Source organism: Alteromonas sp. MmMcT2-2 (assembly GCF_022348305.1).
Lineage (GTDB): Bacteria > Pseudomonadota > Gammaproteobacteria > Enterobacterales > Alteromonadaceae > Alteromonas > Alteromonas macleodii.
Genome location: NZ_JAKRFA010000032.1, coordinates 1 through 42,045 on the forward strand (window position 1 = coordinate 1; position 42,045 = coordinate 42,045).

A 42,045-nucleotide genomic window follows, 5' to 3' on the forward strand; every position below is an offset into this window, starting at 1 on the left:
AAACTGTACTAAATAAATCCGGAATCAGTGTTCAAATAATTCCAGAATGAGTGTTCAAGTATTTCCGGAATCGCTGTTCAGATCCGGCCGGAATATGCACCCTGCACCCAGGCCACGTGATTTTGGTGAAACATACAAATCTTCAAGGTAGAGACCATTGCGTCCTTGCCACGTTGAGTAATTAAAGAAATACACAGCGAAACCAATAGGTGCGTCATCGCTTTCACACATTACACAATGCGCGGTTGCGCCTTCTCCGAATAATGTTTTTAATAGCGCTTCTTCATCTGCTTCTACTTCATGCTCTGCTTTTTCATAAATAGCAAGTTCCAGAATGAACTGGCGAATTTGTGAAATATCCTCAGGCGTGGCGGGTCTTATTGAAATGGCGTTGCTCATGGTGACTCCCATCATAAATAATCAAAAAAAATGAGCCAATAAAGGCTCATTTTAAAACAGTTAGGTGTTTGTAGCTTTTCTCAGCGATAAAAGCTAGTCCATCGATGCACTTGGCTGAGGTACATGTGTGTGTGAAGTACTATTGCCGTCGTTATCCTTAGTAGGCTTTTTGCGTACAATCTTGCGCTTAATAAACGTAAACGGACCACGTAAATCAAGCAATATTAAGTACAAGCACGGCACCAATATAAGCGTTACAAGCGTAGCGTAAAGTACTGCAAAGCCGAGTGCTGCAGCCATTGGTACAACAAACGCTGCCTGTAGGCTTGTTTCAAACATAATGGGCAGTACGCCCACAAACGTAGTGATTGAGGTTAACGTAATCGCTCGGAAGCGCGCGGTACCAGCTTCGGTCACCGCTTCTTTAATGCTGTAGCCTTGTGCACGGCGCTGGTTCACAAAGTCAGTCATGACTAGTGAGTCATTGATAACAACCCCCGCAGCAGCGATTAGGCCAAAGTTAGACATCATAGATAAGTCTAAGCCCAGCACAAAGTGGCCGAAGACTGCGCCTGTAAAACTAAACGGGATAACCGACATGATAATAAGTGGTTGCCCATAGCTTTTAAGTGGTACAGCAAGAAGGATATACACCATGATCATGGCAGCTAAGAAAAACAATATCTGCTCATTCTGTTGCGCTTGCTGCTCCTCAATGTCACCACCAAGTTCAGTCATAACCGACGGGAACGACTCTTTTAATTGAGGAAGTAGCTTCTCTCTAATTTCAGTGACCACTTCGTTTGGCTCAATCTTTTCTTCATCGATATTGCCCCAAATGTAAACGCTACGGTATCCACCTTCACGGCGAATGTAGCTTATACCTGGTTTCTCCTCTAAGGCCACAACGTCACCCAGCATAACTTCCTGACCATTAGGCGTGGTGATCAAAGAGTACTTCAAGTCGGCGAAGCGTTCGCGGGTAAGTTCTGGGTAGCGCACCATTACTTTCACTTCTTCACCGTTTCGAATAACACGTTGTGCCTCGCCGCCGTAGAAGCCTGCACCTACTTGAGAAGCGATATTAGATAAAGTAAGACCCAAGTCGTACGCAACTGGAAGCAATGTCATTTGTACTTCTTTGCTTGGAGGGTCGATAGTTGAGCTAACGTCAAACAAGCCCTCTTGCTGCTGCAGCATTTCAATAAACTTAAGACCTGCTGCGTTTAGGGTGTCGATATCAGGGCCAAAGAGTAAATAACCAAATTCGCCGTCATCACCATCACCGTTTACGTCATCAACTACGGTAAATGATTTCATGCCGGTAATTTCAGGAATGGCTTCGCGCCAGCGACGAGCAAGCTCAAACGTGTCAATAGGGCGGTCTTCTTCATTAACTAACGGCGTTAAAATACGGCCTTCAGTTCTGTCATCGTTAAACGCCAGGCGGTCTCTTATCATGCCTTGACCAAACTCATCGATGATTTGTTCTTCAACGTCTAAGATTGTTTGCTCAACAATTTTTAACGCGTTAATGGTTGCTAAATCTGAGACGTTTTCATTCATCTCTATTTTAACGCTTGGGAAGTCATGAGGTACTTTCGGATTGGGGACCATTCTTACGTAATTAGCACCAATAAGCCCCATACTTAGCATTAGCATTGCGACGAACATCATGAGTACAGCCCAGCGCCATTCAATCGCTTTCGCTAGAGAACGCTTGTAAGGACCGTTAACAAAAGCAAAGAATCGCTTGTTAAAACGCGACCGCCAGCTATTTTGTTTAACTGGGGAAAATTTAGTGTGGGCTAAGTGGGCCGGCAGAATGAGCTTAGATTCAACTAGACTGAATGCTAAACACAAGATTACGACAACAGCGATATTATAGAAGAACGCGCCTTCAGGCCCGCTGCTTAGCGTAAACGGAGCAAACACGGCGATAGTGGTTAAAACACCGAATGTGGCGGGCGTAGCTACGCGCTTGGCACCGCGGATTACATTGTCAACACCGCCACCTTTGCTTTCAATTTCGGTGTAAGCACTCTCGCCAATAACGATCGCATCATCAACCACAATACCCAGTACCATGATAAATGCGAACAGCGAAAGGATGTTTATGCTTACACCAAACAAAGGCATTAGCATCATGGCACCAAGGAAACATACCGGTAAACCAACCATAACCCACACGGCAAGCCTAAAGCGCAAGAACAGGGTTAACATTAGCGCCACTAGAATTGAGCCTTGAACCAGGTTCGACAACATCATGTCTAAACGAGCGTTAAGGTAATAGGTCATATCAACCAGAATTTCTAGGCTTACTCCTTGAGGAAGGCTTTCGTTTTTCTGATCAATATAGGCTTTTACGGTTTCGGCTACAGGAATGGTGTTTTGGGTTTTAGTGGCTTTAACGGCAATGTAGATAGCGTTCATGCCGTTGTATTTAAAGTAGCGTTCACCTTCAACAAATCCATCGTTGATATAAGCGACATCGCCCAAGGTTACCTTAGCGCCGCCTGTGCCAATTTTAATAGGGATTTGCTTAAACTCATCGCCGCTGTAGTACTGGTTTTCAACACGTACCGATACGATACCTGAGTTAGTTCTAAGCTGACCTGCGGAAATGTTGGCAGAGTAACTATTAATTGCCTGTGTGACATCGGCAATAGTTAAGCCGTACTTCCTAAGCGTATCAGGTTTAATTTCAATGGCAATTTCATCGTCCGGCGTATTGGCTTCAACCAAAGAGATAGAGCCAAGTTGTAGAAGCTCATCTTCCACCTCTTTTGCCAGCACTTTGAGTTCTGATAAAGGCAAGTCACCGACAATAGGCATTTCAATAACTTGCTGCTGGAACTCTACTTGGGAAACATTAACCGGCTCCATGCCAGCGGGGAAGGTGGCAATACTGTCAACGCGAAGCTTCACCTTATCAAGTACATCTGTTAATTCAGCTTTAGTGTCAATTTCCAGTGTAACTGCACCGCCACCGCGAAATGCACGTGAAACCGTACGCTTAATCTCAGTAATGTCTTTTACTGCTTCCTCAACTTTAATGAAAATACTCTCTTCAATCTCTTGAGGTGAAGCACCAGGGTAGTTGGCTTCAACGGTGATGTAGTTTATTTCGATGTTTGGAAACATCTGACGCTGAATAGTGAAATAGCTCGCTATCCCCATGATGATGATAAAAATCATCAGTAGGTTGGCGGCCACGGAGTTTCTGGCGAACCAAGAAATAATGCCGGTTTGTGTATCGTTGTGGTTTTCCATGACAGCTCCTTAGTTCGCTTTTGCTGTCACAATTTCGGTCGTGGTCTCAATGACCTTAACAGGCATACCGTTTTGAGGATATTCGGGCAAACTCATCACGACTTTTTTGGCATTGAAATCGCCTTGAATAAGGAAGTCGCCATTTTCTTCGCGAACAACTTTAACCTTTTGCGATTTTAATCTGTCTTCGTCATCTAACGTCCACAACAATCGATTGGTTACCAACTCTTGAGGTACGCGGTATACGTCGCTAAGGGTTTTTCCTTCAAATGCGATTGTGCTATACGAACCAAACTTTACGATAGGCTTCGACGAATTGATGGCGTAAGGATCTTCAATACGGGCAACGAAATAGCTCATACGCGTGGTGTTATCTACCACACCCGTATCACGGTGAATGGTACCTTTTACAGTAGCGCCCTGCACATCATCTACTTCGATGGCGATTTCACTACCAATGGTGTTGTCTGCTAGAAAAACACGGTCAAAGCCGGCTACAGGGAAGGTTACTTCAGCGTATTCGATGTTGTTAATGACAGCGACTGGCGTGCCTTGAGTTACATAGTCACCAGTGCTGATATCTCTCGATACTATAAGTGCATCGTATGGTGCTTTTACCTTACAGTTGTCTAAGTCACGCTTTGCGATTTTAAGCTGCGCTTCAGCTGATTTTACGCCAGCTTGCGCACTCATCACTTGAGGTTTGCGAAGGTAAAGGTCAGTAACCCGTGCGTTAGGCATCGTTTTCGCTTCTTTGGCAGCGACATCAGCTTGGGCTTGCTCTTGGATAAGCTGTGCTTGCGCGCTAGCGAGGTTAGCTTCAGCCAGCAACAATGCCGCTTCATATGCGTCAGCTTCTATTTCAAATAAGGTTTCGCCACGTCGAACCAGACCGCCGCTCACAAACTTAGGGTTCCAGCGCTCAACTTCTCCCGATACCTGAGCTGCAAGGTTTGTGGTTTCAAGGGGCGTTATTTCGCCATACGAGGTAAGTTGAACGCGCACGTCTTCTGGCGATAAAGCTTCAATAGTCACCGTTGGGCGGGTATCAACTTCTTCTGTAATAGTATTATCAGAGGCAGAGGCTTCGATTCCTTTCATACCTAAGTAGCCTACTAATAAAACACCAATAGGCAGTGCAACTTTCATCCATTTCATGGCTAAATCTACTTTTATAGCGAATACTTTACATAGTGTAGCGCTAAAGTGTTTCAGGAATACAGCGCAAATGTAACTAAACATGAGTCAATTTTGTGTAAAGTCAGTTATCCGTACTGATTTAAACAGGGAAATTGGTTTAGTTTTCCGAAAAAGAGGGGGAGCTCAACGACGAAAATTCACACACGAAATCTCGACCATTATCTTTGGCATAGTAAAGTGCTTGGTCTGCTCGACGAACGGCGCAGGAAATATCTATATCGGGATTCACTTCGCTCACCCCGAAACTACTCGTTACATGGATCTCGCTACCGTTAATATTAAGCGGTGCGTTGTTCAAAATATCTCGAATATTTTCCAAGGCATTTACAGCACCCGCTTCATCAGTATCGGTAAAGATGAACATGAATTCTTCGCCACCCCACCGTGCGAGAATATCTTGTCCTCGCAGACGAGAACTAAACACTTTTGAAATCTGACGAAGGACCTCGTCACCTTGTTCATGGCCTAAGGTGTCATTAATACTTTTAAAGCGGTCAATATCTGCAATGGCGACTGAAAATTTACGTTTGCTTCTCAGCATTCTTGCGTACTCGCGCTCTAGACACTGCTGCGCACCTCGCCGGTTTAATAACTGAGTTAAGTGGTCATGCTTGGCCTGGCGCTCAAACTGCTCACTTAAATAAAGTGCTGTGTCGTAACTCTTTTGTCTACTGTACTCATAAAACGCCGACAGAAATGAAACGGTTAAAAAAGAATACAGTAAACGAGTTTTAAACGCGTAGGTGTAGTTTGCTACAAATGAAGCGTCATTGAAGGCGAACAGCACGATGGCGCTAACTAGCGTATAGGCAATAAGTGCGATGAGGCCTCTGACAAAGCCTGCAAAAAACATAGTGACTGGCGGCACCAAGTAAATCCAAAGGGGACCGGTATTGTCTTTTCCACCGGTAATCAGCAGCAGGAGAGTCAGTACCATTAAACAGATAATGAGAAGTGTTATAGACCATGTACGAGCTTTGGCTGACGCAAACCGAACTTGTAAGCGCTGTGAAATAGCAAATACTACACTGGCAGTATAGAGCGTAGTTGAAAGAGAATATTCACCGTCAATAAAAGCCCTAGAGCCAAGCAAGAACGTGATAGACATACCCACTGCCGCAAAAAGGTTCACCACCATAATGCGTCTGTTGGTTTCATCCTTGTAGTGACGGCTTACGCCACTAAATACGTATTGCTTGAGAGCGCCGAACATGATTAAACAGATTTTGTCACAGTTTTTCTAATATCTTCTGCGAGTTGTTGGATAGTATTTCTCATTGCTTTGATACTTGGAGAAAATCCATCATCTTCAAGGGGCGTTTTGAATAAAAATGGATAGCTTTGCGTTTGGCCTTCCACGTGAGTAATCACATATTGGCCAGATAGAATAACTTCCCCTTCATAGGTGCTGACAAAATCATTGAGGTGCAACGCCATATGAATGGCTTCTTCACTTGCGTAGTGATCGGGGCGAAGCAATGACACTTGCTTTGATGCTAACGCGCTGGTTAGCGCCTTAGTAAGCCCTTCGTCTACAGGTTCGGCCCATAAGTGACTGGTTGAGATATGCAAGTTGGTGTCACTGGTTTGGTACACAAGCCCACGGTGTTTGAGATATTCCGGTAGGGTTATCTTATCTATTACAACAGCCGTTGATGCTTTGTTTACGGTATATGCACTGTCACCCGTGGTGTGAAGTAAGTAGTATGTCAGCGAACGAGGCGCGCTACTACACGCCGATAATACGCAGGTGAAAAGCGCAAATACACCGATAAACAGTGCTTTACCTGTAGGTTGAGATGGGAAAACCTTAAACTGCTGTATCATTCTATTTATTCCTTCCATCCTTGTTTTTGGATGTTTCGCTATGGCAATACTGTCAATTGACATTCACTGTAGCGTATTACTTTCTTAATATCGGCTAATTATCAAGGATAAAGAGCATTCATTTTTTACGCCATTGTTGCTCGAAAATTAACCGCGTATTTGTTTGACTCTACTGCGCTAATTCTTCGCTTTAGGTTGAATGTCCGCTTCATCATCCTTTGAAAATATTAAACTATTCGGAGACTGGTTTAGCTTTAACAATAAAGGCTGAATGTTGCGCATGGTTTCTTGCAGCGCATCAACGGTCTCTTTTATCTCAGACTGGTTAAAACCACCCTCGCTGTAATTTTTAAGCAGGCCATCAAGGCTAACAAGAACCTGATTAAGATTACTATTTAATGCTTTCGCATCAATATCAGCGATAAGTACATCAAAGTCGCTGCTCGCCGTTTCCACAGACTCAGCAGCTAAACGCATGTCTTCAACGGCTAACTGCACATTTTCCACCATTTCCTTAAGCGGAAGCTGATTGATTTTGTCTAAAATTGCGTCGGCCTTTTGCGTCAATTGCGTGAACTCGTTACTAACAGTAGGAATTACTTCGTAGCCGTTAATCACTTCAATGCCGCCGTTACTGTCGGCATCAGGTACATGCTGTAAATCTACATACAAACCACTTGTTAATACATTACCCATGCGTAGCGATGCGCGAAGATCTCTTTCTAGCCAGTTTCGAATGGTTTGCTTTATTGCACTAAGGCCTTCTTTGGTATCAGGCTGCCTTGCTTTACCGGGGTAAATATTAATAAGCACGGGGATGGGATAATCTCGCTCCAAAATGTTGCCATCTAAAGCAGGGAAGGAGTTGATAGCAGTTACGTTGCCAATTTCAATACCACGGTATTCAACCGGTGCGCCAACGGTTAGACCTCGCACACTTTCATCGATAAGTAGCAAGTATTCAGCGGCGACTTTATAACGTGCATCTGAGGCGGATGTGCTATCCCCATAAATTGTGAAAAAGGCGTTATCTAGCACTTGTTCACCTTTTGGCACGCCGTCAGGGATCCCAAAGGTAATACCGTTTGCTAATAAGGTTTCCAAGCTGCCTGTTTCAATGCTTACACCGTTCGATTCAAGCAACAATTTAACACCGCTGACATCCCAGAAACGTGTCGTGTTGGTTATGAGTTTATGGTAAGGCGCTTCAATAAATGCGTCGTAATACACCACACGTTCTTCAATATTAAAGGTAGCGTCTTCAAACTCGCCAACTTTAAACCCTTTATAAATAACGGGATCGCCAGGTTTGTAGGCAAATTCGTCGTCACTTTTTAACATAACATGAAGCCCTGGAGTGCCAGGAGGCGTAACCGGTGGGCGCTCAAGTGCCGTAAAATGGAGTTGCTCTTTGCCTTTATCACGGGCTGACATGGCAATATAGCTGCCAGACAAGAGGGTGTTAAGCCCTGAAACCTCTGAAAAACTTATACGGGGGGCGACAACCCAAAACTTTGCATTTTCATTGAGTAGATGGGCCGCGCTAGCATCAATTCTGGCCGTGACAAGTACGCCGTTTAAGTCAGGCTTTAGCGTTATCTTTTTTACCTGTCCAATATCTAGGTCCCGCACTTTTATTGGTGTTTTGTTTACCTCAATACCTGTTGCCGAATGCAGCTCTATCGTAATGAGAGGGCCCTGATTCTTCCATTGGTAGTACACCATCCAGCCACCAATAACGATAACAAGAATTGGGATAATCCAAATGCGAGAAATGGACGAGGTCGGTTTGACCTTAGCTTCATTAATGTTCGGATCGTTTGTGGTCATGGTAATTGCTTCCACTGCTGCCAAATTAGCCTCGAATCAAACGTCATCGCGGCTATCATCGTTACAAATACAACGGCACAAAAGGCGAGTGCCGCTTGGCCCGGATAAATAGACATGGTGTTCCCCATCTGAATAAGGGATACCAGCACTGCTACAACAAAAACGTCTATCATCGACCAGCGGCCTATCGCCTCAGTGATGCGGTAGTAACGTATACGTAATTGTTTTGAAGTGGTTTTCTCTCGCTGTACGGAAAAATTGAGCCAAGCAAGAATGATAATTTTTGCCACTGGCACTACCACGCTGGCAACTAAAATAATTATCGCCACTGGATACGAGCCCGATTCCCACAACGATATGACACCACCAATAATCGTATTGGGCGTCTCTTGGCCAAAAAATTCAGTATACATAATTGGTAGTACATTAGCAGGAATATATAAGATACAAGCAGTGATCAACAACGCCCACGTACGCTGAATACTCTCTTGCGCTTGCGCTTCACACAATGGTTTAGGTTGTGGTGGTTGGCCTTGAGACATCCACATGGCGTAGCGTGTGGGATCAAATTGAGATATACAAAGAGCCGTGAACGCTGAAAAGCCAACGAATGCATAAAATGATAGGCCTATGGAAACGTCGGCCAATTCGGTAATTTTGATAAGGCTAACCAAGGTACCAACAAGAAAAATTTCTGCCATGCTCCACGGTAAGAGGGCTTTCACAAGTTTGTAAAGCCGCGGCAAGTAAAAGGGGCGTCGGTTTTGTATTTGAGCTAAAGATAACAATAGCAGGCCGCCGAGTACCATTCCGGGCAGCAATAATGTTGCTAAGCTGGTTATTATCGCTAGTGACAAATAATCGTTTTCAATGAGTACGGTAATACCGGTAGGCAAATCAATACTGTGCTTTTGCCCGCTAGCTTTAAATGTCAGAAAGTTAAAAGGTAACGAAAGTAATAAAAATATCAGAGCACTGAAAGTATAAGCGAGCAACTTTTCGCTTGCGCCATCGCGATGAGATATTAGTGTGTGGTTACATACTGAGCACACGGCCCGTTGCCTGTGTGCTAGGGCGGGAATGTGTACCTGAGTATGGCATTGCTCACAAACTATAGATAACGTATTTGATTCAGCCATATGCTTTTGCACGCCACTTTTTGTATGCTCGTTGTATGATAGATAGCAGCCTAGAGGTATAACCCGTTGATTTTTAGAATCAACAGCATAGCTTATTGCAGGCATGTCGGGAAGTATAGCCAGTCGTATTTAGCAGTATAACAACAATAATTGACGATTAAGTGATGGAAATAGCAAACGAAATTCGTAGTGTATATGGAAAAATTAAGAAGCAGGTAAGTCGTTTATTCCTGAAAAGGCGTGTTGGTTTTTTGCGTTTTTGGATAAGTATTACCTTCGCTCAGCGATGTTATTTTTTAGCAACCAGCATGCTTTTGGGGTGGTATGCTTCTTATTATTTTCTATCTGTTTTTCTTACTGCTATTGAAGCCGTTTGGCGTTGCGCGGTTTTGGCATCCAAAACACTATCGGTTTGCCACCTCTACCACATTGGTAAGGCTAGCATGGACACGGGGCGTGGCGCTGCAGTTAGGAGTTTTAGCTAGGCAGTTGGGCTACTCTCTGAATTTAGTAGTGAAAGTGCTAACCCTTTAATAAGCATAGAAAACGTAACGGAAAATGAGCTTGAAAATGGTGAAGCGCAACTTACTAAGGAACAGGAGGAAGATATTTCTGAGTTAGAAAAGGATTTAACCACGCTACTGACTATAACGGTTCAAGAAGTAAAAAAGCCCGCATGTAGCAATCTACATGCGGGCTTTTAAATCTAGCGAACAACTGCTTAGAAGCTAGCGTTGCCCGGTGTACGTGGGAATGGGATCACGTCACGTACGTTTTGCATGCCGGTTACGTATGCTACAAGACGCTCGAAACCAAGACCGAAACCTGAGTGAGGTACGGTGCCGTAGCGGCGAAGGTCGCGATACCACGCGTAGTCTTCTTTCGATAGGCCCATTTCGTCAAGGCGTGCATCGAAAACGTCTAGGCGTTCTTCACGCTGTGAACCACCGATGATTTCACCGATGCCTGGCGCAAGTACATCCATTGCTGCAACAGTCTTACCGTCATCGTTAATGCGCATGTAGAACGCTTTAATATCTTTCGGGTAGTTCTGCATGATAATTGGCGCACCAACGTGTTCTTCTGCAAGATAGCGCTCGTGCTCAGAAGATAAATCGATACCCCATTCAACAGGGAATTCAAATTCTTTGCCGCAGTTTTGCAGAATTTCGATAGCGTCAGTGTAGTCCATGCGAACAAAGTCAGAGCTTACTAACTTTTCTAAACGCTCAATGGCGTCTTTCTTAATACGCTGAGCAAAGAACGCCATGTCGTCAGGCAGCTCTTCAAGCACGGCCTTACATACATACTTCAGCATGTCTTCAGCAAGCTGTGCTACGTCTTTCAATTCAGCAAACGCCACTTCAGGCTCAATCATCCAAAACTCGGCGAGGTGACGAGACGTGTTTGAGTTCTCTGCACGGAACGTAGGGCCGAAGGTGTACACCTTAGACATAGCTGTGCAATATGTTTCAACGTTAAGCTGACCTGATACCGTTAGGTAGGTTTCCTTGCCGAAGAAATCTTCTGAATAGTCAACATTGCCTTTGTCGTCGCGTGGAAGATTCATCATATCAAGAGTTGATACGCGGAACATTTCACCTGCACCTTCTGTGTCGCTAGCCGTTAGAATTGGCGTAGAGATCCAGAAGTAACCTTTCTCATGGAAAAAGCGGTGAATCGCCTGCGACAAACAGTTGCGAACGCGGGTTACCGCGCCGATAACGTTAGTGCGAGGGCGTAGGTGCGCATATTCGCGAAGGTACTCAATGCTGTGACGTTTAGCGGCCATTGGGTAGGTATCAGGGTTTTCTACCCAACCCAAAACTTCAACGTCAGTCGCGTCAATTTCAACGGCTTGGCCTTGGCCCTGAGACTCTTTCACTGTACCGGTAACCGATAATGAGCAGCCTGCTGTTAAGCGCTGGATATCGGCATAATTTGACAGAGAATTTAGCGCAATAACTTGTACAGGATCGAAGCAACTACCGTCGTGTAGTGCAATAAATGATAACCCCGCTTTAGAGTCGCGGCGTGTTCTTACCCAACCCTTTACGGTTACCGATTCGCCAACGGCGTACTTACCTTTAAGTACGTCAACTACGGGCGCATGCGTCATGTTAATTTCTCCGTCTTACTAATTTTATGTTGTTGCTTACTATTGAGTCATTTTCAACAACACAGTGCATTAAACTGTGAATGAAAAAATGCACTAAAATTTGCTTTATAGTCAATGTTTTTGGATTGCCATGCCGATAACTTACTAGAATCTGTATTAGCTTTTCGCTTTTCAAAAAGGCATTTCGCAATTCGCTTGGTGCCAAGTATAAGCAAAATACAGATCGAAACATGACTTGGTGATGTAAAAATAACCAATGAAATACAATCCAATAGCACGCTAGTATACCCAACATAAAGCGGGATGCCAGAGAACAGAGTGACAAATGGGAAATAAAAATGATTCGAACACGCCAGTGTCTCAGCAAGCACAAGAACCGAGTGCTACGCAAAGTGACGCTGACCGTTCTAGCGATGCCGAAAATGAGAGAAGTTCTATGACTTACGAGCAACTTGCAGAGCGACGTTCAACGCCCCGTTCTAAAACGCCTTTTTATAAGGTGATGCTTGGGTTAAACATCGTTGGCTGGGTTGGCATGGTTGTCGTACTCATACTATTTCACTATGCGCGCCCTGACTTTATCAGTGGCGTGCAGCAGTACTGGGGAATAAAAGGCGATACCAGTTGGTCTGAAAGTCATTTATCGGCCATGACCATCATGCTACAGGTATGTTTGATAGTGAGTTTGGTTAGCATAATTATGCGTGCCAGAAGAAACCGTCGTCAAAGCGATAGTTTTGGCATAAACCTATTCATTTTATTTGCTATTGCGGCGATAAGCCTAATCACACTGGCTACCACACTGGGCCTGTGAATAGAGAAAGCGCTCTACATGCGGTGCACGACAAAAACATAACTCAAGGGCAAAATGACAAAGCTTTGTGAGTAGCGCTTTCGACAAGCGGTTTTTATGTCACTTGATGGGGTTGCTGTGAGCTTCCCATCAAGTGAGCGATGCATAATAAGCGTTATTATTTACAAGGCTTGCGGCAATAACTTAAATAAAAGCTGCTTGGATAAGCCAGTACGTATAGGCCGCGTAGGCCAGCACAAATGCTCCGCCTTCCAGACGGTTTAAACGTCCTTGGCGCTTAATGCCAATACAGAAAATGAATAGGGCAATGGTTGATGCGAACATCACCATAACGTCGCGGTATAAAAACTCAGAACCTACAGCCATTGGCTGAATGGTGCCTGCAATGCCCACTACTGCCAAGGTGTTGAACATGTTAGATCCGATCACGTTACCAATGGCTAAATCGTGTTCGCCTTTCTTCACCGCCATTAGCGATGATGCAAGTTCTGGTAACGATGTACCAATTGCGATAACCGTCAACCCGATAATAGTATCGCTAACACCGAAGAAGGTGGCGACTTCTACCGCGCCCCATACCAGCATACGCGAGCTTGCAACTAGCAATAAAAGCCCCGCAATCAACCACATTACATGGGTTTTTACTGTACCTTCGTTGCTATTAATCTCTTCATCGTATTCGTCGGCGAGGGCGTCTTTGTCGCCTTTCATGCCGTGATAAATACTCCAAGAAAGCAGAAGCACAAACAGTCCTAACAAAGAGAATGCGTCGTCTTTCGAGATATTTAAGTCCCACACCTGCCATGCGGCAAAGAAGGTGATGCCAAGTAAAACAGGCAGCTCTTTCTTAATGATTTCTGATTTAACCGCAATAGGACTAATGATTGCGGTAAGGCCAAGGATTAACAAGATATTGGCGATATTAGAGCCATAGGCGTTACCCAGCGCTATGCCAGAGTTGCCTTGAATAGCTGCAAACACTGAAACGATGATTTCAGGGGCCGATGTACCAAACCCAATAATGAGCATACCGATGAGCAAGGGGGAAACACCGAAATGATTGGCAACCGATGCGGCACCACCTACAAACTTCCCTGCGCTCCAAAGCAAAACCGGTAATCCGATTAAAATAGCCAAGCTGGCTAATAACATACGTACTCCTTAAACCATTCGTATCTTGTTTGCTTACTTCAATGTATAGGCAAACTCAATAAACAAAAGTCGTTTCAATCTATTCAAATGCACATTAGTTTTTGTTGTCTTAACGATGAAAAAAAGCCGTGCTGATAATGCTATGCAAATGATGAGTAAAGCGTAAACTCAGCGCTACTTTAATCGTGTTTGTAAATTGAACAAACACAGCAATAATTGTAACTGACAACACACTATTTAGAAGCGAATTACATGCACAATACACTGATTGTTACTGATGATGTTACTCCTTTTTGTAACACAGCTTTAACCGTGCTGACTTTTCAAGATTATCTTGCTGAATTTCCAAAGTTGAACGAGCCCAAAACACGCGTTATCAATATTTGTGATACCACGCGTTACTTAAGCGAAGGGTACTATTGTTCACTTTTGGCTCAGGCACGTAATCACTCTGTATTGCCTTCTGTAAATACCATTAACGATTTACGCATGGCGGAAGAGAAAAGTATCGATCGCATCGTCTTCTCTTTATCGGTATCTCAAGACAATACGGAAATTACTGACGAGCCTATATTAGTACTTTTCGGCGAAGTGAAAGATCAGCGCTTTAAGCGTTTGGCGCGCCAAGCGTTTGAAAAATACCCGTACCCTGTTTTGGTGTTAAGCCCAACAGTTACCGATACGAAAGTGTCGCCTAAAGCCACGGGTAAAGTACAAATTGAAGGCTTTGCAAGCGTACAGGCAAAAGCGTTTAAGGACTTAAACGCCAAGCAACAAGCGCGTTTCATTGAGCAATTAGAAGCACATACCAAAATACAGTGGAAAGCCGGTAAAACGAGCAAACGTACTCGTTGGGATATGGCCATTTTGGTTAACCCTGAAGAGAGCACGCCGCCTAGTGACGAACGCGCCATTAAAAACTTTGTTAAAGCAGCTGAAAAAGTGGGCTTTCGCGCAGATGTGGTGAGTCGCCTGTCGCAAGAAGAATTGGGTCACTATGATGCATTGTTCATTCGTGAAACGACGGCGATTGACCATCATACTTACCGTTTAGCGCGTGCCGCAGAGCGAGAAGGCATTGTGGTTATGGACGATACGCAGTCAATTCTGCGCTGCTGTAACAAAGTGTACTTGCAAGATGCGTTTGCTTATCAGAAAGTGCCAGCGCCGAAAGCGACGTTTGTATCGAGCGCTACTGATGAAGTATGCGAAAAACTCATAGCTGACTTTGGTTTGCCGCTTGTTTTAAAACTGCCAGAAAGCTCGTTTTCCCGCGGCGTGCATAAAGCTGAAAATAAAGAAGCGTTAAAAACGCGCTTAGAACAAATGCTGGCTGAATCGGCGCTTGTTTTGGTTCAGGAATATATATTCACTGAATTCGACTGGCGAATTGGTGTATTAGGTGGCAAACCTATTTACGCTTGCCAATACTTTATGGTGCGCAACCATTGGCAGATATACAACCATCAGGGAGACCGATTCTCTTCGGGTGGATTTGCCACAATGCCAACATTTGAAGTACCTAAACCGGTGTTACAAGCAGCTATAAAGGCCGCTAAAGCGGTGGGTGACGGCTTGTATGGTGTAGACATCAAGCAAACTGGCAATGCAGTTTATGTTATTGAAGTGAACGATAACCCAAGTATCGACTCGGGTGTTGAAGACAAATATTTAGGCAAAGAACTGTACGAATTAATTATGCAGGAATTTGCTGACAGGTTGGAGCAAAGAGGGCGATGATTACATCGGCTGAGCGAGTAATTGAAGTGAATAATGCAAGTCCACAGGAAAGCGCAAATCGTGCATATGGCCTAGCTGAGGGCGCATCTAATACTAAATCGACAAATGGTGCCAGTGTGCCTTCTACACAGTCGAGTGTAGTGCTACGCGTTGCGACATTACACGATCTTGCTTCGCTTCAGCACATTGAGCAAACTTGTTTCACCACCGACAGGCTAAGTAAAAGCCGTTTCAAATTTTACATTGATGCCCAGCACGCAGAGCTTATTGTGGCCGAGCGTGAGCCGTCGACTTCAAGTTCTAACCTCGACAAAAATAAGCCGAGTGTAAATAGCATTGTTGGCTATGGACTGTTGCTGCTGCGTCGTGGAACGCAGCTCACTAGACTGTATTCTATCGCAGTCTTGCCTGAGGCGAGAGGGCTTGGCGTTGCTGAAAAGCTCATAAATAGCTTGGGGGAGCGGGCGCTTTTGCGGGGAAAGCGATTTATGCGCCTAGAAGTGGCAGTAGGTAATGCCGGCGCCATTGCTCTGTATAAAAAATTAGGGTTTAGTCAGTTTGGTATGTATACCGATTACTACGACGATCACACTGACGCATTACGTATGCAAAAAGTGTTGGTGCCGAGTAAATCAGTTAAGCCAGAGGTTTATCCGTGGTACCAACAGACGACTGATTTTACCTGCGGTCCGTCAGCATTAATGATGGCAATGTGTGCATTGAACAATCGCTATGAGATGACCCAAGAAAAAGAACTATCGTTGTGGCGTACTGCTACCACGATATTTATGATGTCAGGTCATGGCGGTTGCCACCCGGTGGGATTAGCGCTCGCCGCGGTAAACGAAGGTTATGCAGCGAAAGTGGTCATCAATCAGGATGTCCCGCTTTTTGTTGATGGCGTTAGAGATACTAACAAGAAAGCGATAGTCGAAAATGTTGAGTCGCAGTTTATGGCAGAGGCACGTAGAAAAGGCATTTCTGTTGAAATCTCTGACTGGCGAGTCGATGTTATCGACCAAACCCTTAAAGCTGGCGGGGCAGTATTGTGCTTAATCAGCACATACGCGTTCGATAAGAAAAAGGTTCCCCATTGGGTTGCGGTGACTAGCTGCGATTCTCATTGCTATTACCTGCATGATCCAGATGCGAGTGAGGGGCAGCCTGTCGAGTATCAACACATTCCGGTTGCCCGCGAAGACTTTCTAAGGCTTGCCAGCTATGGCACGCGTAAAGTAAGAACATTGGTACTCCTTAAAAAGAAAAAGTAACACGAATTTTTGCTTAGGCCTGAGGCACGGAGAATGCTTGAGGCCTCATACCATTAGTCCGCGTAGATAAATACCCACTCAGCGAAACTTAACATAGCCATAACCTTGGCGTGCTTGCCCAAGTATTAGTGATGTACTTGCGTAACATTAACCTTTTTATTTAGCGTTTTAAGTTGTTTTACTAATTGAGAAAGCTCTTTCACCGAACCTGAATAATCAATGTGCTTATTCATTTCCTGGCCTTTCACAGCACTTCTATAAAGCGCCTCAGTTTCAAAACACGCTGTTTGCTCATTTAACGTGTTCCATTCCGCTTTTAGGTCGCTTGGAATACAGTGACGTTTTGCAATAATTTTGTCTTTTATTTGCAACACTTTCCCGATTAATAATTGTGCATCTGTTGGCATAATAATATCTCCTGTATAGCTTTTTGTGCTTAAGTTGCTGTTTATCAAAGGCATTAAGTGTTTACTTTGATAGACGTAGTGTAAATTCAGCAACATCTCAACACACACTCATAATAAGTGTTGCAGCAAAGATGCCAACTCTTACTAGTAGATGACTTAGAACACGCCAAGTGTGCCTAAATGCGGATCGCGACTGTTGAGGCTCACTAGAGCGAGAAAGAGAGCGAGGAAAAGAGATGAAAAGAAAACGAGGAAAAGCTATACGAAAAAAATTGCTAAGCCGGCTGACGGATAGAGAAAGGTCCGAGTGATTTTAGTGCATGCCGTGTATAACGCCTTGAAATCTCGGGCCATGAAATATCAAAGCCATGCAGCTCATTAAGATCTAATGTGTTGGTTTAGTGGGACCGGTAGAAGTGGCTTTCTAAAAAAATAATAAACCACGTATTAACAAGATAAACCCAAGTGCTATTTATAAGCGTAGCGCTTGGGTTTATTCTTAATATTCTTAACCTGACAATAGCAGAAGTGTGGCGTCCAAATTAACAGATTAAGTAAGATAGCGGTAACAAGGCTGAACACAATTGACGAAGGTGTGAGTGGGACAGAGGGGCTGAAATTTTCTAACACGCGCTTCAGCGTACCATATTGAGAAGGCGAGGCCATAAACACAAGCTTTTCGAAGTAATGACCGTGCTCTAGCTTCCTTATGCCTTGCTCTAAAGTGGTGATCTGGGCGAAGCGTGTGGCTTTCATCGAGGCATTCTCTCGCACAACTGGCTCACTGTTTTTCTGTAAGCTTTCAAGCATGGCTTCAACCGAAGAAAAACCATGCTGCTTGGCGAGCGCTGACGAACTAGAAACTTCATCTCTCAGTGCATCATAATAACCATTGAGGTATTGACGATAATGATCCGCCAAGATGGGGACTTGAAGTGTAATGATAAACAAGACTGCAAATACAACTTTATCTAAAACACGTACTATCATTCAAATCTCGCTATAAACACTCTGCATTAATGATCTAATTAGTGACCCGCTTTAAAGTTGAATGTTCACTCTATAACAAAACTAACATCAACCCTCGGGCCAATTGACGTCAATTGGTGGTTCAAAACTCATATTTCACCCAAGAAGATAGTTAGCGTAACAATCTCACACACTATTTCAAGGCGGTATAAATCGCATGGGTCAGCTTACTTAACTGCTCGGAAGAGATAATGTAAGGAGGCATAATGTATACCAATTTCCCGAATGGCCGTATCCACACGCCATGTTTCACAAAATGGCGTTGAATTTCGGCAACATTGACGGGATTTACCGTCTCGACTACCCCTATAGCACCTAACACCCGTACGTCAGCGACTCGCGGCAAGTCTGCACATTTTGCCAATTCGGTTTGTAATTGTTTCTCAATGATAGGGACTTGTTGCTGCCAATGATTTTCGTTAATGAGCGACAGGCTGGCATTGGCCACCGCGCAGGCTAACGGGTTGCCCATGTAGGTTGGACCGTGCATAAATACGCCCGGCTCCCCTTGGCAAACCCCTAAAGCCACGTCTTCGGTACACAAGGTCGCGGCCAGTGTCATATAACCACCCGTAATCGCTTTACCCAAACACATGATGTCAGGCGAAATACCTGCATGCTCGCAAGCGAAGAGCTTACCTGTACGGCCGAAGCCAGTAGCAATTTCATCGCAAATTAAAAGTACGTCGTAGGTATCGCAAAGCTGTCGGCAGCGCTTTAAGTATTCGGGGTGGTAAATACGCATGCCTCCCGCGCCTTGAACAACAGGTTCTAGGATAAGGGCTGCCATCGTGTGGTGATGCTTTTCAAAAATCTCTTCAAGCGGAAGAATGTCATCTTCGCTAAACGTTTGGCCAAAGCGAGTTTGAGGGGCGGGCGCAAAAATCTGCTTGCTTAGTACACCCTCAAATAAACTATGCATGCCGTTAACGGGATCGCACACGCTCATTGCGGCAAAGGTGTCGCCATGGTAGCCATTGCGCGGCGCGACAATGCGTGACTTCTCTGAGCGCCCTTGACATGCCCAATACTGAATCGCCATCTTTATCGCAACTTCAACAGACACTGAGCCAGAGTCTGCTAAAAATACACGCTCTAACCCTGCCGGCACCATGTTAAGTAACGATTTACACAAATCTACCGCCGGCTGGTGGGTAATACCGCCAAACATAACGTGAGAAAATGCGTCAATTTGCTTGTGCGCAGCATCGTTGAGTACAGGATGGTTGTAACCGTGAATAGCTGCCCACCAGCTAGACATGCCATCTACTAGCACTTCACTTGTGGCCAAGGTAAGTTCAGCGCCTTTTGCACCAACTACTTCATAGCAGGGAAGGGGATTAACCGCCGAGGTATAGGGGTGCCAAATGTGTTGTTTATCAAATTCTATATTGTTCACAAAATAACCATTAGTAAAGGTTTTAAATTGGTCAGAGTTGACAACTCGATATTGGGGCATAGACTAAGCCAGCAATAATAATTAGTAAAGGACAGTCAATGACGCTGGCTAGTGCGCCTTCTGCGCAAACGACAACTATTCGAAACGATTGGACCAAAGCCGAAGTTGAGGCTTTGTTTGCGATGCCATTTAACGATTTACTGTTTAATGCCCAAGTAGTGCATAGACAGCATTTTAATCCGAATGAAGTGCAGGTCAGCACGCTTTTGTCGATTAAAACCGGTGCTTGCCCTGAAGACTGTAAGTACTGCCCGCAAAGTGCTCGGTATGATACGGGCCTTGAAAAAGAACGATTACTGGAAATTGAAAAAGTCATCCAGCGTGCGAAAGAAGCAAAGCAAGTAGGCTCAACCCGTTTTTGTATGGGGGCCGCTTGGCGAAACCCACGCGACAGAGACATGCCTTACATTTTAAAAATGGTTGAAGAGGTGAAAAGCTTAGGGCTGGAAACCTGTATGACGCTGGGTATGTTAACCCGCGATCAAGCTGTGGCCTTAAAGCAAGCGGGCCTTGATTATTATAATCACAACCTGGATACCTCACCGGAATACTACGGTGATATAATCACGACCCGTACTTATCAGGACCGACTGAATACATTAGAGAACGTGCGTGCGGCAGGTATGAACGTTTGCTCTGGGGGAATTGTGGGCATGGGAGAAACGGTGAGCGATCGCGCTAGTATGTTGGTGCAATTAGCTAACCTTCCTGAGCAGCCTCAAAGTGTGCCTATTAACATGTTGGTTAAAGTAAAAGGTACGCCACTCGATAGCGTAGAAGACTTGGACTATTTTGAGTTTATCCGCACTATTGCCGTTGCTCGTATCATGATGCCTAAGTCACATGTGCGCTTGTCGGCAGGCCGCGAAGCCATGAACGAACAAATGCAGGCCCTTTGTTTTATGGCAGGCGCGAATTCTATTTTCTATGGCTGCAAGCTGTTAACCACGTCAAATCCAGATACCCACGAAGACGTAATGTTGTTCAAAAAGCTTGGTATTAACACTGAACGTACTAGGGATTACTCAGACGAAGCACATCAACAAGTGTTAGAAGAAGAAATTGCCCAGCAACAAGAACAAGGCGACGACAGTAACGACTTGTTTATTGATGCAACCAAGCCTAAGGTAGCGCCAAAGAAACAGCATTTAACGGAGGCGTAATGGCCTTTCACTGGTTAGACGATTCGCTGAGCGCGCGTGCCGAGCAGGGCTTGCTGCGCCAGCGCCACTGCCAACAATACGAAAAAGACAGCATTATTTGTATTAACGGTGAGCACTACCTTAATTTTTCAAGCAATGACTACCTAGGCATGCGCCAGCATGAGGGTGTATTGCAAAGTTGGGTTGAGGGGCTAGCGCAATTTGGTGGTGGCAGTGGTGCATCGCCTTTGGTAACTGGGCACACACAGGCTCATTTGGCGCTAGAAGCCTACATTGCCGATGGGTTAAACCGAGAAGCTGCGCTGTTGTTTAACTCTGGCTTTGCCGCCAATCAGGCACTGTGCATGGCACTTTTTCCACACATGTCTCACCCTAATAAAAGCGCGAGTGCGGGTCATATTATTGCCGACAAGCTCATGCACGCTTCGTTTTTAGAGGGGGCACAGTGTGTATCTGACAGCGCTAAGCTTCGCCGTTTCAAGCATAACGATCTAAGTCATTTAGAGAGCGTGCTATCAAACGTTTGTCACAGCCAGTTATCCGATGCGGTTGGTAATTCTGATGCAAACCAGCAAGACATTCTGATTGCCAGTGAAGGTGTGTTTAGTATGGACGGTGACGTAGCGCCTTGCGAAGGCATCGCTGAACTGGCCGCTAAATATAATGCATGGTTCATGTTAGACGATGCACACGGTATGGGTGTATTGGGTGAAAACGGCTTCGGCACAGCAGAAGCACTAAACTTAAGCCAGCAACGAGCGCCTATTGTTATGGGAACATTTGGCAAAGCAGTGGGCACGGCCGGCGCCTTTATTGCGGGAAGCCAAACCCTAATTGATTATCTGGTGAATTTTTCTAAACATTATGTGTATTCCACTGCCATGCCACCAGCACAAGCGGTCGCGACGTTGTACTCTCTTACACATATCGCCAGTGATACTGCCCGCCGCGAAACGCTGCATAACAATATCGCCTATTTCAGAGAGTCGTTTCAAAAACGCTTTGGACAGACACTCAATTCAACCGAGAAAGACAAAGCACCAATTGAAATCACTTTGGGGCAATCGCAAAGCGCGATTCAGCCTATTATTGTTGGTAGCCCAGAACGTGCAATTGCACTAAGTGACGGGCTAAAACAGCGCGGCATTTGGGCAACGGCTATCAGGCAGCCTACTGTACCGAAAAACCAAGACAGGCTGCGTATAACGCTTACGTCAAATCATACATCTCAAGACATTGACGTATTGTTTGATGCCCTAGAACTTTCACTTAATAACTTGGTGTTGAGTGAGACTTCAGAAAAAAGAGGATCAGACAGCGCTATCCGTGCTTCTGGCTCTGTAAGTAAACAAGAGATGTAACCATGTCACTAAGTCCCGCTGTAAAAGCGTTCCCAACGCCAGAGCAGGTAAGCATGTTCGAAGATAAATTGTCACCTGATGTAGCTCAGCGTGCTTTTAAGGCTGAGGGGACTTTTTCTACCGAGACATCTCTTGAATCTGAGAAAGCGACTAACGCTAAAGGGACTCTCGTAGCTAAAAATACTCACCATCCCGAATGCTCGTTCAAAGCTGAGGCTTATGTGAATGCTGAGAAAAACGCTAAGACTGAGGGCTATGTTACAGCTGAAGACTATGTTCCAGCTGAGGGCTCTAAAACAGCTAAAGGCGCTGCAAAAGCTGAACGCGATGATACTGCTTCAACAATTAACGAGCAGGACGTGGCACATCGCTTTTCAAAAGCGGCTGTGCAGTACAACAGTATTGCGGGTATTCAGCGCATTATTGCCAAGCAGGCATTAGCGAACTTACCGATAGACCTACAGGGGACGGCTCTTGATATTGGCTGTGGTACCGGCATTCATACCCAAACGCTTGCAAATAAAGGTGCAGCTGCAACTGGCGTAGACATTGCCGAGGGCATGTTGGCTCAGGCCAGAAAAATGTACTCTGACCCCATTTTTATTCAGGGTAGTGCTGTTGATTTGCCTTTCTCTGATAGCCAATTTTCAACCGTATTTTCATCTATGGCGCTTCAGTGGGTTAGCGATACTCGTCTTGTCGCTAATGAGATAGCGCGAGTGCTTGAAAAGAGTGGTATTGCCGAGCTGGCGATTATGGTGGCGGGTTCATTTAATGAACTTAAAACGGCGCGCAAAGTAGCGCAGCTTCCGCAAGCCGAAACCTATATGCCGACAACCTCACAATGGGTAAATGGCTTTAAGCAGTCGGGCCTTTCTTTGCAACGGGTGATTACTAAGGACTATGTCGATACTCACTGCGATATTATGTCGCTATTGCGCTCTGTGAAAGGGGTGGGGGCAGGTGAGACCGGCCGAAAACAATCGCCGCTCACCCGTCGAGATATTAAAAAATTAGCTATGGCTTACAGCAATATGAGCGGTGTAGAAAGTAAGTTACCGCTTACCTACCGCGTGAGTCATTTTAGATTGGAAAAACGATGAAGCAGTATTTCATTACCGGTACCGACACCGAAGTAGGTAAAACCTATGTTACCTGCCAACTACTACAAGCTGCGCAAAAATCCTCGTTAAGCGCCATCGGCTACAAGCCTATTGCAGCCGGATGCGAACAGATAAACGGCGAGTGGGTTAACGAAGATGCGCTAAATATTCAGAAAGCGTGCTCCAAAATACGCGCAAATAAAGCCATTAAAATTACAGACAATAACGAGCTAAAAAGCGTAAATGAAAACAACGAAGAAAGTGGACAGACACTTCCTTTGCATCAAATAAACCCAATTGCACTAAAGCCGGCTATTGCACCACATATTGCTGCCCTTGAAGAAGGTGTTGCGTTAACGTTTGACGAGATTGCAAAAGGGCTTGACGAACTGCACGCCTATCAACCAGATCTTTTGTTAATGGAAGGTGCAGGTGGGTGGCGTTTACCGCTAACGGTAGGTGATGAGTATACGCCCACTTACTATCTTTCTGATGTCGTGAAAACACTCAAAATGGATGTGATTTTAGTTGTAGGCATGCGACTAGGTTGCTTGAATCATGCGCTATTAACCGCAGAAGCAATTCGCGCCGATGGACTTACCATTAAAGGATGGGTTGCGAACGACATCACGGGTAACATGACGCGATACCAAGAAAATCTGCACTCTCTTAAAGCCATGTTACCCGAACCGCTACTGGCAGAAATTCCTTACCAGGTAGCGCCCAACGATGAGGCGTTATTCGTCGCTATCAAGCAAATAAGTTAAATCATCACCTGAATGAATTGGCGTTTTTTCTTCACCTAGAAAGATAAAGCCGTCTTTTTCACCCACTAGGGTAAGTTGATTATGAGTAAGGCGCAGCGCTGTGCCTTCGCGAATAGCAACTACTGGCGTGGTTGGATTAAGCGTGGTGAACTCTGCCAAACGTTGGTCGCGGGTTTCGCCATTGTGACCCGGCGGCTGATAATCGGTGTAATGCGGGTTTAACTGAAACGGCACGATATCTAGTGCATCAAAACTCGGCGGCTCGATAATGGGCATGTCGTTAGTGGTTCTAATTGATTGACCACAAATATTCGAACCTGCACTCCAGCCAATATAAGGAGTGCAATCGGCGATGGCGTGCTTTATTGGCACAATAAGCGCGTTTGCATAAAGGGTAGAAAGCAGGTGAAAGGTGTTTCCACCGCCTACAACAATGGCTTGGCCGTTTTTCTTTGCGTTATTTACCGCGGCAACCGGATCTTCAACGGAATGTAGCCCAGTAACCTTGCACTCTGGCAGGGCGGTAGCAACGGCGTCTACATAGCTATCGTACGTTTGAGTGACGGCGGCATAAGGAACAAATAGAAGGTCGCGAATTTCGCCTAAGTGTGCAAAAATAAGCGCTCTAGCGTGCTCTAAGTAAGCCTCGTCGCCTTGACGCGAGCTACTTAGCATAAGTACATGTGCGGTCATACTAACTCCACAATTTTTCTGACGGCGTATCATACGTGAAACTAGGCATAAAGTTTAGTCGCGCTCCGTCACTGCGTTGAAATAGGATTTTGAATGAAACAATCTACATCGGTGTTGTTCGTGTGTTTGGGTAATATTTGTCGTTCTCCAACCGCAGAAGCCGTGTTCAAACACAAGGCTGCACAAGCCGGATTAAATATTGAAATTGACTCAGCGGGAACCCACGGCTATCACATTGGTAACCCGCCCGATAAGCGTTCGCAAGCCGCAGGCGTAGAACGAGGCTACAGTTTCAAAGGGCTAAAATGCCGACGTGTGGATGAAAACGACTTTGAGCGATTTGATTTCATTCTTGCCATGGATAACAGCAACCTTGCTAATTTGCACGGTATGTCGCCTAGCCAGTACCACGATAAAATTAAGCTGTTTCTTGATTTTGCAAATGCAGACGATAAAGAAGTACCTGATCCATATTATGGCGGCAAGCGCGGCTTTGAGCTGGTGTTGGATCTTATCGAAGAAGCGTCGGACGGTTTGATTGCGCATATTAAACAAACCCAACAACAATAAACGCAAATCATATTGATAAACCATCTCGAAAGCCCACGTTGAGAACCCGTATTGACAATGACAGGAACTAAACGCACCGCCGTCACTTTGGTTGTAATAACAGTACTTTTGTCACTCGTCATAGGTGTGGTAGGGATTGTTGGCGTGACAGGGCTGTCTGATACGGCGGCTGAACTAAAACAGCATATTATTGTTCAGCTTCAAATACCGCTTATTCTCACTGCGTGTTTAGTAGGGGCGGCACTGTCTACAAGTGGCGCTACCTTGCAAGTAGTACTGCGAAATCCCCTGGCAGATCCGGGAATTATTGGCATTACGAGTGGCGCAAGCTTGGTTGCTGCGCTTTTGCTACTGCTAACCCCACAATGGGCTACAGCGTACCTACACTATTTGCTGCCTTTGGGATGTTTTATTGGTGCGTTGTTATCTACATTTATTATCTACCGCTTAGCAAGAAAACTGTTGGGCTCCTCTACGGCTGTTATTCTAGCGGGTATTGCCATCTCTACTCTTAGCGGCGCTATTATCGCTTGGCTTTACATGTTCAGCGACGCTAATGCCCTGCGCAATCTTACTTTCTGGTTAATGGGTAGTTTGTACCAAACTAACTGGTTAATTTTGTCAGTGGGTGGCCCGTTAATCGCTGTTGCTGTCGCATTACAGCTTTATTTCGCCGGCGATTTAAACAAGCTCTATGCTGGTGAACTTGCAGCAAAAAGCAGTGGTGTGGATGTGGAGAAACTCACTGAGCGCGCACTCATTGTCTGCGCTATTGCTGTAGGCACTGCGGTGTCTATGGCAGGCTCTATTGCTTTTGTTGGCTTATTAGTACCGCATATCTTACGTTTGATCATCGGGCATAATAATCGCTATTTGTTGCCGTTAAGTGCATTAAGTGGTGCAAGTCTGCTGATGCTGGTTGCGTTAAGCTCTGAAATGACCCGTGCCATTACGCTTCCGGTGTCTATGGTAACAGCTACGTTAGGCGGTCCATTATTAATTTGGGCATTAGCTAAAGGTCAAATAAAAGGGTAGTGGAGGGGAAATGAAATGACGACAAACAATTTTAGACCCCAGCAACGCCCTGATTCTGGCAGCAATGAACGAATAAATGCTAGTGAGCAAGACACCATAATTACTAACCCTAAGGAAAACGTTAGCGTTAAAGATGACGTTGCTGATTGCAATAGCCCAGCGAATAGCCATAACCTAGCAGATAGTCGTACCGTTTTAAGCTTACAGAATGTAAAAGTGGCATCGCGACTTTCGGTGGAAGGTTTACGTGCAAAAAAAGGCGAGTGCGTTCACATTATAGGACCAAATGGGGCAGGGAAATCAACACTGTTGCTTATTCTTGCGGGCCTTATTGACGCTGATGAGGGCACCGTCATGCTGCTAGGCAAACCAATGAACGATTGGTCGCTGGCAACACTTGCGAGTGTGCGCACCTTATTAGCGCAACAAAGCGAAAGTGGTTTTCACTTGTCGGTAAAAGAATACCTAAGCTTTTATGCAACAGCACAGCAAGATGAACTAATTCCTCCGGTTTTAGAAAAAGCACTCGAAATATCGGGTTTCTTGAACCAAATTGTCACCCAGCTTTCTGGCGGCGAGCGTCAGCGAGTTGAGATTTGTCGTTCGCTTTTGCAAATTTGGCCGCAGCTAGAGCGCGGAGAGGGGGTAGTGCTTTTAGACGAGCCATTGCAAGGACTTGATATAAGGCATCAATATGCACTGGCTAGTTTGGTAAAATTCCTTTGCGATAAAGGGAATACCCTACTTATGACGTCTCACGATATCGCGCTTAGTGCCAACTATTGCGATAGTTTATGGCTTATGCAAAAAGGTCGCATGGTAGCGTTCGGTAAGCCACAAGAGGTGGCCACGCAAACAAACTTAGAAAGTGTGTTTGAATGCCATTTTGCTATAAGCAAGCACGATAACTTTCTAGAAATTCAAGTTTGCGCACCTATTTCCCTAGAATAAATGTGGTAAAGTGCCCCCAGCATTTTTTTAGATTCACATTTTCACATTAGGCTGATTAGAAAAAAGCGCTACAGACGCACTGTTAAGCGCGTTACAGTCTTTTTATTCGAAGCATCTAGCTTCAATAAATATTTTCAGTAAAACGTTTGCCCTACGTTTTTTATTCAGGAGAACACCGTTGAGTAATTGGCAAGTAGACAGTTGGAGAAATAAACCTATTCTTCAGCAACCAGAGTACGACGACAAAGTACGTTTAAAAGAAGTAGAGCAAACATTAAGTTCTTATCCACCGCTTGTATTTGCTGCTGAAGCCCGTGAGCTTAGACGCCAGCTAGGTGAAGTCAGCTTGGGTAAAGGCTTTCTTTTACAAGGCGGCGACTGTGCTGAGTCGTTTGACGAATTTAATGCGCCTAAAATTCGCGATACCTTTAAAGTTATTCTTCAAATGGCCATTGTGCTTACCTTTGCTGGTCGTTGTCCGGTAACTAAGGTTGCCCGTATGGCAGGCCAGTACGCCAAGCCGCGCTCATCAGATTTCGAAACCCGCGATGGCGTGACCTTGCCAAGCTATCGTGGTGATATCATCAACAACTTCGAATTTACCGAAGCGGCCCGTCGACCAGATCCTGACCGTTTGTTGGAAGCCTACCATCGCAGTGCGTCAACCCTGAATTTACTTCGCGCGTTCGCACAAGGTGGTTTGGCCGACCTTCATGAAGTTAACCGCTGGAACATGGCGTTCGTTGAAAACAATCCGCTTAAAGAGCGTTATTCTGATATGGCCAACCGTATTCAAGACACCCTTGAGTTTATGGATGTTATTGGTATTAACGCACAAACCAGTTCTACGCTGCACGAGACTTCACTGTTCACGTCGCATGAAGCATTGCTGTTGAACTATGAGCAGGCGCTAACACGCATCGATACCCTTACCGGTAAGCCTTACGATTGTTCGGCTCACATGGTGTGGATTGGCGAGCGTACCCGTCAACTTGACCATGCGCACGTTGAGTTTTTCCGTGGCATTCACAACCCAATTGGTGTGAAAGTGGGGCCAAGCATGCAAGAAGACGAGCTTATTCGTTTGATTGATGCGCTTAACCCGCTAAACGATCCAGGTCGTTTAACGCTAATTACGCGTATGGGCGCCGATAATTTAGCCGACAATTTGCCACGCTTATTGCGTAAAGTGAAAGCTGAAGGCAGACACGTTGTGTGGAGTTCTGACCCGATGCACGGCAATACGTTCTCGGCATCGAGCGGCTATAAAACCCGTAACTTCGATGCAATTTTGAAAGAAATTAAGCAGTTCTTCCAAGCTCACGAAGCAGAAGGTACTCACGCAGGTGGTATTCACCTTGAAATGACCGGTCAGCACGTAACGGAGTGTACAGGCGGTGCTTATGAAATTAGCGATGAAGACTTAGCGCAAGCCTACAAAACGCAATGCGACCCGCGCTTAAATGCAGACCAAGTACTTGAAATGGCATTCTTGGTGGCTGATCATTTGCGTAATGCTTAAAGTGACCAACATCGCATTGGCAAGTTGAAGAAACGGCATCATTGAGATGCCGTTTTTTTTACCTAAATTTTACGCGTATATTTGAGGTTAGGTTGATATGCTCATTGTGTTGAAGTAAACACGATTGACCTATGACCCAATTTAAACACGGTTTCTATACACTCTTTATTATGGCTGTGGCTATTTTAGGGTGTTTAGCACTTAGTAACTGGTTACTGCCGCTTGGCGGTATTCTGCTCATTCTACAGCTCGCGTGTGCCATTGTGGCGTTAACGACCTCAAGGTTTTACGGCTTGCTTGCAGGGGTAGCCGGAGCACTGAGCTTTAATTACTTTTTCACCGAGCCTTTGCACTCATTTCAAATTGCAGAAGTTGAAGACAGCATAAATTTTGTCGTTTTCATCATTGTAGCCATCCTCATTAGCGAGCTTGCTGTCTACGTCAATTCTCAACAACATGCACTACAGGTTGTTAAAACACAATCTAGTGTCCTTCGATCTGTGTCCCACGATTTGCGTACGCCGCTCTCTACCATTATCGGTTCTGTTGAAACCTATATGACATATCAAGACAAGCTTGATGACATTGAGAGACAGGCACTGTTAAAAGGGGTTCACGATGAAGGTAAACGCCTTTATGTTTACGTTGAGAACCTGCTTCAAGCCACACGAATTGAGCATAACGCGTTAGCGCTAAATTTAACCCATGTAAACCTGACTGCCTTTTTAGCTAACCTTGAAAGTCGTATTAACAGTGGTCGACTAAAAGTGATCAACAACAGTGACAGTCGCGGTATAACTGTGTCTGAATCACTGTTTGAACAAGCTTTATTTAACGTAATTGATAATGCCCTTAAATTCAGCGATGACAGTGTATTGCTGATGGTTAGCCACTCTGATGGAGAGTTTAAGTTTCAAATAGCCGATAAAGGCGAAGGGATCAGCGATGAACAGCTACAAGCGCCAATACAGCTTTTTCAAACCAGTCGTCGCAGCGATAGTGGAAAAGGCGGCATTGGCTTAGGACTAAGCGTAGCAGCAGGCATAGTTCACGCCCATAGTGGTGCTATCAAGCTGTCGAATACCACACCAGGCCTTCTCGTCAGTATTACAATTCCAAAAAGGGATTAGCGCAATGAGCCACACCATTCTACTTGTTGAAGATGATGCGAATATTCGTCAGATGCTGAGCATTGCGCTAGGTGCAGAAGGCTACCTTTGTGTAGAAGCTGCTTCGGTTCGAGAAGCTTTGTCATTGTTTAATCAGCACCGTCCTGACCTTGTCATACTCGATTTAGGGTTACCTGATGGTGAGGGGAGTGAAGTACTTAAACGCATAAGAGAATCTAGTCGCCTGCCAGTGCTCGTGTTGTCTGCAAGAGATCAGGAGTTAGACAAGGTCGACCTGTTGTCCCGGGGGGCCAATGATTATGTTAGCAAGCCTTTTGGGATCAGAGAGCTTGTCACCCGGGTGAAAGTACTGCTTAGAGACTTCAATCCTGTGGTTGAGCCCACAACGCCCACACGACAGATTGGCAAGATAGCATTGGATATTACCGAGCGACGGCTGCTCGTTGAAGGCGAAGTTATCGCGCTCGCCCCAAAAGAAGTTCAGCTTCTTGACGAGCTTACAAAACAGCCTGGGGCGTTTGTTAGTCAGCAAGAATTGTTAAGAAGAATATGGGGTCTGCATCACAGTGAAGATACCCACTACATCCGCGTTCTTGTAAGACAGCTAAGAAAGAAGATAGATCCGTTCGAGAAAGATTTAATAGAGACAATGCCTAAACAAGGCTACCGAATAGCGGTTGATAAACCGGAGGCTAATTAATGTCGCACTTTAGTGTAATTGGGCTTGGCAAGTTTGGCTTAACGGCCAGTTTAGAGTTAATTCATATGGGACACACCGTTACAGGAATTGACCAAAGTGAAAAGCTGGTTGAACAGTATGCAGGTGAGTTTACACAGTGCGTTGTGTGTGATGCCAGTGATGAGCGTGCACTCAAGGAATTAAACTTGTGTCAGAGCGAAGCCGTGCTTGTTGCTATTGGCGAGGATATGCAAGCTAGCTTACTGTGTACGTTGGCACTAAAAAACTTGGGCGTAGCCAATATTTGGGTGAAAGCTAATAGCTCTGCTCACCACGCTATTTTATCCAAGCTGGGTGTGTCGAAAATTATTCATCCTGAAGAAGAGATGGGAGCAAGGGTGGCGCAAGCGCTTAACTACCCAATGGTGAATGACTACTTGGGTATAGGGCACGGCGTTTATATCGTTGATGTCATTTTGTCTGATCACTTTTCTTCACAGCGCTTAAAAGACGTGCTGTCCGTCGGTAAGGGGCAAGTCTCTTGTTTGTTAGTTAAGCGAGGTCACCAGCTACATCATAATCCATCGTTAGACTTTGAAGTTACTTCGAAAGATACCGTTATCCTCTGCGGCCATAGAGAGAACCTTGTTAAAATAGCGCCTAGGCTAGCACAATGAACAGATGGGATCCTAGCTACAGACCGATAGAGCGCTCGCCTAAAGGTATTAATAAAATTCAGGTAGGGCCGCCTCTTATTCTCTCTCTAAGCTTTGTGGCGGTGATTTTCTTAGGCACCGTTATCCTAAAATTACCAATGATGACTCATGAGCCCATCTCGTGGATCCAAAGCCTATTTACTTCCACATCGGCGGTGACAGTAACGGGTCTTGTGGTAGTCGATACCGGATCTGTTTTTACAACTGCTGGACAAGCGGTGATTGCGGTTTTAATTCAGCTGGGGGGCCTAGGGCTGATGACGTTTGCCATCGTCACGCTCATTGCCTTAGGAAGTAAAATCAGTTTCTTGCAGCAATCGGCAGTGAAGGAGGCGTTTAATCAAACAGATTTATCAACGCTTGTGTCTACAGCAAAGTCGGTACTGATTTTTGCCTTCTTCGTTGAGTTAGCGGGTTTTTGTATTCTGTCGGCCTACTGGATGCAGGAAAAAGGAGTAAGTGAAGCGTTATTTCACGCGTTTTTTTACACCATCTCTGCATTCAACAACGCAGGATTTGCATTAAGTGGGGATAGTCTTTCCGCCTATGTGGGAGACCCGATTATCAACATCACTATTTCTGCATTATTTATTATTGGTGGTCTCGGGTTCTCCGTTTGGATAGAGCTTCATAAAAAGCGCAGATGGCAACGCATCTCTGTGTATGCCAAGACAATGATATTGGGTACGCTAATTGTCAATGTAACCGCCTTTTTGCTTATCTTTGTTATTGAAAGTGATAATCCTGCAACCTTGGCGAACCTCGATACTCAAAGCGCATTATGGGCATCATGGTTTCAAGCTGTTACTCCAAGAACTGCCGGATTTAATACGCTGGATATAGCGTCGTTAGAAGATCCAACGACAGCATTAATGTTGTTGCTAATGTTTATCGGCGGGGGCTCAATGAGTACCGCAAGCGGTATAAAACTGATGACTTTCATCGTTTTGATCATTGCCGCATACAACTATATTCAGCGGGGAGCTGCGCCACGACTCTTTGGCAGAACAATTTCAAATGACACTATTAGCAAAGCGCTAGCGCTTACGATGATTTCCATAGGTATTACGTGGATAGCTATTTTTCTTTTATTAATGTCAGAAAAAGCTGACTTTTTGGATATCGTGTTCGAAGCGGTTTCTGCTCTTGGGACCGTGGGTCTTTCCAGAGGGCTAACTGGCGAGCTGTCAAACAGTGGTGAGTGGATCATTATCTTACTGATGTACGCGGGTAGATTAGGGCCTTTGACATTGGCTTATTTTATTGCCAGCCCTCGAATAAGCCGCATTAAATACCCAGAAGCTAAACTAGCAATTGGTTAACCTGCAAAAATAGCGGCTCGTTCATCTTCACTTAAAATACCGACGAAGATGGTTTCTCTTCTTAAGTTGGCTGTGCGCTCGTCGTCAGCCAAAAGAAGCGCCTTAAATACGTCTGGTTGATGGCGAGCCTCAATTATTCCTTTCCAAAGAAGGTAGCTTCCATAGCGCATCATTTTGTTGTGATAACGGGTTTCTAATGTTTTTTCGACTTCTTCAAATAGTTCTGGTTGCAACATCAGTTTGTCGGCAATGGCATTATGTATTTTTTTGATGCGTTCGTTTACGTCACTTCGACGTTGCTTTCTGGGTCTTGCTAACATAAATCATGGTATGGTTAGAGTTTACTCATTTTGCCATTAGGGGGCGCTGAGTCCCCTTGTGATTGCTAGTCGTCATTTAATAACGGTTCTACAACAGACTCTAAGCCGTTTAGCTTAATTTCATACATTAAAGCGAGCTGTTCACCAAGCTTGTTTTCTGGAAAGCCTTGCTTGTGAAACCAGACCAAATAGGGTTCAGGTAGATGAAATAGGCGTCTTCCAGCGTATTTGCCAAAGGGCATCACTTGGTTAATAGCGGCTTTAATAAGCGTTGGGTCCATTTACTGATTACCTTTTGTCTTGGGATTTTCGTTGAGGTCTTCATCTTCACGTTGTTGTGCTTGCCATAGTGCTGCGTATTCACCACCTTGCTCAAGCAAATAAGTGTGTGTCCCTTCCTCTACAATGGTACCGTTTTTAAGTACAAGGATCTTGTCGGCATCAACAATTGTGGACAGTCTATGAGCGATGACTAGGCTGGTGTGTCCTTTAGCAGCGTCGCGAAGGGCCGCTAATATCGCACGTTCTGACGTGCTGTCTAACGAGCTGGTGGCTTCATCAAAAATCATGATTGGCGCGCCTTTAAGTAAGGCCCTTGCGATAGAAACGCGCTGCTTTTCGCCACCAGAAAGTTTTAGGCCTCGCTCACCTACCGTTGTGTCTAGCTTTTCAGGTAGGCTTTCTACAAATGCTTCAAGATGCGCGAGTTTGATAACTTGTTTAATGTCTTCATCGCTGGCGTCAGGGTTACCGTAGCGAATGTTCTCCAGCAAGGTAGTGTTAAACAGCACCGTATCCTGAGGGACAATGCCGATATGTGAACGCAGACTTTGTTGCGTAACCGATGCGATGTCTTTTCCATTTATCGTGATGTCGCCCTGTTGAGGCTCATAAAACCGAAAGAGTAGTTTCATCAGCGTTGATTTTCCCGCGCCGCTTTCACCCACTACCGCTACTTTTGAGCCTGGCGGTACATCAAAGCTTAAGCCGTTAAGTATCTGTCGATTATCAGTGTATGCAAAATGAACATTGTTAAATCGCAGTGCGGGGTTCGCACAGGTTAATTCTGTAGCGTCGTGGGCATCTTTTATGGCCGGAGTTTGGGTGAGAAGATCAAACAACTTATCGATATTAGCAAGGCTCCCTCGAATTTCACGGTACACAAACCCCAAGTAATTTAAGGGCATAAAAATTTGCATAGTGAACGCGTTTATCAAAACAAAGTCACCTATTGTCATTTCGTCATTCATGACGCCAAAGGCGGCGTTTGCCATCATAGATGTCATGGCGATAGCGATAATGGCAGCTTGGCCGCCATTCAATGCAAATAGCGACAAGCGGTTTTTTCTTCGTGCCTTTTCCCATGCAGCTAAATCCGTGTCGTAGCGATTGGCTTCAAAGGATTCGTTGTTAAAGTATTTAACGGTTTCAAAATTTAGCAGGCTGTCTACCGCACGGGAATTGGTGGTCGAGTCTGCTTCATTCATCTGAGTAACAAAGCGAGTGCGCCAATCCGTGGCTTTCATCGAAAAGCCAATGTAAGACACTACGCTAACTACAATAATTAACGCGAAAGATACGCCAAACTGAAACAAGAGTAAGCCTACAACAAGAGTGATCTCTAATAGGGTAGGAACAATATTAAACACCATAAAACGCATGAGGAAACTTACGCCGTTGGTACCGCGCTCTATATCTCGTGACAATCCGCCTGTGCGTCGATTTAAATGAAAGCCCAAGTCTAAGTTGTGCAAATGTTTGAAGACTTTTAGTCCAAGGCGGCGCATGGCACGCTCTGTAACCCGACCAAATAGCGTGTCGCGTACTTCGCCGAGCAAAACATTCAGTAAACGCAGTGTTCCGTAGGCAACGATAAGGCTGATAGGTACCGCTAATGCAAGCGTGGTTAGGTCGCCATTTAAGCTATCGACGGTGTATTTCAATACATAGGGTAGGCCGATGCTGGCAAGCTTTGCTGCTACTAGGCAGAGTAGAGCAAGAAATACACGGTGCTTGAACTCTAGGAGATAAGGCCAAAGCTGTGAGAGAACGTGCCATTTAACAGGTTCGTCGACATTGGTAGGAAAACGGTTTTTTCTCATTTTATAGTGTGCTTTATTATTGTGTTTACAGTGTTAGGAACGCGCTGATTCAAAAAATCGCTTTTCGTAAACGTTGTAATAGATATTGAGCTAACCTGCTCGTGTAGGGCGATTTTCGCTTTTTGAAGTACGTTTTGAAATAGGCTAGAGATTAAATTGGTCTTATTTATAGCGATGAATGTGTTTAATTTTGGTTTCACCGCGCGTACACTAGAGGTAGTTTAATTTAGTTACCTTGTTATTTACTCAATGTTTTACTGGCTTTTGTTAGATTGAGAAAGCCGTGAATTGAATGACTAAGCAGCACAGGATTAAGGAGTTAGTTTGTTAGAAGATAGTTTCGGTAGACAGTTTCATTATTTACGTTTGTCAGTGACCGAAGCGTGCAACTTTCGTTGTCAGTACTGTTTGCCAGACGGATATGAAGGCCCGACGAGCGATCAGTTTATGACGCTAAACGAAATTGATACCTTGCTCAAAGCGTTCGCTAAGCTGGGTACGTCGAAAGTGCGCCTAACAGGCGGCGAACCAACGCTGCGACGAGACTTTCTTGATATTTTACAGCTAACAAGTAATACGCCTGGTATCGAACGTGTAGCGATGACAACACATGGAGCGCGAATGGAAAAGTTTGCGCATCAGTGGAAAAAAGCAGGGTTACACCAAGTAAATGTAAGTATTGACAGTTTAGATCCCCGTCAGTTCGCCGCTATAACAGGACAAGACAAGCTTAAAGCTGTACTTCGAGGGTTAGACGCAGCGATTGATGCCGGCTTAGACGTGAAAGTGAACTCTGTCTTACTCAACGATTTTTCCGATAGCCGTCTCCATAGGTTTCTTGCTTGGCTAAAAGATATGCCAGTAACGCTCCGGTTTATAGAGCTAATGGAGACAGGCGACTTAAATCAGTTTTTCAATAAGCAACATCAAAGTGGTACGCCGCTAAAAAGTACGTTGTTAGACATGGGCTGGCAGCCTTTGTTGCGTAGAAAAGATGCGGGGCCAGCGCAAGAGTTTTACCACCCTGACTATGCCGGTAAAATTGGCTTAATCATGCCTTACAGCAAAGATTTTTGTAAAACTTGTAATCGACTACGTGTTTCTGCCCCAGGAAAGCTACACCTATGCTTGTTTAGTGAAAATGGGATAGATATGAGACATCTTCTTGCCACTGGCAATGTGGATGAAGTGGTCGCTTTTTTACAAGATGTGCTCGGTCAAAAACACGAAACACACTATTTGCATGAAGGTAAAACGGGGGCAACCAAGCACCTTGCCATGCTGGGAGGCTAGTTAATTGGCTCTACGTTAAAGGAAAATGTAGGGCAAAAAAATACATCGAATAAGTTTGGTTTGTTGTAAAAATGAGCTATATTCAGCGGTGTAAGTATATTAAAAATAATAACGATAAAGGAAGTATATGCATATCAAGGACAGTGCGCGTCTTTCCTACCATTATATTACCGAACAAGACGCAGACTTTTTATGGGAGCTCGATCAAGATGAGCTTGTCATGAAATATATCAACGGTGGCAAGAAGTCTTCTAAGGAAGATATTCGGGAAATCTTTGTTCCTCGTTTCCAAGCCTATTCCAATCCAGCTCTAGGGTGGGGACTGTGGCGCGTGGAAACGCTAGTCGAAAAGGAAAGCATTGGTTGGATTTTAGTTCGACCCTTTGGCTTTTTTACTCAACACCCCGAAAGTGACAATATGGAACTAGGATGGCGTTTTAAGCGCCATACGTGGGGCAAGGGCTACGCAACAGAGGCTGCGGAGTCTGTTAAAGAAGCGCTGTATGATATAGGTGTTGAAAAATTCTCTGCTATTGCTAACCCGCAAAATAGTGCGTCTATCAATATTATGAAAAAGCTAGGGATGACGTTTAGTCACGAGCTTGAGTATAAAGACAAACTCTATCACGAGACAGTAGTCGTCTACTCTAATTAAGTAATCGTATTGGTATAAGAAGGGCGAGGGGAATGACTGACGTTATCATTCGCTCTTTAGAATGCTTTTTACGTTCTCGTAGCGAGAATACTGATCTTCTGACAAAGCTGCCGACTCGAGTGTTTCTCTACATTTTTTGATGGCCGAAAGGGTGTCGGGAAGCATAGGCGCGTTAGCTTTTCGGGCCCTTACTATTGCTTGAAGGTAGTTAAGCGCAATAGAGGGATTTTTAGGCATGACGCGGAACGCTTGAGCAAATGTTGTGTAAGACTGCTCTAAATTACCCCGTTTATACTGTGCAACGGCGGTGTTGTTAAGTATTTTAGGGCTTAGCGTAATCGCTTCTTTTTCTTCTTTCTCTTGTTTTAAATAGGTGGCCATGAGGTTTAATTCATCGTTCTCCTCATCCTGCCTTGAGGAAATGGCGTCTAAAATCGCAAGGGACTCTTTCTTCATTCCTACTTCATGAAGGGCTTTGGCTCTATCAAGCAAGGCTTCTGTGGAGTGGTGTTGGGCATGATCAGTGTGAAAATCTGACAACAGCATTTGTGCTTTCACTGTGTCGTCTTTCAAATAATGAAGACGCGCGTCAATCACCGTCAGCTCATCGTTTAAGGCTGCTTTCGGGTGAGCCTTTTTCAACTGTCGCAAATACTCATTAGTTTGTTTAACTATGCTGTTTACGTGTTCGGGCTCAGATGTCATAGCAAAATCAACACCCGCTCTTGCCGCAGTTAAATAAATATCTGGCTTGTCATGGATAGAGTCTTTCGCGTAGCGCACCACCTTTTTAGCGCTGTTAAACTGACTTTCGTAATCATGGGTGATCCGCGCCAAATTTATCGCTAACTTATGTCTAGCAATGTTTTGAGGTGAGATATTGCACGCCAGCGATGTACACTCCAGCGCGTCGTCAAAAGCTGACTGCTTAATTTGCAGTTTGGCGAGTAAGTCATAGGCCTCAAGCGCAGAGTCAGGTCGCATTGCTAACTGGATAACTTCTCTTTCGGCATCGTCCAATTCATTGAGTGCCAACAGACTCTTCGCGATCCCCATTTTTGCCCAACTAAAATCTTGAACGTTAATTATCGATTCAAAGAAGGCTACGGCTTCTTGAAACCTTTCTGTGATAATCAACAAATCGCCTTTAATCTTCATCGCTAGCGGAAAGTGTTCGGCTTGCTCAGGCTGCAATAGAAAGAACTCAACCTCGGCCAGGGCTTTTTCGTAGTCCTTTTTATCCATGAATGAATAGATGTTCTTTAGCGCTTTTTTCCTTGATAAAACTCTGGAAAGTCGCCTGTCTAACTCGTTAACCGAAAAAGGCTTAGCGATAAACTCATCCGGCTGTAACTCTATGATAGCGTGGACGACTTCTGCTGAGGTATCTGCACTGGTGAAGATGAATGCGCTGGTAAGGGGGAGTGATTGAGTTTCGTTTAGTTGCTCAAGTAAAAAATAACCGCCTTGTTCAGAGCGCAAATTATAAGAGCAGATAATGGCGTCATAATCATGTTCTTGCAGTGCCGAAAGGGCATGAGAGGGCCTATCAACATAGTTCATGTTCTTGAAACCTAACTGCTCAAGTGCATAGTGCATATGGCTTTTCGCCAGCACCTGGTCTTCAGCAATTAACAACTTAGTATTTCTAGCTAAGTGTAGTTTCATCAATTAGTAGCCTCTGAAACATGAGAACCCTTATTTTTCTTACCATATCACGGTAAGTACACCTTAAGTATAGTTCTTTATGGAGACTATCGCATAATGGAAGCTGCTCGTAGCTGAATTTCAGTACTGGTTATTGATAATGATTGCTGGATTTGGTGTAGGAGTAGCCAAAATGCTTTAACGTGACAACGACTAAACATAGTTAGATTGTTGTGTTTCTAAAGATTGAGATATATTGAGAGGGATGGTGGACGCTACTGGGCTTGAACCAGTGACCCTCGCCTTGTAAGGGCGATGCTCTCCCAACTGAGCTAAGCGTCCGTATTTTTGATTTCACTATTTAACCACGGTGAGGAAGTGGTGGACGCTACTGGGCTTGAACCAGTGACCCTCGCCTTGTAAGGGCGATGCTCTCCCAACTGAGCTAAGCGTCCGTATTTTAGATTTCACTGTTTAACCACGGTGAGGAAGTGGTGGACGCTACTGGGCTTGAACCAGTGACCCTCGCCTTGTAAGGGCGATGCTCTCCCAACTGAGCTAAGCGTCCATATTTTTTGATTTCACTGTTTAACCACGGTGAAGAAGTGGTGGACGCTACTGGGCTTGAACCAGTGACCCTCGCCTTGTAAGGGCGATGCTCTCCCAACTGAGCTAAGCGTCCATATTTCTTTAAAGCTTGCCTAAGCAAGTGGGGCGGTATTATAGAGTCGGTTCCGTTAGTGTCAACAATAAAATTAAAGAAAAATGACTGTGTGCCCGAATTTTAGACACTCTGGCTGCATCTTAACTAAATTGATGAAAAGAACAGCGTTTTTAATCGCGTTTTGAATCCATCGATAGACAAAAACTGCAGCGTGGGTTTACACGAGCCAGTTGGAGTTTGGGGGGGGACAGACACTTGCTTCTTACTAAGAGTTGAAATAGAGGTTGGGTGGAATTGAAGTGGACAGTCACTTATTTACCACAAACATATAATTAAATTGGCCTCGCACAATGGGGCTTCGCACAATGGACACACACTCATTTTTTAAAAGAAGAAGTGGCAAACAAGGACAAAGTGCAAGCGCAAAGTGGACACCCACTTATTTTTTCGTAGCTTAACGCTAGTAAACCTAACCAAATAAAAGTGGTGCTTACTTTATTCTTGAAATATCAATTGAATTACCAAGTGAATTACCAAGTGGACAATCACTTAAAAAACACGCAACGAAAAAACAAAGGAGAGAAGGAGAAAGGACAGACACTCACGTAAACCTGATAAAGTGCGTGCAGTATCTTTTTATTCAAAGTACCTGGTCTTTTCGGACACCCACTTACGTTTTTGAAGCTATTATCGGTTCTGTCACTCTCTGATCGTTGGACTTTTTTGAGTGTGTGTCCACTTCAGTAAGAAATGAATTTTGAAAAAGTGGGCTTCAACAATAAGTGTCTGTCCACTTTATAACTCACTTTCTTCGTACCATCTAAACTACTTCAAGAGATTTCTTTTTCCTTCTATTCTTATCTTACTTTTGAAGTCGCGCGGACACTGGTAGAATGCGCCCAACTTTAGAAATACATTAACAATAGAGAGTGACCATGTCGGTTGTTACACGATTTGCACCCAGCCCAACAGGCTATCTTCACGTTGGCGGCGCACGAACTGCGCTTTATTCTTGGCTTCTTGCTAAAAGCAAAGGCGGCGAGTTTGTTCTTCGTATTGAAGATACAGATATCGAGCGTTCAACTGAAGAAGCAAAGCAGGCCATTCTAGACGGAATGCAATGGTTAGGTTTAACGTGGGATACGGGTCCAATCTATCAGACTGAGCGGTTCGATAGATATAAAGAACTTATTCAGCAGCTTTTGGATGAAGGTAAAGCGTATAAATGCTTTATGAGCTCTGAAGAGTTAGATGCGATTCGTGAAGCGCAAAAAGAACGTGGTGAGAAGCCTCGCTACCCAGGTACGTGGAGAGACAGAACTGATCATCCAGAAGGTCAGCCTTTTGTTATCCGCTTCAAAAACCCTCTAGAAGGTAAAGTGGTGATTAATGATCACGTGCGTGGAAAAATCGAGATTAGCAATACTGAGCTAGACGATCTTATTGTTCAGCGCTCTGACGGTACCCCTACATATAACTTCTGTGTAGTTGTTGATGATTGGGACATGGGTATTACTCACGTAGTTCGTGGTGAAGACCATATTAATAACACGCCACGTCAAATCAATATTCTTGAAGCGCTTGGTGCACCTGTTCCAGAATATGCTCACGTTTCTATGATTTTGGGTGATGACGGCAAGAAGTTATCTAAGCGTCATGGCGCTGTAAGCGTGATGCAATATCGCGATGATGGTTTCCTACCGCAAGCTGTGCTTAATTACCTTGTTAGGTTGGGGTGGTCTCACGGCGACCAAGAAATTTTCTCAGTTGATGAAATGATTGAGAAATTCAGTTTAGATGCCATTGGGCAATCTGCATCGGCATTTAACACAGAAAAGCTAATCTGGTTGAATCAACACTACATTAAGACATTACCAGCAAGTGAAGTTGCGTCACACGCTAAATGGCACTTTGAAGAGTTGAATGTTGATTTAACGACAGGCCCAGCGCTTGAATCTATAATTGCTATTCAGGCCGATAGAGTAAAAACGCTAAAAGAGTTAGCTGAGATTTCTACGTACTTTTATCAAGACTATGAAGATTTTGATGCGAACGCAGCAAAAAAACACCTTCGCCCAGTAGCTCGCGGCCCATTAGAGCTTGCTAAAGATAAATTAATGGCAATTGAAGAGTGGAACCCAGAAAATATTCAGGCTGCTATAAATAGTACAGCCGAAGAATTGGAAGTGGGCATGGGGAAAGTAGGTATGCCGCTACGTGTAGCTGTGACAGGTGGTGGTAATTCACCGTCGTTAGATATCACGTTGAATCTTATCTCAAAAGAGAAAATTGGCGAGAGAATCGACAAAGCGCTTACTTTTATAGCAAACAGAGAAAATTCATAAAAAAAGCGTTGACATGACAGGGGGGGATGCCTAGAATGCGCCCCGCTGTCACGGAACAGTCACACAAAATGACTGGTACCATGATGGGGCCATAGCTCAGCTGGGAGAGCGCCTGCATGGCATGCAGGAGGTCGGCGGTTCGATCCCGCCTGGCTCCACCAAGTCACATTGAGATGTGGTTTGATATAGGCTGAAGTTGTTAATGCAGCTTCGGACTGAAAATTCGAAAACTTAGTTTCGAAGAAGGAATTCAGTCCCCTTCGTCTAGAGGCCTAGGACACCGCCCTTTCACGGCGGTAACAGGGGTTCGAATCCCCTAGGGGACGCCATTTTATCGCGTCACAGTCG

General features: G+C 44.8%; 34 protein-coding genes, 6 tRNA genes and 1 pseudogene. 20 read left to right on the forward strand and 21 right to left on the reverse strand.

Features of this window, described 5'->3' with window-relative positions; all coding sequences use genetic code 11:
- Nucleotides 1–99: 99 nt before the first annotated feature.
- The 8 genes and pseudogenes from MHM99_RS16005 to asnS form a co-directional block, all read right to left on the reverse strand.
- A pseudogene (locus tag MHM99_RS16005) lies at nt 100–399 on the reverse strand (GNAT family N-acetyltransferase); the annotation flags it as partial.
- 93 nt (nt 400–492) lie between these two features.
- A complete protein-coding gene (locus tag MHM99_RS16010) occupies nt 493–3,672 on the reverse strand; it encodes an efflux RND transporter permease subunit (protein ID WP_156086138.1) in 3,180 nt (1,059 codons plus the stop codon).
- A gap of 9 nt (nt 3,673–3,681) precedes the next feature.
- On the reverse strand, nt 3,682–4,830 hold the full coding sequence (locus MHM99_RS16015) for an efflux RND transporter periplasmic adaptor subunit (RefSeq protein WP_014948891.1): 1,149 nt from the start codon (nt 4,828–4,830) through the stop codon (nt 3,682–3,684).
- A gap of 139 nt (nt 4,831–4,969) precedes the next feature.
- Nucleotides 4,970–6,085 carry a GGDEF domain-containing protein gene (locus MHM99_RS16020; protein WP_069943995.1) on the reverse strand — a complete coding sequence of 372 codons (1,116 nt, stop codon included), beginning with the start codon at nt 6,083–6,085 and terminating at the stop codon, nt 4,970–4,972.
- A gap of 2 nt (nt 6,086–6,087) precedes the next feature.
- Nucleotides 6,088–6,699 (reverse strand): ABC-type transport auxiliary lipoprotein family protein, encoded by a 612-nt coding sequence (locus MHM99_RS16025; RefSeq protein WP_069943996.1) that lies wholly within the window; start codon nt 6,697–6,699, stop codon nt 6,088–6,090.
- 177 nt (nt 6,700–6,876) lie between these two features.
- Entirely contained in the window at nt 6,877–8,529 is a 1,653-nt protein-coding gene (pqiB, locus tag MHM99_RS16030) for an intermembrane transport protein PqiB (protein ID WP_049585894.1), read from the reverse strand.
- On the reverse strand, nt 8,526–9,668 hold the full coding sequence (locus MHM99_RS16035; protein ID WP_145912130.1) for a paraquat-inducible protein A: 1,143 nt from the start codon (nt 9,666–9,668) through the stop codon (nt 8,526–8,528). Before MHM99_RS16035 ends, pqiB begins: the two co-directional genes overlap by 4 nt.
- A gap of 721 nt (nt 9,669–10,389) precedes the next feature.
- The gene (gene asnS, locus MHM99_RS16040) at nt 10,390–11,787 is read right to left on the reverse strand and encodes an asparagine--tRNA ligase (protein ID WP_014948897.1); all 1,398 of its coding nucleotides are present in this window, start codon (nt 11,785–11,787) and stop codon (nt 10,390–10,392) included.
- Between the two features lie 325 nt (nt 11,788–12,112).
- Between asnS and MHM99_RS16045 the strand changes: the two genes are divergently transcribed.
- A complete protein-coding gene (locus MHM99_RS16045; protein ID WP_014976053.1) occupies nt 12,113–12,601 on the forward strand; it encodes a hypothetical protein in 489 nt (162 codons plus the stop codon).
- Nucleotides 12,602–12,784: 183 nt separating this feature from the next.
- Here MHM99_RS16045 and MHM99_RS16050 read toward each other — a convergent pair whose 3' ends face one another.
- A complete protein-coding gene (locus MHM99_RS16050) occupies nt 12,785–13,753 on the reverse strand; it encodes a calcium/sodium antiporter (RefSeq protein WP_014948899.1) in 969 nt (322 codons plus the stop codon).
- 252 nt (nt 13,754–14,005) lie between these two features.
- On the opposite strand from MHM99_RS16050, the gene MHM99_RS16055 reads away from it, so the two are divergent.
- The gene (locus tag MHM99_RS16055; protein WP_014976055.1) at nt 14,006–15,493 is read left to right on the forward strand and encodes a RimK-like ATPgrasp N-terminal domain-containing protein; all 1,488 of its coding nucleotides are present in this window, start codon (nt 14,006–14,008) and stop codon (nt 15,491–15,493) included.
- The gene (locus MHM99_RS16060) at nt 15,490–16,764 is read left to right on the forward strand and encodes a GNAT family N-acetyltransferase/peptidase C39 family protein (RefSeq protein ID WP_239220147.1); all 1,275 of its coding nucleotides are present in this window, start codon (nt 15,490–15,492) and stop codon (nt 16,762–16,764) included. Before MHM99_RS16055 ends, MHM99_RS16060 begins: the two co-directional genes overlap by 4 nt.
- A 125-nt stretch (nt 16,765–16,889) precedes the next feature.
- Here MHM99_RS16060 and MHM99_RS16065 read toward each other — a convergent pair whose 3' ends face one another.
- The 3 genes from MHM99_RS16065 to bioA all read right to left on the reverse strand — a co-directional run bounded on the left by MHM99_RS16065 (nt 16,890) and on the right by bioA (nt 19,659).
- Nucleotides 16,890–17,171, reverse strand: coding sequence for a hypothetical protein (locus MHM99_RS16065; protein ID WP_196494329.1), 282 nt, complete (start codon nt 17,169–17,171; stop codon nt 16,890–16,892).
- Nucleotides 17,172–17,639: 468 nt separating this feature from the next.
- Nucleotides 17,640–18,161, reverse strand: a complete 522-nt coding sequence (locus MHM99_RS16070; RefSeq protein WP_049585901.1) for a DUF2937 family protein — start codon at nt 18,159–18,161, stop codon at nt 17,640–17,642.
- 172 nt (nt 18,162–18,333) lie between these two features.
- Nucleotides 18,334–19,659, reverse strand: coding sequence for an adenosylmethionine--8-amino-7-oxononanoate transaminase (gene bioA / locus MHM99_RS16075; RefSeq protein ID WP_239220148.1), 1,326 nt, complete (start codon nt 19,657–19,659; stop codon nt 18,334–18,336).
- Between the two features lie 38 nt (nt 19,660–19,697).
- Between bioA and bioB the strand changes: the two genes are divergently transcribed.
- From bioB to bioD, 4 genes are read left to right on the forward strand one after another with little or no spacing between them, the layout of a single operon-like run.
- Complete coding sequence (gene bioB / locus MHM99_RS16080; RefSeq protein WP_049585902.1) at nt 19,698–20,822, forward strand: biotin synthase BioB; 1,125 nt, start codon at nt 19,698–19,700, stop codon at nt 20,820–20,822.
- Nucleotides 20,822–22,183, forward strand: a complete 1,362-nt coding sequence (locus tag MHM99_RS16085) for an 8-amino-7-oxononanoate synthase (RefSeq protein WP_239220149.1) — start codon at nt 20,822–20,824, stop codon at nt 22,181–22,183. The genes bioB and MHM99_RS16085 overlap by 1 nt, the downstream gene beginning before the upstream one ends.
- Before the next feature lie 2 nt (nt 22,184–22,185).
- Entirely contained in the window at nt 22,186–23,286 is a 1,101-nt protein-coding gene (locus tag MHM99_RS16090) for a methyltransferase domain-containing protein (RefSeq protein ID WP_239220150.1), read from the forward strand.
- Nucleotides 23,283–24,053, forward strand: a complete 771-nt coding sequence (gene bioD / locus MHM99_RS16095; protein WP_131136982.1) for a dethiobiotin synthase — start codon at nt 23,283–23,285, stop codon at nt 24,051–24,053. Before MHM99_RS16090 ends, bioD begins: the two co-directional genes overlap by 4 nt.
- Here bioD and pepE read toward each other — a convergent pair.
- Nucleotides 24,024–24,746 (reverse strand): dipeptidase PepE, encoded by a 723-nt coding sequence (pepE, locus tag MHM99_RS16100; RefSeq protein WP_239220151.1) that lies wholly within the window; start codon nt 24,744–24,746, stop codon nt 24,024–24,026. The genes bioD and pepE overlap by 30 nt on opposite strands.
- A gap of 93 nt (nt 24,747–24,839) precedes the next feature.
- Here pepE and MHM99_RS16105 point away from each other — a divergent pair, with 93 nt between their 5' ends.
- The 8 genes from MHM99_RS16105 to MHM99_RS16140 all read left to right on the forward strand — a co-directional run bounded on the left by MHM99_RS16105 (nt 24,840) and on the right by MHM99_RS16140 (nt 32,671).
- A complete protein-coding gene (locus tag MHM99_RS16105) occupies nt 24,840–25,316 on the forward strand; it encodes a low molecular weight protein-tyrosine-phosphatase (protein ID WP_239220152.1) in 477 nt (158 codons plus the stop codon).
- A gap of 57 nt (nt 25,317–25,373) precedes the next feature.
- A complete protein-coding gene (locus MHM99_RS16110) occupies nt 25,374–26,351 on the forward strand; it encodes an iron chelate uptake ABC transporter family permease subunit (RefSeq protein ID WP_061094643.1) in 978 nt (325 codons plus the stop codon).
- A gap of 15 nt (nt 26,352–26,366) precedes the next feature.
- Nucleotides 26,367–27,302: an ABC transporter ATP-binding protein gene (locus tag MHM99_RS16115; protein ID WP_239220153.1), complete on the forward strand. Its 936-nt coding sequence runs from the start codon at nt 26,367–26,369 to the stop codon at nt 27,300–27,302.
- Between the two features lie 178 nt (nt 27,303–27,480).
- Nucleotides 27,481–28,824, forward strand: coding sequence for a 3-deoxy-7-phosphoheptulonate synthase class II (locus MHM99_RS16120; protein ID WP_014978802.1), 1,344 nt, complete (start codon nt 27,481–27,483; stop codon nt 28,822–28,824).
- Nucleotides 28,825–28,955: 131 nt separating this feature from the next.
- Entirely contained in the window at nt 28,956–29,954 is a 999-nt protein-coding gene (locus MHM99_RS16125; RefSeq protein ID WP_156078139.1) for a DUF4118 domain-containing protein, read from the forward strand.
- 4 nt (nt 29,955–29,958) lie between these two features.
- Entirely contained in the window at nt 29,959–30,654 is a 696-nt protein-coding gene (locus MHM99_RS16130; RefSeq protein ID WP_075176251.1) for a response regulator transcription factor, read from the forward strand.
- Nucleotides 30,654–31,310: a TrkA family potassium uptake protein gene (locus tag MHM99_RS16135; RefSeq protein WP_014948916.1), complete on the forward strand. Its 657-nt coding sequence runs from the start codon at nt 30,654–30,656 to the stop codon at nt 31,308–31,310. Before MHM99_RS16130 ends, MHM99_RS16135 begins: the two co-directional genes overlap by 1 nt.
- Entirely contained in the window at nt 31,307–32,671 is a 1,365-nt protein-coding gene (locus MHM99_RS16140) for a TrkH family potassium uptake protein (protein WP_239220154.1), read from the forward strand. The genes MHM99_RS16135 and MHM99_RS16140 overlap by 4 nt, the downstream gene beginning before the upstream one ends.
- On the opposite strand, the gene MHM99_RS16145 is transcribed toward MHM99_RS16140, so the two are convergent.
- From MHM99_RS16145 to MHM99_RS16155, 3 genes are all read right to left on the reverse strand, one after another.
- Entirely contained in the window at nt 32,668–32,991 is a 324-nt protein-coding gene (locus MHM99_RS16145) for a hypothetical protein (RefSeq protein ID WP_061094648.1), read from the reverse strand. The genes MHM99_RS16140 and MHM99_RS16145 overlap by 4 nt on opposite strands.
- Nucleotides 32,992–33,056: 65 nt before the next feature.
- Entirely contained in the window at nt 33,057–33,272 is a 216-nt protein-coding gene (locus MHM99_RS16150; RefSeq protein WP_014948919.1) for a DUF3820 family protein, read from the reverse strand.
- Nucleotides 33,273–35,093 carry an ABC transporter ATP-binding protein/permease gene (locus MHM99_RS16155; protein ID WP_239220155.1) on the reverse strand — a complete coding sequence of 607 codons (1,821 nt, stop codon included), beginning with the start codon at nt 35,091–35,093 and terminating at the stop codon, nt 33,273–33,275.
- 324 nt (nt 35,094–35,417) lie between these two features.
- Between MHM99_RS16155 and moaA the strand changes: the two genes are divergently transcribed.
- Together moaA and MHM99_RS16165 are read left to right on the forward strand one after the other, a co-directional pair.
- Nucleotides 35,418–36,386, forward strand: coding sequence for a GTP 3',8-cyclase MoaA (gene moaA, locus MHM99_RS16160; protein WP_239220156.1), 969 nt, complete (start codon nt 35,418–35,420; stop codon nt 36,384–36,386).
- Between the two features lie 127 nt (nt 36,387–36,513).
- Nucleotides 36,514–37,041 (forward strand): GNAT family N-acetyltransferase, encoded by a 528-nt coding sequence (locus MHM99_RS16165; protein WP_014948922.1) that lies wholly within the window; start codon nt 36,514–36,516, stop codon nt 37,039–37,041.
- A gap of 45 nt (nt 37,042–37,086) precedes the next feature.
- Here the strand turns inward: MHM99_RS16165 and MHM99_RS16170 are convergent, their stop codons facing one another.
- The 5 genes from MHM99_RS16170 to MHM99_RS16190 all read right to left on the reverse strand — a co-directional run bounded on the left by MHM99_RS16170 (nt 37,087) and on the right by MHM99_RS16190 (nt 39,370).
- Nucleotides 37,087–38,709 carry a response regulator gene (locus tag MHM99_RS16170; RefSeq protein ID WP_039227364.1) on the reverse strand — a complete coding sequence of 541 codons (1,623 nt, stop codon included), beginning with the start codon at nt 38,707–38,709 and terminating at the stop codon, nt 37,087–37,089.
- 245 nt (nt 38,710–38,954) lie between these two features.
- Nucleotides 38,955–39,030, reverse strand: a tRNA-Val gene (locus MHM99_RS16175).
- 37 nt (nt 39,031–39,067) lie between these two features.
- Nucleotides 39,068–39,143 (reverse strand) — tRNA-Val (locus MHM99_RS16180).
- Between the two features lie 37 nt (nt 39,144–39,180).
- Nucleotides 39,181–39,256, reverse strand: a tRNA-Val gene (locus MHM99_RS16185).
- Between the two features lie 38 nt (nt 39,257–39,294).
- Nucleotides 39,295–39,370, reverse strand: a tRNA-Val gene (locus MHM99_RS16190).
- A 917-nt stretch (nt 39,371–40,287) separates the two neighbouring features.
- On the opposite strand from MHM99_RS16190, the gene gltX reads away from it, so the two are divergent.
- The 3 genes from gltX to MHM99_RS16205 all read left to right on the forward strand — a co-directional run bounded on the left by gltX (nt 40,288) and on the right by MHM99_RS16205 (nt 42,026).
- A complete protein-coding gene (gene gltX / locus MHM99_RS16195) occupies nt 40,288–41,697 on the forward strand; it encodes a glutamate--tRNA ligase (protein ID WP_239220157.1) in 1,410 nt (469 codons plus the stop codon).
- Nucleotides 41,698–41,782: 85 nt separating this feature from the next.
- A tRNA-Ala gene (locus tag MHM99_RS16200) sits at nt 41,783–41,858 on the forward strand.
- A 92-nt stretch (nt 41,859–41,950) separates the two neighbouring features.
- A tRNA-Glu gene (locus tag MHM99_RS16205) sits at nt 41,951–42,026 on the forward strand.
- The last annotated feature ends 19 nt before the right edge of the window (nt 42,027–42,045 follow it).

What these genes read in the sequence shown, in the direction of transcription:
- MHM99_RS16010 (WP_156086138.1), bottom strand. Translation starts at nt 3,672, where the DNA reads ATGGAAAACCACAACGATACACAAACCGGCATTATTTCTTGGTTCGCC.
- MHM99_RS16015 (WP_014948891.1), bottom strand. Translation starts at nt 4,830, where the DNA reads ATGAAATGGATGAAAGTTGCACTGCCTATTGGTGTTTTATTAGTAGGC.
- MHM99_RS16020 (WP_069943995.1), bottom strand. Translation starts at nt 6,085, where the DNA reads ATGTTCGGCGCTCTCAAGCAATACGTATTTAGTGGCGTAAGCCGTCAC.
- MHM99_RS16025 (WP_069943996.1), bottom strand. Translation starts at nt 6,699, where the DNA reads ATGATACAGCAGTTTAAGGTTTTCCCATCTCAACCTACAGGTAAAGCA.
- pqiB (WP_049585894.1), bottom strand. Translation starts at nt 8,529, where the DNA reads ATGACCACAAACGATCCGAACATTAATGAAGCTAAGGTCAAACCGACC.
- MHM99_RS16035 (WP_145912130.1), bottom strand. Translation starts at nt 9,668, where the DNA reads ATGGCTGAATCAAATACGTTATCTATAGTTTGTGAGCAATGCCATACT.
- asnS (WP_014948897.1), bottom strand. Translation starts at nt 11,787, where the DNA reads ATGACGCATGCGCCCGTAGTTGACGTACTTAAAGGTAAGTACGCCGTT.
- MHM99_RS16045 (WP_014976053.1), top strand. Translation starts at nt 12,113, where the DNA reads ATGGGAAATAAAAATGATTCGAACACGCCAGTGTCTCAGCAAGCACAA.
- MHM99_RS16050 (WP_014948899.1), bottom strand. Translation starts at nt 13,753, where the DNA reads ATGTTATTAGCCAGCTTGGCTATTTTAATCGGATTACCGGTTTTGCTT.
- MHM99_RS16055 (WP_014976055.1), top strand. Translation starts at nt 14,006, where the DNA reads ATGCACAATACACTGATTGTTACTGATGATGTTACTCCTTTTTGTAAC.
- MHM99_RS16060 (WP_239220147.1), top strand. Translation starts at nt 15,490, where the DNA reads ATGATTACATCGGCTGAGCGAGTAATTGAAGTGAATAATGCAAGTCCA.
- MHM99_RS16065 (WP_196494329.1), bottom strand. Translation starts at nt 17,171, where the DNA reads ATGCCAACAGATGCACAATTATTAATCGGGAAAGTGTTGCAAATAAAA.
- MHM99_RS16070 (WP_049585901.1), bottom strand. Translation starts at nt 18,161, where the DNA reads ATGATAGTACGTGTTTTAGATAAAGTTGTATTTGCAGTCTTGTTTATC.
- bioA (WP_239220148.1), bottom strand. Translation starts at nt 19,659, where the DNA reads ATGCCCCAATATCGAGTTGTCAACTCTGACCAATTTAAAACCTTTACT.
- bioB (WP_049585902.1), top strand. Translation starts at nt 19,698, where the DNA reads ATGACGCTGGCTAGTGCGCCTTCTGCGCAAACGACAACTATTCGAAAC.
- MHM99_RS16085 (WP_239220149.1), top strand. Translation starts at nt 20,822, where the DNA reads ATGGCCTTTCACTGGTTAGACGATTCGCTGAGCGCGCGTGCCGAGCAG.
- MHM99_RS16090 (WP_239220150.1), top strand. Translation starts at nt 22,186, where the DNA reads ATGTCACTAAGTCCCGCTGTAAAAGCGTTCCCAACGCCAGAGCAGGTA.
- bioD (WP_131136982.1), top strand. Translation starts at nt 23,283, where the DNA reads ATGAAGCAGTATTTCATTACCGGTACCGACACCGAAGTAGGTAAAACC.
- pepE (WP_239220151.1), bottom strand. Translation starts at nt 24,746, where the DNA reads ATGACCGCACATGTACTTATGCTAAGTAGCTCGCGTCAAGGCGACGAG.
- MHM99_RS16105 (WP_239220152.1), top strand. Translation starts at nt 24,840, where the DNA reads ATGAAACAATCTACATCGGTGTTGTTCGTGTGTTTGGGTAATATTTGT.
- MHM99_RS16110 (WP_061094643.1), top strand. Translation starts at nt 25,374, where the DNA reads ATGACAGGAACTAAACGCACCGCCGTCACTTTGGTTGTAATAACAGTA.
- MHM99_RS16115 (WP_239220153.1), top strand. Translation starts at nt 26,367, where the DNA reads ATGACGACAAACAATTTTAGACCCCAGCAACGCCCTGATTCTGGCAGC.
- MHM99_RS16125 (WP_156078139.1), top strand. Translation starts at nt 28,956, where the DNA reads ATGACCCAATTTAAACACGGTTTCTATACACTCTTTATTATGGCTGTG.
- MHM99_RS16130 (WP_075176251.1), top strand. Translation starts at nt 29,959, where the DNA reads ATGAGCCACACCATTCTACTTGTTGAAGATGATGCGAATATTCGTCAG.
- MHM99_RS16135 (WP_014948916.1), top strand. Translation starts at nt 30,654, where the DNA reads ATGTCGCACTTTAGTGTAATTGGGCTTGGCAAGTTTGGCTTAACGGCC.
- MHM99_RS16140 (WP_239220154.1), top strand. Translation starts at nt 31,307, where the DNA reads ATGAACAGATGGGATCCTAGCTACAGACCGATAGAGCGCTCGCCTAAA.
- MHM99_RS16145 (WP_061094648.1), bottom strand. Translation starts at nt 32,991, where the DNA reads ATGTTAGCAAGACCCAGAAAGCAACGTCGAAGTGACGTAAACGAACGC.
- MHM99_RS16150 (WP_014948919.1), bottom strand. Translation starts at nt 33,272, where the DNA reads ATGGACCCAACGCTTATTAAAGCCGCTATTAACCAAGTGATGCCCTTT.
- MHM99_RS16155 (WP_239220155.1), bottom strand. Translation starts at nt 35,093, where the DNA reads ATGAGAAAAAACCGTTTTCCTACCAATGTCGACGAACCTGTTAAATGG.
- MHM99_RS16165 (WP_014948922.1), top strand. Translation starts at nt 36,514, where the DNA reads ATGCATATCAAGGACAGTGCGCGTCTTTCCTACCATTATATTACCGAA.
- MHM99_RS16170 (WP_039227364.1), bottom strand. Translation starts at nt 38,709, where the DNA reads ATGAAACTACACTTAGCTAGAAATACTAAGTTGTTAATTGCTGAAGAC.
- gltX (WP_239220157.1), top strand. Translation starts at nt 40,288, where the DNA reads ATGTCGGTTGTTACACGATTTGCACCCAGCCCAACAGGCTATCTTCAC.